The organism is Pedobacter sandarakinus, assembly GCF_026240095.1.
Lineage (GTDB): Bacteria > Bacteroidota > Bacteroidia > Sphingobacteriales > Sphingobacteriaceae > Pedobacter > Pedobacter sandarakinus.
On record NZ_JAPIVG010000001.1, the window covers coordinates 980,415 to 1,038,085 of the forward strand.

Genomic DNA, 57,671 nt, shown 5'->3' on the forward strand with positions numbered 1-57,671 from the left:
TCAGGCAAAAGCTGGTCTGAAGCGTTTAAGTAATTAGAAACGGTAGATGAAAGCATTAATATGCATACCGGCACCCACTGATGCAAAAACAGCTATATCGCCTGGTTTTACGCTATAACCATTTACTTGTTCTTTTAGTACAAGATCTAAAAGCGTGGGCACTGTAGCTACCGAACTATTGCCTAGCCAGGAAATCGTCATTGGTACCAGGTTTTCTGGCACGGTATCTTTGCCATAAAGTTTAAATAGGCGTTTCATAATTGCCGTATCCATTTTGCCATTGGCTTGGTGCACAAATACTATATTAATATCGGCTATGGTTAAGCCTGCCTTATCAATGGCCTTTTTAATCACCTGTGGAACCTGTACAACAGCAAATTCGTACAGCTTTCTTCCATTCATCTTCAGGTAAAAATTACCACTATCTTCTTCTGGATGAAAACCTTTGCCCATCACGAGTAAATTGCTATAATTTAAAGCATGGGTTTCTGTTTTATGGGCAAGAATACCCATTTTATTGTCTTCTTCCTTTCCTTCGAAAATAACAGCACCTGCACCATCAGAAAAAATCATGCTATCTCTATCATGCGGATCTACGATTCGGCTTAGGGTTTCTGCACCAATAACCAGTACACGCTTAGCATCGCCACTCTTAATAAAATAGTTAGCTTGTATAGCGCCCTGTACCCATCCAGGGCAACCAAAAATAATATCGTAAGCTACACAATCCGGGTTAGAGATACCCAAACGTTGTTTTACTTTGGCCGCAAGTGATGGTAGCACGTCTATCCTGTTACTGCCCAAAGGGATATCGCCAAAGTTGTGACAAAAAATAATATAATCTAAGGTTTCCTTGTCTATTCCGGCATCGGCAATTGCTTTTTCCGCAGCCGATGCTCCAATATGATGGCTTAACTGATCAGGACATGCATATCTGCGCTCCACAATTTCTGTTATCTCTGAGAACTTATGTATAATTTCCGAATTCTCTTTTTCCAGCTTTAAACCGTTCTCAAAAAAAGTAGAATTAAGAAATTCGTTCCCTGAAATGATATTTTCAGGAATGTAACTACCAGTACCGATAATCACTGTATTTAGAACTTTGCTCATAATTATAATACCACATACTAAATTGGTATGTAGTATAAAAATATAGTAAATTATTGAATTTAAAAATTATTTCAACAAAGGAGTGTTGGGTTTCGCATTTTTTACCAGCTAATTACCTGCACAAGTTGCAACAGTGGTATAGAGATTAATAAATGGTTAGCTGAAATCATCAATTAAAAACACAAATAACTCTTTGGGTCCATGTGCGCCTAAAACTAAAGTTTTTTCAATATCGGCCGTTCTGCTCGGACCCGTAATCGTACTAATCATCGATGGTATTTGGTTACCATATTTTCTCTTGAGCAGTTGAAAGCCATCTTTCAAATCCAGCACCAGCTGGCTCGTTTTGGCGATAACAATATGATGATGGGGGAAAATGCTTAACCTTCTGCCTGCCGCACCCTGGTTACTTACCATTACACTGCCATTTCTTGCAATAAGCGTTTCGCATAAGGTAATTCCCACCTCTGCCTGTTCAAAATCTTTATCTGTTTGGTAGAATGGAAATTCATATTTACTTAAAAATGCTTGAAGTTCGGGCTCCCAGCAATAAATTTTTCTCCATTTGAATCGATCTGCCAGCTGTAGCATGTTTTCAAAAAAATCTATGCCATCCTCACAAAAAATAAAATTACCGGAAACCGCAGTAAGTTGCTCTGCAAAAAGGATTTCAAGTTCTTCTGTATTTTCCTTATACAAAGGGCTTTCTTCTAAATTAGGATAAGGATTTTCACGCTTTTCTAAAAGCGCTTTTCTTATCTTTTTTAGCATCTGCTCTTTGGATGTTGTATTATCCTTCATTCTTTAAAAACAAACCATTTTAATTTTTAAACCTCCAATAAGGCATGCCCCAAACTGATTAATAACAGTATAAAACAGATGAAACCTTGAATTTCTTAGGTTCAAGGTTTCAAACTTATGGATAATTGTGCTTATATGCAATCTAAAGCATGTTGCATCTTATTCTTTATCTGAAGCGGGATTTATTCCACCAACCTCGTTGTTGATATCAGTATCACCCACGCCATCGTGTATCAATCCTTCTGCGGCAGGTGTTTGGTCGCCCGTTCCGTTAACAAACTCATCATAAGTTGTACGCGTATCGAAAGGTCTTTTTCCTAAAATTTCCTCTAAATCAGCCTGGAACAGAATTTCCTTTTCCAAAAGCTTCTGCGCCAATTTTTCAAGTCCTTCTTGCTTATCTAAAAGCAATTGTTTGGTTTTGATATAAACATCGCCAATCAATTTACGCACTTCAACATCAATTAATTCTGATGTTTTATCTGAGTAGGGTTTGTTAAAGTTATATTCATTTTGTGGATCATGGAAAGACACATTTCCAACGGCATCATTCATACCGTAAATGCTAACCATTGCATAAGAAAGCTTGGTAATGCGTTCCAAATCATTTTGTGCGCCTGTAGAAATTTTACCAAAAGTAATATCTTCCGCAACACGTCCACCCATCGTCATACACATACCGTCTATTAGCTGTTCGGTGGTATACAAAAACTGTTCTTTGGGTAAATATTGCGCATAACCTAAGGCAGCAACACCACGCGGAACAATAGATACTTTAACCAATGGATCGGCGTGTTCTAAAAACCAACCAGCGATGGCATGGCCAGCCTCATGGTAAGCTACTATGCGTTTCTCTTCTGGAGAAATAATTTTATTTTTCTTTTCTAGACCACCAATAACTCGGTCAATAGCATCCTGGAAATCCTGCATATCTACCTGTTCTTTGTTTCTACGAGCTGCGATTAGTGCTGCCTCATTACAAACATTGGCAATCTCTGCTCCTGCAAAACCCGGGGTTTGTGCCGATAATTTCTTGGCATCTACCTCTTCAGCGGTTTTAATTGGCTTCAAGTGTACATTAAAAATATGCTCACGTCCAACTAAATCGGGTTTATCAATCGAGATTTGTCTGTCAAAACGGCCAGGTCTCAACAATGCAGAATCCAATACATCCGGACGGTTGGTAGCGGCAAGAATGATAATTCCAGAATCTGTTCCAAAACCATCCATCTCTACCAACAGCTGGTTTAGTGTATTTTCACGTTCATCATTTCCGCCCATTACACTGTTTTTACCACGTGCACGACCGATTGCATCTACCTCATCAATAAAGATGATACATGGTGCTTTATCTTTTGCTTGTTTAAACAAATCCCTCACTCTAGATGCACCTACACCAACAAACATTTCCACGAAATCTGATCCAGATAAAGAGAAAAAGGGAACCTGAGCCTCACCGGCAACCGCCTTAGCGAGTAAAGTTTTACCGGTACCCGGAGAACCCACTAACAGCGCTCCTTTGGGAATTTTACCTCCCAGATTAGTATATTTTTTAGGGTTTTTCAGAAAATCTACAATCTCCATCACCTCTTGTTTGGCCTCTTCTAAACCAGCAACATCGTTAAAGGTTATGTTAACCTGACTCTCTTTATCAAATAGTGTAGCTTTAGATTTACCAATACTAAAAATCTGGCCACCACCACCTGCACCACCGCCCATCCGGCGCATCATAAAAATCCAAAATCCGATTAACAATAACAGGGGTAAGCCAATGTTAAGCAGCAAACCCAAAAACGGATTGCTCCTGCTTTCTTTATCGGCCAAAATTCTTGGTTGGTCTGCAGGAAGATTCTTTTGAGATTCTGCTAACTGCTTGTCCAACCCATCCATAGTACCTGCTGTGAAATAAACAGTTGGTCCAGTATTCACCGCAGAAAAAGAACTGTTACTTTTGTACTGTTTGTATTCCGGTTTATTCTTTAAAGCATCTGGCTTAATATAAACCTCTACTTTTACCAAATCCTCGGCTTTGTAAGCCACCAAACGTTCAACATCTCCGGTTAAAAGCATTTTGCTTTCAAATTCCGGGTAGGTTACTTTCTTCCCGCCATCACTCGTAAAAAAGACTTGTGCCGCGATTACGGCAAGAATGATAGCCGCATAAATCCAAAATACGTTAAATTTTGGTCCCTTTTGTGGCTTTTTTGGGATGTTAGGAATCCTTTTCCCAAGTTTCTTGTTGTCGTTTGTATTTTGATTATCGTTCATTTTTCTTTTTCAAAATGGTTCTAGAGGTTATGCGCTTTGGTAATTTGTACTCTCAGCATCGCCCCACAATTCTTCTATGCCATAAAAATGGCGTTTTTCAGTCTTAAAAATATGTACTACTACATCGAAGTAATCAAGAATAATCCAATCTGCAGATTCAAATCCTTCTTTGTGCCTTGGATCGGCTTGGGTTGCTTTGTATATTTCTTTTTCAACACTATCTGCTATCGCTTTAACTTGCGTGGCAGAGTTTGCGCTGGCAATAATAAAATAATCTGCTACTGAGGTATGTATATTTCTTAGATCTAACCGCACTATATCTTCTCCTTTTTTCTCTTGTATGCCGTGTACAGCCAACTCAGAAAGGTAAGTAGAAAGGGCTACTAATTTCTTTTTTACCATTAAAATGCTTTAATTTTGGAATCACAATATTATAAATTCAACACTTGCAAAATAACACTTTTTCGACACTATTTGTTGGTCAAAATTTTATCAAATTAAAAGAAGTCGATTCTACAAATAACTTTTTAAAAGATTTGTTGTCAAAATCCGAGCCATTAGCAGACGGGACTGTAATTATGGCAGACAATCAATTTGCAGGCAGAGGGCAACAAGCGCAGGTATGGTTAAGCGAGGCTGGCCAGAACATAAGCTTAAGTTTGTATTTAAACACATCATTCCTTCCGCTTAATAAGCAGTTTTACCTAAACATCGCAGTAAGTTTAGCGGTTGGAGAAGCTGTTTCAAGCTTTTTAACCACTAACATTAAGGTGAAATGGCCAAACGATATTTATTTTGGCAGCAAAAAACTTGGTGGAATTCTTATTGAAAATACACTAAAAGGCGCTCATTTAAAATCGTCTGTTATTGGCGTAGGTTTAAACATCAATCAACAACGATTTACAGACAATATAGCTGATAGGGCCATTTCTCTCTTTAATATTTTAGGGAAAGAAACGGATCTTATGCTTATTTCAAATCAGTTTCTCATCTTTATGGAGAAATATTACTTCATGCTGAAGGCAGGTGAATATCAACTTTTACAAAACAATTACTTAAAGCAACTTTACAATTTCGATATTTCAGCATCTTACTCTTTTAATGGAGGGGTTTTTGAAGGGGTTATCAAAGGGGTTACAGATACCGGACAGCTGATCTTGGAAACAAGCAATGAACTGAAATCTTTCAATTTTAAAGAGATAGAATTAATACACACAAAATAACATACAAATGAAAAAAATCACCTTAGTGCTATCACTGTTAGTAATTACTGTTGCTAGCGCGTTTGCACAAATTGAAAAGCCAGTAACCTGGTCTTACGCAGCAAAAAAAGTAAGTAAAACCGAAGCGATTTTATACCTGAAAGCTACGATAGATGATAGATGGCATATCTATTCGCAAAACATAAAAGATGGCGGGCCTGTAAAAACTACGTTTACCTTTTCACCATCTAAAGATTTCGCTTTAGTAGGAAAAACAACTGAACCGAAAGCCATCGTAAAATTTGAAGATACATTTAAGATGAATGTAAGTTTCTTCGAAAAATCGGTAATTTTTCAGCAGAAAATTAAGCTCAACAAAACGGCTACAGTCGCCAAGGGCAAAGTAGAATTCATGGTTTGCAACGATAGGCAATGTCTTCCTCCCGAAGAAATAGAATTTAGCATACCTGTTAAGTAATTGATCTTTAAATATTTAAAAACAGTCCTGAAATTCAGGACTGTTTCTTTTTAAAGTAAAATCTATGTTTTGGCGAATAGCTTTCTCTAGTCGTTTATAAAATTATTCTTAATTTCACGGCCACAATACACCCCACACAAATGAAAAAGGTTTTAATACTCTTATTAATGGCCACAATGTTCATCGCATTGCCTGCTATTAAAAGCTATGCTTTTGTAAAGCAAGATACCACAACCACAGCCCTTCCAGATGATATTGTGTTTACAGAAGTTGGTTCTGCTGCAGATAGCGCCGCCAATAGTGCTGTTAAAGATTCGTTAAAGACAGATACAACAGAAAAAATAGCCCCGGCCGTGCCGAAGCCTGCTGTGGCTCTCCCATCGCAAGGTCTACTTTCTATCTTTGGGGCAGGATTTATTGCCGGTCTTATTGCCTTTCTACTTCCCTGTATCTTCCCAATGGTGCCTTTAACAGTAAGTTATTTTACTAAACGTGCAGAAAGCAAAGGAAAAGGAATTCAAGGCGCCGTAATATATGGGGTTTCTATTATTGTGATCTATGTACTTTTAGGTCTTTTAATTACCGTTATTTTTGGCGCCAGTGCATTAAACGAATTGGCGACAGATGGTTTCTTCAACGTTTTTATCTTCCTTATTTTACTTGTATTTGGTATTTCATTTTTGGGTGCCTTCGAAATAACGCTGCCCAGCTCATTTGTAAATAAGATGGATTCCAAATCTGATGCAAAAGGCTTAACAGGAATTTTCTTCATGGCAGCAACTTTAGCTGTTGTTTCATTCTCTTGCACGGGGCCACTAATTGGTACTTTATTGGTTACCGTAGGGCAGAGCGGCGGCTTTCTGGCCCCAATAATGGGGATGTTTGGATTTTCATTGGCCTTAGCCCTCATATTTGTCGTGTTTGCTATTTTTCCGAGTTGGCTAACTGGCTTGCCGAAATCGGGGGGCTGGCTAAATGCAGTAAAAGTGGTGTTAGGCCTTATAGAAATCGCGCTTGCACTAAAGTTTTTATCAACTGCAGATTTAGCATATCACTGGGGCATATTAGATCGGGAGGTATTTATCTCTATTTGGATTGTAATCTCACTTATACTGGGTTTTTATATCATTGGCAAAATCAAATTCTCGCACGATAGCGATCTTCCATACGTATCTACACCACGTTTGTTCATCGCTGGAGCTGCTTTTACGTTCGCGTTTTATTTACTTCCCGGTTTATTTGGTGCGCCACTTAAAGCTGTAAGTGCGCTGGTTCCACCAATGGCTACGCAAGATTTTGTTTTAGGACAAGAAAACACATCAGCAGGAGCCAACAATACGCCAAACCATCCGAAAAGAAAATATTCAGAATTCTTACACATTCCGCACAACATAGATGGTTTTTTCGATTATCAGGAAGCCCTTGCTTATGCAAAAAGCGTGAAAAAGCCATTATTTCTTGATTTTACCGGCCATGGTTGTGTAAACTGCAGAGAGATGGAAGCGAGAGTTTGGTCAGATCCACGTGTGCTTAAAAAACTAAAAGAAGATTATATTGTGGTATCTTTATACACAGACGATAAAACTGCTTTACCCGAAACAGAACAATTTGAATCGAAAATTTTGGACACTAAAGTGAATACCGTCGGTAAAAAGTTTAAACATTTGCAAGCGGAAAGATTTAATACAATTTCGCAACCTTATTATGTACTTTTAGGCACCGACGAAAAAGAGTTGGTTACACCGCCTATTGGTGTAGAATTTAATATTGATACCTATTTGCAATACCTCGATAATGGATTATCGGCGTTTGCCAAGAAATAAACAAATGAATAAGATTAAGCATATTGGTGTTCTTACCTCCGGAGGCGATTCTCCGGGCATGAACGCTGCAATAAGGGCTGTAGTGAGAGCCTCAATTTACTACGATATTGAAGTTACCGGCTACATCCGAGGTTATGAAGGGTTAATTAATAATGATTTTATCCCTATGGATCGCAAATCTGTAGCAAACATTATCCAGCGTGGTGGTACAATTCTTAAAACCGCCCGTAGTGAAGCCTTTAGAACAGTTGAGGGTAGGAAAACGGCATATCAGAATTTAAAAGATAATAACATTGATGCCTTAGTGGTAATTGGTGGCGACGGAACCTTTACCGGCGCAAACATTTTCTCTAAAGAATTCGATTTCCCAATCATTGGGATGCCCGGAACCATCGACAATGATCTTGCTGGAACAGACTTTACAATTGGTTACGATTCTGCCATTAATACCGTAATAGACGCAGTAGACCGCATCCGCGATACGGCAGAATCTCACGATCGCTTGTTTATCGTTGAAGTAATGGGAAGAGACTCGGGTTTAATTGCGCTTAGAAGTGGTATTGGCGTTGGCGCAGAAGCCATCATGATTCCCGAAGCCAATATGAATGTCGATGATATCTTGCTTAAATTAGAACATAGCCGTAAAGACAAAGCTTCCAAAATCATTATTGTTGCAGAAGGCGATGAAACTGGTGGCGCATTTAAAGTGGGCGAAATTCTACAAGAAAGATACCCGCATTACGATACTAAAGTTTCCGTTCTGGGGCATATTCAGCGTGGTGGTAAGCCAACCTGTATGGATCGTGTTTTGGCAAGCAGACTAGGTGTAACCGCAGTAGAAGGCCTAATTAATGGAGAACGTAGCGTTATGGTGGGTCAGGTAAACAGAGAAATTATTTTCACCCCTTTTGAACATGCAATAAAGCATATCGATGCAGAAAAGGTAAGTTCCAAGTGGCTTAAACTCATTGATATTTTATCTTTCTAAACTAAAGAAACAAGAAAAGTCTTTCCCGCACCGGAAAGACTTTCTCATTTTTGCCTAGCTTTCGCAATAAGCAATATCTTAACCTTCTAAAATTACGGCGGTACCACTGGCACTTACCATAAGCATACTACCGCCACTACCCACTGTCTCATAATCCAAATCCACTCCAACCACCGCATTTGCTCCTAATGCCGCTGCATATTGTTGCATTTCATTAACCGCTGTATCTTTTCCTTCACGCAGCACACGCTCGTAAGAGCTAGATCTACCGCCAACAATATCTGTAATTCCGGCAAACAAATCTTTAAAAATGTTTGCGCCAATAATTGTTTCTCCAGTTACCAGGCCAATATATTTTACAATTTTTCTGCCCTCAACTGTAGGTGTAGTGGTTACTAACATAATATCAATTTTTTAATAATTAGAACCTAAGCTACATTAATTGTTACATTTTTTTTTAGAAAAAGTTGCTGTTGTATTTCATAGTAAAGCAAGCCCCGCTTTCCGTTTCAACCTTTTTGCGGACGTGGTAAGCAGTTGAAAAAGTTGTTCAACAAAAAGGGTTTACCCTGCAATCGGGTTTAAAACACCTAAGAAAACCCAACTATTTCCCTCCGGCTAGCAAGTGCTGCAAATTTTTTTTATGCAATTGGGTTTCAGTTTGCATCACTATAAAAACCTTACATTATGAAACCATCAAAAAAACTCTTTATTGGCTTGCTATTGTTCACGGCAATTGGCGTTAGCGCACAAATGCCTGTATTAGAAGTTGCGCATACTGGCAAACCAACAGAAAACCCTGTAAAGCTCGCCAAATTAGGGATAGATGTGCAAATTACCGGCAACATTGCAACTACGGTAATGACCATGATTTTCCATAACAGCAGTAGCCAGGTTTTGGAAGGAGAGCTCACTTTTCCAATGCCAGAGGGCGTAAGCATTAGTCGTTATGCATTAGACATAAACGGAAAAATGAGATCTGCAGTAGCTGTAGAAAAAGCAAAAGCCACCGAAGTTTTCGAACGTATAGAACGCCAACGCGTAGACCCTGGTTTGCTAGAAAAAGTAGCAGGCAATAACTTTAGAACCAGAATTTATCCGCTTCCTGCAAACGGAAACAGAACAATTATTGTAGGCTACGAAGAAGAACTTGCTTTAGATGAAACAGGCGCCCTGCAATACCACTTGCCCTTAAGCTATAACCAACCCATCGCCAATTTTTCACTTAAAACAACTGTTTTTGAAAGCATAACCAAACCCCAGTTTACAGAAACGCCCGATGGGAACTTCAACTTAAAAGGAACCGGAAACACTTATACCGGGCAAATCAACAAAACTAACTATCAACCTAAAAACGGCTTATCTATCAGTTTGCCGAAACAAAGCAATTTGCCAGAAGTGCAAATGCAGAAAGCATCTGAAGGCTATTATTTCCTTGTCAATGTATTCCCGAAAAAACAAAGTAGGGCAAAGCAATGGGGAAATCACCTGGGTTTAATTTGGGATACATCTTTAAGCGGTTCGCTACGTGATATTAAGAAAGACTTTGATCTTTTAGAGAAAATTATCTCAAAAAAGCAAAACCTCAGCATTACCTTGGGCTTGCTCAACAATAACTTTAAAAACGGTGGAACTTTTAATATTTCAAATGGCAACTGGGCAGAACTAAAACAACGTTTAGAAACCCTGGTTTTCGATGGTGGCACCAATTTTAGCGCCATCAGTTCCCGCAATTTCGGGGCAGACGAATACCTGATATTTAGCGATGGCCTTTCTACATTTGGCCAAAACACGGTAAATCTTAGCAAACCAATTCACTGCGTTAATAGCTCACAGAAGGCAGACTACAGTACATTGAAATTTATCAGCCAGAAGTCTGGAGGGCAATTTGTTAACCTCAATGCGCAAAGCCCAAGCCAAGCTTTTGCACAATTAAATCAAGAAAATCTACAGTTCTTGGGCATAAAAAACGATGCTGATATCCGCCAGGTTTATCCATCTATGCCAGTAAATGTCAATGGGCATTTATCTGTTGCTGGAATATTAAACGGGCTAAATACCGAGTTTGTACTACAGTTTGGGTATGGAAACAATGTGGTAGCCGAGCAAAAGGTACACCTGAACGGTACTGAGCATGCCCTCAGTAGTATTGATGTAAGCAGAATCTGGGCACAGAAAAAAATTAGTGAAATGGATATTCAATACGAAACCCATAAAGATGACATTGCCGTTTTAGGCAAGCAGTTTGGCATTGTTACGCGAAATACCAGTTTAATCGTGCTCGAGAATTTAAGTGATTACCTACGTTATGAAATTACCCCACCCGATGAATTGAAAAGGGAATACGAAGTGGCTTTGAAACAGCGCCGAAATGAAATTTTGGAACGGAAAACGGATTTAATGGCAGACGCGATAGCCATGACGAAAGGCTTAAAACAATGGTGGAATACCCGTTTCGAATATACAGAACCTGTAAAATCTAAAGAGAGCTATCCCGTACCAGATCCTGTTGCAAACCATACCGTACTCGAGATGGCGATTCCTAGATCTGCTACAAGCCGCAGAGAGACTGAGGCACCACCACGAGTTGCGAGCGCAAAGTTGCCCGCTCCAGTAGTGAAACGAGATGAATTAACAAACAGCAATAATGCGCTTGCAGATGTGGTAGTGGTAGGTTACGCTACACAGCGCAAAACCGCGATGACGGGAGCGTCTACTACAATTGCAAACGAGGCATTGCAGGGGAGGGCTGCTGGCGTAAGCATTACACAAAACCACATACGCGGTGTAAGCAACGCGAGCACAAAAAAGGTTGTTATAAACCAACCCGTTATTATTGTGCCCGATTTCAAAAGCGACAAAGATTATATGAAATACATATTGGGCACGCCAGACAGCGCCTATCAGGCCTATTTAAAACAAAGGCCCAACTACCAATCTACACCTATGTTTTACTTTGATGTTGCCAATTGGTTTTACCAGCAAAAGGATAGCGTAAGGGCGCTTACCATTTTAAGCAGCATTGCCGATTTAGATTTAGAGAATGCAGACCTTTATAAAACGCTTGCGTATAAATTGAAACAAACCGGTAACTATCTGGAAGAAGTTTACATTACACAGCAGGTTCTAAAATGGAGGCCTATGGATGCACAAAGCTATCGCGATTACGCATTAGCCTTGGCTGATGCGGGAAAACATCAACTAGCGCTTGATTATTTATATAAGGTTTTAACCTTGGGTTACAATGCCCAAATTGCCAACCGAGATGATGGTATTGAAGAAATTGTAGTGGCAGAAATAAACAACCTCATTACTACACAAGGCAAAAAACTAAATACAAAGGCTATTGATAAACAATTGATCACTCCTTTGCCGGTTGATATTCGGGTAGTGTTAAATTGGAATAAAAACGATACGGATATCGATTTATGGCTAACAGATCCTACCGGAGAGAAAAGTTATTATGGGAATAATAAAACGAAAATTGGTGGCAGAATGAGTAACGATTTTACAGATGGCTACGGACCAGAGCAGTTTATGCTGAAAAGTGCTATTAAAGGGAAATATAAAATTGAAGCAAACTATTATGGCGACAGGCAAATTACCATTAGTGGGCCTACCACCGTTACTGCGGAAATTTATACCCGCTATGCAACCGGGCAGGAGCAACGTAAAATAATTGTACTACCCATGGAGGGAGGGAATAGCGGTGCCAGGTTTGTAGGAGAGTTTAAGTTTTAGCGCTTTGCAGGAGCGAACTAAACCCAAGCATTACTAAGCCAAGTAAGTTAAACCCGATAGCAACAAAAAGCCCGCCCAAATTTTAATTTTGTGGCGGGCTTGTAGTGGATAGCGGGGCGAATGTTTAAAAAATGCTTTTGCCTTTGCTTTCCAAATATTTAAAAAATTATGCCGATTGAAAGCCACCACCCATCCTAATCATCTGCAAGCTTTCGAAAACCATTTTCTGGTTATATTCAAAAGCCAGGCTTTTGTGGTTAATAACATCTACGATGGTACCAATCATACACAATCCGCCGGTGAAGAAATATAAAATTCCCATACCAATCTGGCCAATTACAAAGCGGTGGATGCCGGCAAAACCTAAAAATCCAATTAAAGCAAGCAACAAGATTTCTGATGGTTGTTTTCTACGGCTACCGTAAATCATTAAAAAATTACGCAACTGCTGCTCGTTTAAACCTGTTGTAGCTTGTTGTAAGTAAGCATATTCTTCTGGCGTTATACCTGGTAACGACATTAAAGGTGATTGAAAGATATCCATGATTTTATGTGTTTGTGGTTAATTTTTTAAACTTATTTTGATCTATTGTTAAATTGTAAATTCTATATACTATAATTAAAAGCGCCGGAAAACCAAACCAATGTGCGGCAAAACTTTCTGCAAATTCGCCATGAAAAATATGACTTATTGCTCTTCCTAAACCGCAGCCAGGGCACCATTGCTCGAAACCTAAATTAGCAAGCGGACAAATGGTAAAATGGTGCTCGTGCCCATTTGCCGTTGCCAGCAACACTAAAGCCAATACCCAGAATATGAGTTCTAAAGGAATCTGTTTTAAGTGTTTCAATGCTTTCAATTTATATTTTAGAGGTTTCGAGAGGGGGTTTGTTACAGGTATTTTGCTTTATTCGACAAACGGCAAATATAACCCGACGAATGAACTTTAAAAATAGAACAACCACACACAAACTTAAAAAACCTTTAATAAAAATGAGGGTTTAATATTAAAAGATTAGCTTATTTTTGTGCCTTGAACATTCGCGATTTAATAAATAGATATAAAACCGACGATAGGGTAACTGAATTTACCAAAGCGTTGAACGCCGGCAAAAACCCGAAGATACAATTGAAAGGTTTAGTGGGTTCTGCTGATGCTATTGTAGCACTATCATCGTACTTTCTACTGCATAAACCCATGCTGTTTATTCTTCCCGATCGGGAAGAAGCGGCATATTTCCAGTCTGACCTGGAAAGTGTGTTAGATAAGCAGGTGTTGTTGTTTCCATCATCGTACCGCAAATCTTTCGATTTTACACAGGTAGATACTGCCAACGTACTGGCCAGGGCCGAGGTTTTAAATGAGTTGAACCACGATTCGGAATATGGTAAAATTGTAGTGTCTTACCCTGAGGCCATTGCGGAAAAGGTGATTGACCGTTCGGCTTTGGAAAAAAACACCCTGGAAATTAGCCTGGGCGCAAAACTTGGGATCGATTTTATTAATGAGTTTTTGATTGATTACGACTTCGACAGGCGTGATTTTGTGTACGAACCAGGACAGTTCTCTATTCGTGGGGGGATAGTAGATATTTTTTCTTTCTCGGCAGAATTGCCATATCGTATCGAGTTTTTTGGCGATGAGGTAGAAAGCATTAGAAGTTTTGAAATTGAAAGTCAACTTTCGGTGGCTGATGTAAAATCGCTAACCATTGTACCTAACGTGCAGGCCAAGTTTTTAACCGAGAGCAATATTAGCATTTTAGATTACATCGATGCCGATACACAACTCTGGTTTAAAGATGTTGAGTTTACTTTAGATATTGTAAAAGCTGGTTACAAAAAAGCTATAGAATTGTGGAAGGCGTTGCCTTTGGCAGACAAAAATCAAAATCCAGAATGGATTGACCCTAAGTTTGCCTTTAGCGATGAAAAACTATTGGGCGATCATTTACACGATTTTCCTTTAGTAGAATTTGGCAAGCAGTTTTTTTATAAAACAGATAACCGTTTCGAATTTGAAACTAAACCGCAGCCTTCCTTTAACAAGGATTTTAACCTGCTTATTCATAACCTTAAAGAGAACGAAAAAGAGGGCATTGTGAATTTCATCTTTACAGATTCGCCCAAACAAATTGAAAGGTTATACGCCATTTTGGAAGATATTGATAAAACGGCAAAATTTACGCCAATCAACAGCATGTTGCGTGAGGGTTTTGTAGATCCACAAATCCAAACGGCGTTCTATACCGACCATCAGATTTTTGATCGTTACTATAAATACAAGCTAAAAAAGGGTTATCAAAAGAGCCAGGCCATTACGCTTAAAGATTTGAGGGAGCTCAAATCTGGCGATTATGTTACCCATATCGATCATGGTATCGGGAAATACGCTGGCTTGGAAAAGGTTGAGGTCAATGGCAAAACACAGGAAATGATTCGGTTAATTTATGCCGATAACGACCTGCTTTATGTGAATATCAACTCCCTAAACCGGATTGCCAAATACAGTGGCAAGGAAAGCGGTGTACCCAAAATGAATAAATTGGGTACCGATGCCTGGGACAAGCTGAAGAAAACAACAAAAAAAAAAGTTAAAGACATCGCCCGCGATTTGATTAAGCTTTATGCTTTACGCAAAACGCAAGCTGGTACCGCATTTTCTCCCGATGGATATCTTCAGGCAGAATTGGAGGCATCTTTTATTTATGAGGACACCCCCGATCAGTTAAAAGCTACCCAAGATGTAAAAAAAGATATGGAATCGCCACACCCAATGGATCGTTTGGTTTGCGGCGATGTGGGTTTTGGCAAAACCGAAATTGCCGTTCGGGCAGCTTTTAAAGCTGTTGCCGAAGGCAAACAGGCTGCCATTTTGGTACCTACCACTATTTTAGCCTTGCAGCATTTCAAAACATTTTCGTCGCGTTTGAAAGATTTTCCGGTTACGGTAGATTACATCAATCGTTTTAAAACCAGCAAGCAGATTAAAGATACGTTAGCTGAAGCTGCGGCGGGAAAAGTTGATGTTTTAATTGGTACACATCGCTTACTTAGCAAAGACGTAAAATTTAAAGATTTAGGCATCATGATTATTGATGAGGAACAGAAATTTGGAGTTACGGCTAAAGAACGGTTGAAAGCGGTGCGTGTAAATGTAGATACGCTGACGCTTACTGCAACACCAATACCCAGAACATTGCATTTTTCTTTAATGGGTGCGAGGGATTTATCGATTATAAGTACACCACCACCAAACCGCCAGCCGGTAAGTACCGAATTGCATGTTTTTAATGATAAGCTGATCCAAGAAGCAGTACAGTTTGAGCTTGACCGCGGAGGGCAGGTTTTCTTTATCCACAACCGCGTAAACGACTTGATGCAATTGGGTGGGATGATCCAGAAATTAGTGCCAAAAGCACGAATTGGTATTGCGCATGGTCAATTAGATGGCGATGCCCTTGAAGATGTAATGCTCGATTTTATTAATGGCGAGAAGGATGTATTGGTAGCCACAACCATTATTGAGGCCGGGTTGGATATTCCAAATGCCAACACCATTATTATTAACCATGCCCATATGTTTGGGCTTAGCGATCTTCACCAGATGCGTGGTCGGGTAGGCCGTAGCAACAAAAAAGCTTTCTGTTACCTATTGTCTCCGCCGCTTTCTACTTTAACTTCTGAGGCAAGGAAACGGCTAAGCGCAATTGAAGAGTTTTCTGATCTGGGAAGTGGCTTTAATGTGGCCATGCGAGATTTAGATATCAGAGGGAGCGGAAATTTACTGGGCGCAGAACAAAGTGGTTTCATTGCCGAAATTGGCTTCGAAATGTATCATAAGATCCTCGATGAAGCCATTCAAGAACTTAAAGAAGCTGAATTTAAAGGGCTGTTCGAGAATGAACCTCCCCGCCCTTTTGTTGGCTTTACACAGGTAGATACCGATTTGGAACTGTACATTCCAGATGCTTATATCACGAACATTACAGAGCGGTATAACCTGTATACCGAGCTTTCTAAGCTTGATAATGAAACTGAATTGGCAACTTTCGAGAAACATTTGTCCGATAGATTTGGGCCAGTTCCGCCACAGGTAAAAACCATGTTAAGCGTTGTGCGGTTGCAGTGGCTGGGGAAGAAACTAGGTTTCGAGAAAATTAGTTTCAAGAAAAATAGCCTTCGCGGTTATTTCCTGAGTGATAAGCAATCGCCATATTTTGACTCGGAAACGTTCACAAAAATTTTAAGTTTTGCCCAAAATCATCCACGGATGTGTAACTTAAAAGAGGTAAAAAACACCTTGCGCATTGCTTTTGATCATATTAATAATGTAGAAGAGGCCATACAAACCCTTGAGCTAATCAATTAAGTAATTTACGCCTCTAGCAACACATCATTCATTATCATTGGGGTAGGCAAACCCAAAAACCATAAATACGCAAAGCAATTGACCGTAACATCAATGGACCCAACCTTATTACTCGATTTAGTGAAGATGCAAATGCCATATGGAAAGTATAAGGGCTACCTAATATGCAATATTCCAGAAAGTTATCTATTGTGGTATAAAGATAAGGGCTTCCCAAAAGGGAAACTTGGCGATTTGATGGCTACCATGTTCGAAATTCGAATGAATGGACTAGAGTACTTGTTGACACCGCTGAAAAACCAACAGCGCTATTAAGCAAGGGATATTGATTTTTGGCTTTTTAATTGACACAGAAAGATGCAGAAATCTGCTACAAACGGTAAGAGATTTCTGCACATATATAGTTAAGGGGATTTAAACTTCGCAACCATCATCGTTGCAACTGGCGTCGTTACTTTTACTTAGCGAGGTTAGTACGGTTTTGGGCTGGGTACTTTTCCACTCGTTGAAACTTTGGGTAAGCGCATCAATAAAGGCCTGTACAGGCTGAGCGCCAGAGACCGCATATTTCCTGTCCATTACAAAGTACGGAACGCCGCGAATACCCAGATTCTGACTCTCGTAGATATCATACCTAACGGCTTCTGCAAATTCATCACCTTCTAAAACACTGTTAACTTCTTCAGCTTCCAGGCCAACAGCTAAAGCAACTTCTTGCAAAACCTCTCGTTTACTAATGTCTTCCCCTTTAAGGAAATGAGCTTCTAGAAGTTTTTCCTTTGCTAAATCCTGACAATGATGCTTGCCTGCCAGATGGATGACCCGATGGGCATCGAAAGTATTGGCTGGAATATTCCGATCGAAGTTAAGTATTAACCCGGCACTCGCGGCCATATCTTCAACCTGCCCGGTCATTTGCTTTGCTTGTTCGATAGGCATGCCCTTGCTTCGAGATAGGTAATCATAAACCGTTTCATTGGCAGTGTTATGGTAGTCTGGGTTAAGCTGAAAACTTTTCCAATTGACAACAATTTCATCTTTAAACGGTAGTTGTGCCAGTGCTTGTTCGAAATGCCGCTTACCGATATAGCAAAACGGGCACATTACGTCTGACCAAATTTCTACTTTCATGATGCAAAAGTATGGCGATTGCATTAGTATCTGGTAACAAGAAAGTAAAATCAGGTGCCGCTGTTATTTCATAATTTTTTTTATGTTTGCGCCTTAAAAATCAAATAAAAAAATGAAAAAAACTATTTTAATGCTCTTAGTAGTTTGCGCTGGTTTTGGTGCAAAAGCACAGTTAGAAGGCTCGAAACAAATTTTCGAAAGTCCGAAACTTAGAAGTGAAAAAGGAAACCATAAGCTGGTAGCCATATTGCCGTTCAACACGAAAATTTCTTACAGAAAACAACCAAAGAATTTCAATGCTGATGCAAACAGAGATCAGGAGATAAAAATGGCGAAGTCTATCCAATCGAGCATGTATACTTTTTTATTAAGAAAAGCTGCCGATTACACCGTAGAATTTCAAGATCCTGATAAAACGAATATCTTATTGAAAAAAGCTGGTGTTCTAGATAAACTAGATGAGACCACTAAAGATGAATTGGCAAAAATTCTTGGCGTAGATGCCGTTTTAGGTGGCAATTTTGAAACGGAACAAACTAAGAGTGAGGCGGGCGCCATTGCATCGGCTGTACTGTTTGGTGGTTTAGGCGGCAAGACGGGTACAGGGTCGTTAACTTTAACCTTAAACAGCGGTACCTCTGGCGACTTACTGTGGAGATTCTTTAAAACGATGAATGATAGCATCACTTCGTCAACAGATGATTTGATTGAACATATGATGAGGAAAGTATCAAGAAATTTCCCATACAGCAAGTAGTAAACAGATAAGCATAAAAGTGAAGCCACCCGCTTTGGGGTGGCTTTTTTGTTATTTGTATAGCTGGTTAAACAGCAACTTAAAAGTGCCATGGGTTTGGGCTCTAAATGCAATTTCTGGTCCGAAAGCTAGCAATTTACCTTTACCTACATTCGCTTCGAAAGCAGTAATTCCATCTTGCAGGTAAGCCTGCCCCCAAGCCCAGCCGCTCTTTAAAGGCGTGGCACTATTAAACCACATTAGAGGCTTTATGGCGCCAGATGAGACAGCGTTTCCGGTAAGCTTGAAAACTGGACTATTATCAAAATAAACATCAGCTGTTTTATCCATTCCCCAAGTGGCAGGCAAGTTGTTATCTACATTTACGGTCAATACACTTCCCGGTACGTAATATTTTTCGGCGGGAAGCCTTTTTTCTTCGGCGTTAACCAGCTCGACCATGGCATTCCGAACAGGGAGTTTTAGGTGGTAAGCCAAATTAGTACTACTGCCTATTGCCAACACTTTCCCGCCTGCTTCTAAGAATTTCTTTAATTGAGGGATTGATTTTTCAGCAGTTATTCTACCCAAACGATTCCGATATGCTTCTGGAACATCTTCCGCTTTCGGTGATGAAAACCTGCCGCCAAAATCGGCATTGGTTACCGCGGGAATAGCGCCACCAACTAAAATAATAACGTCGAATTTGGTATTCAAATTCCCATTATCGATATCCTGGGGATAAATTACGGTGGCATTGAAGTGGTATTGCTCCATCATCCATCTTACCCAACCTGAAGCCATTGATCCGCCATAGTTATCCCATAGGGCAATCCTTCCGCCAACAACTTTGGTTTTTTCTTTTGGTACATTTGCCGAGGTGACTTTAACATTCGCCGCCGTAAGAATACTTTTACCAGCTGCTGGCACATAAAAATCTCCGCTATCACCGCTACGATAGACATCAATTTTATTCTTTAACAAATCATTTACCGCGGTATAAGAATCATTCTGTGTGGCACTTAAACGATATGCCGATCCGGCAGGAACCTTGTTTATGGGTTGCAGCAGTTGCCCATATGGATTTTTCTCAAATGGACCATTGAAATCGTCTAGAAGTCGGTCGAACTTTACATCCATAAGGTAGGCAAGGGTCCAACCTGCTGCATCGTAAGGTGGAATTGGTGCACCACCATCATATTTGAAATCATTCGGGTGATCTTGAGGCTCAAACATATCCAGCACATGTGGCCGAAAAGCCTGATCGGTTTTAACCACGTAGCTTCCTGCAGGATATTGTTTGCCGGCTACCGAAAAGGGGGCTGTTGCTTTATGGACAACGATGCCTGTTCTGATTAACGCATTTAGAAATTTTATTGCTGAATTGAAATCGGGTTGATCTGCCGATAAGATGTAGCCTCGAGCATCTCTATTCAGTGGTGCTGTCATCACCGTATCAAACGCCTTCGTTCCGGTATTGCGTCTAGCACTAAACTCCACATCGCCTGCCATGCTGGTAGTTTTTAATGCGGCATTTATCGCGGTTATTTTCTTTGGCGAAAAAGACCAGGTATCTTTTTTCCCTTTTTCTATCGAGTTTCTTCCCATTTGATAGATGTTAAACAGCAATTCATCGCGATAGCGTTGGGCATAGTTTAACACCGCATAGTTTAGGGAAACCGAATAATCAATAGAATTTTTAAAATACCATTTGCGTGGTGTTACCGGATTGGGCGAATCGCTGTTGGGCAATAACCGTGCAGGAACAAGTGGAATTTCTGATGGCGTAGGACTTCCAACAATTTCAGTTAGCAAACCAATCATATTATGAAAGTATGTAGTTGTTCTAAGGCCTCCATTGTACCAGGTAGAGAAAACTGATCCTCCACGTTGGGTATATCCAGGCTTATTCTCTACATTCATTCTATTGTGCATAGCGGCACCAACCGCATCCAAACTGGTTAATAGTGTGGGTTCGAAAACATAATTGAAAGGATCGCGGTAGGGCGGCCCTGCAACAACTGTACCGGCAGGACCAGTTTGGTGGTGGTTGTACATGATTTGTGGCAACCATTCTACAAAAAGCTGTCGCCCTATGTTCTGCGTTTCTTTCAGGTTTAACATGAAAAAATCGCGGTTATTATCATGCCCTGCATATTTCTCATACAACACCGGCAGGCCAGATGTTGTCCTTTTCTTTTCATCCTTATCTCTCATGTACCAATTGCTTACCAACTCTTGGCCGTCGGGATTGGCGTGCGTGAAAAGGATAATGACATTGTCTAAAATTTTTAAGGTTTCCGGGTCTGTCTTCGAAGCAAAATTGTACGCGGTTTGAATCAACTGGTGGATGCCTACTACTTCTGTGGCATGCAAACCCCCATCTATCCAAACAATAGCTTTGCCTTCCTGGGCAAGTATTTTGGCTTGTTCTGGCGTAACTTCAGCATGTGCCAGTTCCTGAGAGATTTGCTTATATCGATCTAACTTTTGCAAATTCTCTGGCGAGGATATCACCATCATATACTGCGTGCGTCCTTCTTCGGTCTTGCCAATATCCACAAGTTTAACCCTTTTAGAACTTTCTGCGAGTTTTTTGAAATAAGCCTCTGTTTGCGTGTAATTGGCTAGCTGGTAATTATCGCCAATATCAAAGCCAAAATGCGATTTTGGAGAGGGAATGTCTTGCGCAAAACTGGTATAGCCAGACATTATTAAGAGCACAAGGCAAGCCTTTTTCAGGTAGTTTTTAATCATAATCAGTTTAGGTTGGATACTCAAATATAACTGAGAAATGCAATCAAAACTACGCGGATGTAAATTTGTTACAGGAACAGGTGAAGGCAGATTTAATACAAGATTAGGTAGAGGTAAGCATAAACCACAGGTGCAGCAAGCAAAAGCCCATCAAACCGGTCTAGCAAACCACCATGGCCGGGCAACAAACCGCCGCTATCTTTGGTATCCAGGCTGCGTTTCAACATTGATTCTACCAGATCGCCTAGGGTGCCAAAGTTTGCAATGAGAATGGCCATACCTGCCCATACCCACATTGGGTTTTCAGTAAATACAAAAGATAAACCAACCGCAACCAGTACACTTGTAAACATACCGCCCAAAAAACCTTCCCAACTTTTTTTAGGAGAATGCCGTTCGAACAATTTTCTCTTACCATACCTCACTCCAAAAAGATATGCACCTGTATCATTCGCCCACAACATCAACATAAAAGCCAAAGGGAAATGAAAATTGTAGGTATTCCAGTTTTCTAAAAAACCCAAGGCATGAAAAAAGCAAAAAGGAATAGTTACGTACACAAAACCTACGAAGGTGTACGAAATATTGGCGAATGGAATTTTATTCTTTTTGTAAAGCTCGGTGATGAATACTGAAAAGATAAGCGGAATGCAAAGAAGCAGGTACTTTACATCGTATTTGAGGTAATGGAGCCCAGCGGCCATTAGAAAGAGCAGAATTCCCGCAGCTAAACCGATATTGCGGTGCGGCCTGATTCCGGAATTTTTAATAAGTTTATAAAATTCCAAAAGTGATAAAATGCTTAATACCAAGTAAAATACAGTAAACGTATAGCTTCCTAATAGGATGGAGCCCAACATCACAATGGTAAAAAAGAAAGCGGTTATGGCTCTAGTTTTCATTAAATAGTTGAAAAGAATTTTTATTTAAACTGGGTGCAGAAAGCATATTATTCAATTTCATTTTCAACAATATATTCGATGGCTTTATCAAAGTCGGATTTGTTTACCAAAACCACAATTTCGCCCAAGTGATAGGCAGAAAATTGTTTATTCATGGTAACAGCCGGGATGCCGACCTCTGTTAGGCCTTGTTTCAAAATCTCTGCTGCAAATGCATCGCTTGTGGTATATACTTTAATCCAGTTTTCGTTCACGTAACGCGGTATCTTTAAAAAATTTAAACAAAGCTATGGTTAATATTGCACTTATTAAATATCCATACCATGGAAATCCGATAGGGTCATCTGCTTTATCGAGTGGCAAATTGTGTTTCTGCATATAAAACGCTAAGCAAACTGCATAAGCGTTATTGATAAAATGAGCAGCAATGGCATACCATAAACTTCCGCTGTAAAAATATAAATAACCAAACCCGGCACCCAGGAGCATTCTTGGTATAAAACCATAGAATTGTACATGTATAGCACTGAAAATAATTGCCGTTAACCAGATTGCTGCATGAGGATGTTTAAAGATTCGATTGATACAACGTTGCACGCCCCCCCTAAACATTAATTCCTCTCCAACGGCAGGCAAAACAGCAATCATTACCAAATTAACTATAAAATCGATATTGTTGCGCACCGTGAGTAAATTAATGGTGGCTTCCATAGCGGCATCTTCCTTTTCTTTCATCCAACGTTCTATGCCTTTCAAAAAGTCCGGCAAAATCATTTTCTGATTTAAAACGGCTACATACTCCATTACAGGCATACTGGCGATCATGATTAAAAGTGCTATCGCGAGAAGCAGGAAAGTAGGTTTTTTAAATCCATAAAATGTGGCAAGTTTTTGGCGTTCGGTAAGTGCTAAGGCAATAGCAGGTAAAATAAAAGCACCAATAGAGGTAAAGATCTGCATCGCTTTTAGACCGCTCAGATATTGTGGCGCCCCAGATAATAGCAAGTTGAATTGTCCAATTAAACTGGTTCCATACATAGCAAAGGCTAATAACAGCCCTATCAAACCAAAAACCATAGCGCCTACAACTCCGTAAAATAAAAGTAAAAGTAATTGCAGGAAAGGGCTCAATTCTTCCTTTTTGGGTGTTACAAAATTCATTATTTGTACCTTTGTATGTTTTATTAATCGTTGAAGATAGAAAATGTCTGTAAAGATAGGAAATATAGATTTAGGTGAGTTCCCATTATTGCTTGCGCCGATGGAGGATGTTAGCGATCCACCGTTTCGGTATGTGTGTAAACAAAATGGTGCGGATTTAATGTATACCGAATTTATTTCGTCTGAAGGATTGATTCGAGATGCGGCAAAGAGCTTGCAGAAGCTGGATATTTTCGAATATGAAAGACCAATAGGCATCCAGATTTTTGGTGGCGATATCGAGCACATGAGAGAGGCTTCGGCCATAGCATCTGCCGCAGGCCCAGATTTAGTAGACATTAATTACGGTTGCCCGGTAAAAAACGTAGTTTGTAAGGGTGCTGGTTCTAGTTTGCTGCAAGACATTGATAAAATGGTTAAAATGACTGATGCAGTGGTGAAAGCATCGCATTTACCCGTTACCGTAAAAACGCGTTTGGGTTGGGATGATAACACAAAGAATGTTTACGAAGTTGCGGAGCGGCTGCAAGATGTGGGCATACAGGCGCTTACCATACACGGACGAACAAGGGCACAGTTGTACAAAGGCGAAGCCGACTGGGCATTGATACGGGAAATTAAGCGCAACCCCAGAATTAAAATCCCGATTTTTGGAAATGGTGATGTAGATAGCCCTGAAAAGGCCGCTGCATGGCGCATGGAATATGAGGTAGATGGCATTATGATTGGCCGAGCTGCTATTGGTTACCCCTGGATTTTTAGAGAAGTAAAACATTTTTTCGCAACTGGAAAGCACTTGCCGGGGCCAACTATCGAAGAAAGGATAAATGTGTGCAGAACTCATCTGGAGAAATCTCTGGCGTGGAAAGGACCTAAAACAGGTATTTTTGAAATGCGCAGGCATTATGCAAATTACTTCAAAGGTTTACCCGATTTTAAACCTTATCGAATGAAGCTTGTGGCAGAGCCAGATGTAAACAACATTTACAGCATTTTAGAAGAGGTGGCATACAAGTTTGCCAATTACGATGCTTCTAAAGTACTGGCCTGATTTTTGAAAAGAATTTTATACATTGTAGATTATCATGGTTACAGCAATTACAGACGGCGTAAAAGTATCGGTCGAGACCGTATACCAACCGGAATATTCAAATCCTATTAATGAGCATTTTATGTTCGCCTATAGAATAGAAATCGCAAATCTTTCTGATTACTCCGTTCAACTGTTGCGCCGTCAATGGCATATATTCGATTCAAACAGTAGCAGAAGAGAAGTCGAGGGCGAAGGTGTAGTTGGCATTCAACCTATCATCGAGCCAGGTCAAACTCATGTTTATGTTTCCGGATGTAACTTAAAAACAGATATGGGCAGTATGAGAGGTACTTACCTAATGAAAAAATTGGTAGACGCTTCCGAATTCGATGTTGACATTCCAAAATTTCAGCTTGTTGCGCCCTATAAACTAAACTAAAATTCTCTACTTTTCCCACCTACTTGTTTAAGCCTATTGACATTGTATTTCCCTAACAAATATAGATGTGGGTTTCAAATATATATCGCCCTGAGCAAAAAAAAAGCGACTCAATTTCTTTAGGCCGCCTTTCATTTTTCATAGGTTAGTAAATCTTAATCTCTACTTCGTCCAAAAAGCATCGATGCGTAGTAAAGTAAATTAGCTAAAGCACCTATAGCTGCTACAACGTAAGTCATTGCTGCCCACCATAAAGCATCTTTAGCTTGCGCATTTTCTTCCTGGGTTTGCATCACCCCCTGGTTATGTTTTAACCAAGCAAGCGCCCTGTTGCTCGCATCGAATTCTACCGGAAGGGTAACAATACTAAAAATAGTTACCAAGGCTAAACCTACTACGCCAATGGCGAGCACGATAGGATTTCCGGTAAAACCAATTAACAACACACCAATCAACAGCACCCATTGCAGCAAGTTCGACGAAATACTTACTACCGGAACCATGCTGCTTCGCAGTTGCAACCAATTATAAGATTTTGCCTGCTGTAAGGCGTGACCACACTCATGTGCGGCAACAGCGGCTGCAGCTACACTTCTGCTATAGTACACGTCTGTACTTAAATTAACGGTTCTATCTTTTGGATTGTAATGATCTGTGAGTTGCCCTTCGGTACTCATTACCTTTACATCGTATATGCCATTATCATGTAGCATTCTTTCTGCTACCTCCTTCCCCGATAAACCAGAGCTTATTTGCATTTCGGCATACTTAGAAAATTTGTTTCTGAAACGCCACTGCACAAACATGCTCAACAATAATACCGGGACGATTAATATTAAATAAACTCCCATTTCCTTATGTATGTTTTTCGTTTATCAACATATCAAAAAGCGTTCCCATATTCATTTAGAGATTAGATGTACTATATTTATACCATGCAAAAAGAGTTGTCATATTGGGAAAAAGAATCTTTTTTTCGATACGATGTGATCGTTATTGGAAGTGGAATTGTTGGTTTAACGGCTGCAATAGCCCTTAAACAATCAGCCCCGAATTTAAGCATTGCTATTTTAGAAAGGGGATTCCTCCCAACAGGTGCCAGCACAAAAAATGCGGGATTCGCCTGTTTTGGAAGCATTTCTGAACTCATTGAACAAGAAAAGTTAGGATTAGACGAACTACTTGCTACGGTAGAAAAAAGATGGAAAGGTCTATTAAAACTACGGGCTATTTTAGGTGATGAACGATTAGACTATCAACGCCTTGGTGGTTTTGAACTATTTAAAAAAGAAGATAAAATCCACGCTGCTGAATGTGTATCGAAAATTGAACATTTTAACCAGTTGTTGAAAAGTGTTGTTGGTGAGAGCGCTTATGCGCTCAATAATGAAACCATATCCAGTTTCGGCTTCGATAAAGTGACGTCTCTTATCGAGAACCGCTATGAAGCGCAAATTGATTCGGGAAAGATGATGCTAAGTTTATTGCAATATGCACAACAGCTTGGTGTTTTAATCTTCAATGGATGCGAAGTAAATCAGATTGATGATTCGACCAAGCAACTGGTTACCGCAAACGGTATCTTTAAATTTAACCGCTTAATTGTTGCAACTAATGCATTTATTGATTCCCTGATTAAAGGTTTGCCTATAAACCCGGGAAGAGGCCAGGTGCTAATCACCAAACCAATTAAAAATCTAAAGGTTGCAGGAACTTTCCATTATAACAGAGGTTTCTATTATTTCAGGAATATAAACGGTAGAATTTTACTTGGTGGGGGTAGAAATCTCGATTTTAGTTCTGAAGAAACTACAACGTTTGGCCAAACGCCAACGGTACAAAACGCACTGGAAACGCTTTTGAAGGAAGTAATTATTCCAAAAACCTCTTATGAAATTGACTACCGCTGGAGTGGCATTATGGCATTTGGAAATGAGCTACCTCCATTGGTTAAAGCTATTCATCCAGATATATTCTGCGCTACCCGTTGCAATGGGATGGGGGTTGCTATTGGTGCCGAAACCGGAACAGATATAGCAAATCTCGTTTTGCAATCGCTTTAATTAAGAATGTTCGTTATCCTACTTAAACACAATTGTTTTATTCCCACTTACAAATACGCGATCTTCGAAAATTAATTCTAATGCTTCTAATAATACCTTTTTCTCAATCTCTTTTCCCGCTCTCACCATTTCCTTTACCCCGAAGTTATGATCGACATGGTTGGTATGTTGCGTAATGATTGGTCCTTCATCCAGGTTGTCGGTTACGAAGTGAGCTGTTGCACCAATAATTTTTACACCACGTTCAAATGCTTGCTTGTATGGATTGGCACCAATAAACGCAGGTAGAAAAGAGTGGTGGATATTAATTATTTTTCCTGGGTAAGCACTAACAAAATCGGCCGATAGAATGCGCATGAATTTCGCCAATACAATATAATCAATTTGATAACGATTAATAATCGCCTTTATCTCATCCTCAAATGCTTGCTTGTTTTTGTCGTTGTGGTCGACATAAAAATATGGGATGCCTAATTTTTCTGTAAAATCTCTAAGTGATTCATAATTGCCGATAACGCAGCACACATTTGCCCCAAGGGTTTTGAAATGGTCTTTTATCAAAATTTCCGATAAACAATGGTACTCCCTGGTAACCAAAACTGCTATTTGCTTTTTCTGTTCGCTAATAAGGGTTACCTCTGCTGCATTTGGTAAATTTTCCAAAAGTTGGTTGCGAAGATAATTGTTATCCGATAAATTGCCTGTGCAAGCAATACGAGCAAAGAAGGCGCAATTATCTTCATCAACAAATTCACGCATGGCTACAATGTTGAGTTGCTGAGCAGCTAAAACACGTGTAATATCCGTTACCAGCCCAACTTGATCAATACATGAAATTAAAATGGTTAACTGTTCCATGGTTCCAATTAAAACTCAATAATAAACAATTTGCAGGTACATTGTAAAGTTTAAGTTTGCTAATTTTTATTGTATTACATCCTGCTTTAATTCAAAAAGGATTGTTTTGTAGTATTTATTTAGAACCAAGCTTGTTTGATCTTGGTAAATGGCTTTTAAATATCGATTTTTACTAAAATTTTTATCATTATGGAAATTGCGATTGCCGCATTGCTTACTGTCATTTTAGTTGTACTCATTTTCCTATTCTTCAAAAAGCCAGAGATTCCAATAGGTATTATTTCTGTGGATGATTTTGAAAAACTTAAAGCTGAAAACGACTCGTTAAAAATTTCATTCGCGAAAGCTGAAGAAAAAATATTAAACGTTAATGCAGAAAAGGAACACATTACCCTTTTACTTAAACAAGAGCAACAACGCCTGATAGAAGAATTGCAAACCGAAAGAGATCGTTTATCAGATGCCAACCGGGAGTTGGAAAGCACCAAATCATTTTTCCAAGCTGAAAAAGAAAAGTTGGCTGCTCAGAAGTTGAGTTACGAACAATCTCAAGAGAAATTAAATAAAGATTTTGAACTCATTGCTAATAAAATTCTGGAAGAGAAATCAACTCGTTTTGTAGAGCAGAATAGAACCAATCTGGATTTGATATTAAATCCATTAAAAGAAAATATTAAAGCTTTTGAAGAGAAAGTTGAAAAGGTTTATAAAGCAGAATCTGATGAGCGCAATATTTTAAAAGGTGTGATTTCAGAATTGCAAATTCAAAGCAAACTTATTCAGGAAGACGCTAATAACCTCACCAAGGCATTAAAGGGTGATAATAAAAAACAGGGAAACTGGGGTGAAGTGATTTTGGAGAAGGTTTTAGAGAGATCTGGCTTGGTACGGGATCAGGAATATCGCATTCAAGCCTCGCTAATATCCGCCGAAGGCGGTCGCTACCAGCCAGATGTAGTAATCGATTTGCCAGACGATAAACATCTAGTTGTTGATGCTAAAGTTAGTTTGGTAGCATACGAACGTTATGTATCAGCAGAAATGGAAGACGAACGTGAGGGTTATGTAAAGCAGCATTTGGCGTCTATAAAGCAACACATTCAAGAATTATCATCTAAGAATTATCAGGAGTTATATAAAATTAATTCCCCGGATTTTGTTTTGCTGTTCGTTCCAATTGAATCATCTTTCAGTATCGCCGTGCAGAAGGATGCAGAACTATTCAACTTCGCATGGGATAGACGTGTGGTTATTGTTAGCCCATCTACGCTGCTTGCTACTTTACGTACCATTGCCAGTATTTGGAAACAAGAAAGACAGAATAGAAATGTTATGGAAATTGCCCGTTTAAGCGGTGCGATGTACGATAAATTCGTTGGTTTTGTAGCTGATATGGAAAGTATTGGCAAACATATTAAAAATGGACAGGAAGCCTACGATAAGGCATTAAATAAACTATCTATAGGCTCAGGTAATTTAACCAATACTACTGAGAAAATTAAAAAGCTCGGTGCAAAAGCTACTAAACAGATTGATATTAAATATTTAGATGGTGAATAGTTGTTTTGGTTGATGAACTCGAATAATAGGTGAATTCATCAACCAAATATTTGTATTATTTATTAAAAGCATTCCAACCTTGGGCTTTTAATTCATGTACATTATTAGATTTAGAAACCATTTTACAGCCAGAATTTTTATCCGTTACATGTCCGATCACGGTTATATCTACATCGTGTTTAAGTTTTTTGTAATCATCCTGACTAATCGTGAACAGTAATTCATAATCCTCACCACCACTTAAAGCGCAAACTGTAGGGTCGATACCAAGTTCCCTGGCGGTTTCATAGGTCATAGGGTCTAAAGGAATCTTCTCTTCGTATATGGTAACGCCTTTATCAGACTGCTCTGCTAAATGCAAAATCTCAGAAGCCAGACCATCAGAAACATCAATCATCGAAGTAGGTTTAATATCCATCTCTTCTAAAAGTGCCACAATATCCATCCTGGCCTCAGGTTTCAGCTGTCTTTCAATAATGTAATCTTTACCTTCTAAATCTGGTTGAATTTGAGGATTTTCTAAGTAGATTAACTTCTCTCGCTCGAGAATTTGCAGACCTACATAAGCACCACCCAAATCTCCTGAAACGCATAGCAAATCGTGTTCCTGTGCACCATTTCTATAGGTAACTTTATCAGCATCGGCATAGCCAATACTGGTAATGCTGATTACCAAACCTTGCTTACTTGCTGAGGTATCACCACCAACTAAATCGATGTTGAATTTATTACAAGCCAATTCTATGCCTTTATAAATTTCTTCTACAGCCTCTAATGGAAATTTACTCGAAAGACCTAAAGAAACAGTAATTTGGCTTGCCTTGCCATTCATCGCATAAATATCACTCAAATTAACCTGAACGGCTTTATAACCTAAATGCATCAATGGTACATAGGCTAAATCGAAGTGGATTCCTTCTAGTAACAAGTCTGTAGAAACCAATGTCTGTTTACCTTTGGCATCCAAGACAGCGGCATCATCGCCTACGCCTTTTACCGAATAATCGTTTCTAATTTTGAAGTTATTCGTGAGGTGTTTGATCAAGCCAAATTCACCTAACTCATTTATATCTGTACGTTCTTTATTTTCAAACATATGCTTAAGAGGGGCGAAGCCCCGATTTTTAAAATTTACACTCCAGAAACTGTAGAATTAAAGGGTATCTCTGTATCGATATTCTTCTTAACGCTTCTAAACTCCATCCAATTTTTCCCTTCAGTAAACCGTGCTATCAACATGGCAGCAACGTTATCGCCAGTTGCATTTAACAATGTGGCCATTGGGTCTACCAGGGTACCAATAATCATGGCTGGTGGCAGTGCTTCCGGTGGTAACTGGTAGGCTGAGATCATTAATAATTCTCCTATATATCCCCCGTTTGGTATGCCACCCTCAACAATACTCACCAATATAGTAATGCCTAAAGCCAAAATTATGGTATCTACATGAACCAGATCTTTGCCAAAAATAGCAAAAACAACTGCTATCTTAATAATAGAACTAATGCTCGAACCATCTTTATGTAAAGTTGAACCTAGTGGAATGGTGACATTGGCAATATAGCTTGGAACACCCATCTTAGTAGCACCCTCTAAATTGGCAGGGATAGTGGCAATACTACTACAGGTACCTATAGATGTTAAAGAAGGAACAATATTATTTTTCCAAAAGATTTTTATCGCTTTAAAACCGCCGGCAATAAAAGCATATAGGGTAAAGAAAATAATGAAATAAAATGCACCAACACCATAATATAAACCCAATGCTTTGGCATAAGTACCAAAAAGTTGCGGTCCGAAAACGCCAACCTGATAAGCAAAATAAGCGCCCAAACCAATTGGACCTAACTTCATGATCAAGATAATCAGTCTCTTCATCACCTCGTTGCCCGACACCAGGAAATTTTTAAAGCCATCGCCTTCTTTACCTGAGTAAAGGGTAGAAAAACCAACCAGTACCGAGAAGATAATTAAAGCCAGCATGTTCTTTCTACTGCCAATTTCAAAGAACTCGCCGACGGTTAATAACTGGGTAATTTGCTCGCCAAACGATTGCATTTTTCCATGATCTGTAGGTATAGGACTGTTGGCAAGTGACTGGTGAATAGGAAAAACCCAGGTAGCTGCTAAAGTTAACAATGCAGAGATTAACACAGTAGATAGAAAAACAAGTACCATTACCGTAAGCAATTTACCTAGTTTCTTCGTCCTATCTATATTTGCTATTGCAGATGAAACGGCAAAAAATACCAAAGGAATTACAGCTGTAAATAGCAAATTCAAAAATATATCCCCTAACGGTTTTATACTTTCAACTTGCTTTCCAAAAATTAAGCCTACAATGCTGCCAACAGTTATACCTGCAAGTAGCCACAACAAGCCAGCATAATTCTTAAGAATATTAATTGCTTTCATTTTTTTGTTTTACCATATTGTAAAATATTTTGGCAACTAGGCTTACTATGCTTTGGTCTATAATCCTAATTCTGCAGAAATATCAAGCATGCGCTGAATTGGTTTACGTGCTTGTTCGATAATATGTTCAGGTACAGTAACTTCGGGCATGCCATTTTTAATACATAGATACAATTTTTCTAAAGTATTTCTTTTCATGTAAGGGCAATCGTTACAAGCACAACTGTTATTTGGCGGCGCTGGTATAAAAGTTTTCGTCGGATTGGCTTTTTCCATCTGATGAATAATTCCACTTTCTGTAGCAACAATAAATTCTGTCGCCGGATTAGAAATGGTATACTTCAACAGTCCTGTAGTAGATCCAATATAATCCGCCATCTTCAAAACGACTTCTTCACATTCCGGATGCGCTATAAATTTAGCATTTGGATGGCGTTCTTTCAGTTTCGTAATTTTCTCTTGCGAAAAAATCTCATGTACCATACAAGCACCGTTCCAAAGCACTAAATCTCTACCTGTTTTCTTCGCAACATAAGCACCTAAATTCCTATCCGGCCCGAAAATTATTTTTTGATCTTTAGGTAAACTTTCTACAATTTGAACCGCATTGGTAGACGTACAAACAATATCACTTAAAGCTTTTAATTCAGCCGTACAGTTCACGTAAGTAATTACCAAATGATCTGGATATTTTTCTTTAAACTTTCTGAATAGATGTGGTGGACAACTATCTGCTAAAGAACAACCCGCCTTCACATCTGGCAACAATACTTTTTTAGAAGGGGAGAGGATTTTCGCTGTTTCTGCCATGAAGTGAACACCAGCAAAAACAATTACATCAGCATCTGTTTTAGCGGCTTCTTGCGATAAACCTAAACTATCACCAATATAATCTGCAATATCTTGTATATCAGGTTCTTGGTAGTAATGCGCCAGGATGATTGCATTCTTTTCCTTTTTCAATTTTTCGATTTCAACAAACAGATCGAGTGTCGGATCGATTTCTTCATCTACAAAACCTTTTTTATTGATTTCTTCTAAGACATCTATGTTCATTTGCTTATTTTACTTTTTTCATTTTGACGTTGTTCAAAGATAAGGCTTTCCACGTCTCAATAATTAATAAGTTATTTTAAATAAATAAATCTTGTTTGTTTATTAGTGTGTTAGTATTGTTGGCAAGTTTCATAAAAAAATTCTTTTAAATGAGTTGTTAATCGTTTACTAACATTAAGATTACATTTTTTAAATATGATAAGATTGATTTTCAGCACTATCTAGAAATGAGTTAAATTTTATCAATATTGGAATGTTAATTGTTTACAACTGTATAAAAAGTTAATTACCTCAATAAAACTGCTTAAAAATTGGGTAAAAGATTGTGGCAAATTCCGTTTTTAGAGTAGCTTTAAACATTCAAATTTTTTTGTTAGTCTTATTTATACATTAAGCTAACAGTTGTTCTATAGTTATCAACAGGGTTGATAAAGTAAAGGTTTTTTAGATGAGAAAAGTAGATTTTCTGGTAATTGGTTCAGGGATAGCAGGTTTAAGTTTTGCACTTAAAGCAGCCAAGTTTGGTAAGGTTTTAATTGTTACAAAATCAAACGAGGATGAATCTAACACTAAATATGCGCAAGGTGGGGTAGCGGTAGTGGTAGATAAAGATGATTCTTTTGAAAAACACATCCAAGATACCTTGATTGCCGGAGATGGTTTGTGTGATAGAAGTATTGTTGAAATCGTTGTAAAAGAGGGTCCTCAGCGTATTCAGGAGATTATAGACTATGGCATTAACTTCGATAAAGACAATGCTGGATTTTATGATTTAGCTAAAGAAGGTGGCCACTCTGAACACCGGGTTTTGCACTATAAAGACATTACTGGGTACGAGATTGAAAGGGTATTATTAAAGGAAATTCACGAGAACCCCAACATAGAGATATTAACACACTACTTTGCACTCGAGTTAATTACCCAACATCACCTTGGTGCCTTTGTGGATAAACGTACTGAAGATATTAACTGTTATGGTATATATGCCTTTAACACAGAGCTTAACGATGTTGAAAAGATTGTGGCAAACATAACGGTAATGGCATCTGGCGGCGCCGGTCATGTCTATTCTGCTACAACCAACCCAGTAATTGCTACCGGCGATGGCATGGCGATGGTTTATCGGGCCAAGGGAAAAGTTAGAAATATGGAATTCATACAGTTTCATCCAACAGCATTGTATCACCCTGGTGAGTATCCATCATTCCTGATTAGTGAGGCTGTTAGGGGTTTTGGAGGTGTGCTTCGTCGTAAAAACGGCGAAGAATTTATGCATGAGTATGATGATAGAAGGTCTTTAGCACCAAGGGATATTGTTGCAAGAGCTGTAGATGCAGAGATGAAAAAGTCTGGTGACGACTTTGTTTACCTCGACATTACGATGCGTACGAAAGCAGATATTTTGAAACATTTTCCTAATATCTACGCCAAGTGCCTATCTATCGGTATAGATATGACTAAAGATTATATTCCGGTTACCCCTGCATCACATTATATGTGTGGGGGGATTTTAGTAGATGAATATGGAAGATCGTCAATCAAGAACCTTTATGCTTGCGGAGAGTGCAGCTCTACAGGCTTGCATGGTGCAAATCGTTTAGCTTCTAATTCGCTTTTAGAAGCCACAGTATTTGCTCACCGTATTTATCAGGATGCCATCGAAAACTTCAAACAAAATGTTATTCCTGAAGCCATTCCGGAGTGGGACTCTAAAGGGGTAACGCAGACGAATGAAGATATTTTAGTTACGCATAACCTGAGGGAGTTACAAAAAATAATGGGTGATTACGTAGGTATAGTTCGCTCAGATTTTAGACTAGACAGGGCGCTGCGGAGATTGTTTTTAATTTATCAGGAAACTGAAGAATTTTATAAAATGAATAAGGTTTCTGTAAAGTTGTGCGAATTAAGAAATGTTATTCAAACGGCTTACCTGGTGATCAAATCGGCGATGCAGCGCAAGGAAAGTAGAGGGTTACATTTCACCACAGATTATCCTAAACACGCAAACTCACTCATTGATACTGTATTGTAATATCAGTTATAAACCCATAGTTTTAATCATTTATATACCTCAATACCATTCCTTATGCCACTCATTCTTCCTGTGAAAGGTAAATATCCAGTAATCGGAAAAGATAATTTTATAGCGGATAATGCCACCATCGTTGGCGATGTTGTTATCGGTGAGAATTGTTCGGTTTGGTTTAATGCTGTTATCAGGGGTGATGTTAATAGCATTACAATCGGAAATGAGTCTAACATTCAAGATGGGGCCGTTATTCACGCCACATACTTAAAGGCAGCTACCCAGATCGGTAACAGGGTATCGGTTGGGCATAACGCTATTGTCCATGGTTGCACGGTGCATGATCATGTATTGATCGGTATGGGTGCCATCATAATGGATCATGTTAGTATAGAACCATATTGCATTATCGCTGCCGGATCAGTGGTTCTGGAGAATACCGTCTGCGAGACCGGGTTTCTTTATGCAGGCACACCTGCTAAAAAAATTAAGCCCATTACCGAGGAGCAAAAAGCATTGTTAGATAAACTACCCGATAATTATGTGATGTATGCAGGTTGGTTTACTCATCCTTTGGAGGAGGAGGAATAGTTAAGTTATCTACCCTTTCCCAATTTGCCCTAAGTGATTTTTCCTCCGGAGAATACCAGATTTTTTCAGGTTGTTTGCCGGTTGCCACGTTTCCAGTATCCCAAATGCCATTTCTGTTTTCATCATAAATCACCCTCACAAAATATTTTCCTGCCGGATAATTTGCAAAATTCAGCGCACCATTTTTAGTTATTGTGTAGCTTTTAATGGTATTTTTCTTTTCATCGATGAATTCAACCAGGTAACTTTTTGTTGTATCTGGGAGTGTTACGTTAAGCGCTAGTGTGCCATAACTATCTGTAGTTTCCAACGTGAAGCTTTTATTGATTTCCTTGTTTTTAACATTGAAAATACCAGTAAATGCTCCGGGACTAAATTTTATATCGTAAGTACGCTTATTCTTCCAGGTATATTTCAGATAGTATTTTAGAAAATCTACACTGTCTTTTATCAATTCAAAATTTGTGCGTTTTACAGAATCTTCTAATAAGGTAATTTTTGACGCATCTGCCATAGTTATAGGGAAGTTTAAAAGCAATGTGTATCGCTGATAAGGATTAAGCTTCCCGCCAGCGGTATTATCCGTAATGGTTAAATCTCTACTATACGTATCTTTTTTACCTCTGCTAAAATTTACAGTCTGTATTACCTTACCCTGTTCTTGCAGTGCCACCTTAACCGAATCAAATGACAAATTATTCAGCCAAACTTTAGCAGTATCGTTGGTTTTGTTGAAGTAAACAAACTTTCCTACATCTGCCGCTGGCGGATCCATCACAGTGATTTTGGGTTGCTTAAGCCTTTGATTGAACATGAGCGATATGCTACCATCATTATTAAGTTTCCTATCTAATACCCTAAACTCTGGAGCAAGCTCTTTAAAAACCTGTAGGTTAATATTTTCTATATTTTTATCGATAACCACGGGTTCGTTAAGGAATCCAACTTCATCTGATAATTGCTGGTAAATCTTATCTCCACCTCCCTGGGCTTCTTTAAGCGCATATACTTTATAGGTACCTTTACGCAGATTATTGATCTTGTAAAGGCCTGAGCTATCAGTGAGTGTATAAATAGATGGTCTTCTTTTCCCAAATAATGTATCCCTTTCAATCGGTAGGATAAATACTGAAGCTTCCTTTTCTGTTTCGCCCGAAAGCGCACTGGTAACTTTACCACTGATAGACAACGAATCGATTTCATCACCAGTGGAAAACACGTAAGACAAATTCTTTAAAATATTATTCTCATTAATGTCTGCTATCGCTTTCCCAAAATTCAGGGTATAAGTTGTATTTTTCTCTAGTGAGTCCTGGAAAGCAATTTCGAGTGTTTTTTTCCTTGTCGTAAGAATAGGAGGCTGTTCTTGGTCTGGCGAAATTGAAAATTCTTTAAACTCGTCATTCAATTTAAAATATTCATCAAATTCAATTATAATTTTCTTAGCACTAAAATTTCTGGTCAAATTCTTTGGTGTCATATTTAACACCTTAGGTGGTTTGGTATCTCTTGGTCCTCCTTGTGGAGTTTGCATGCTTGCACAACCAGCAATGAGCACTAACATCAATGAAATGATGAAAATTTTGGTATTAAAATAATGGCTCCCTAAAATTGACATGTTTTAAGCGTTTAAATCGATTTTAAGTGAATTATGAATGATATCATTAAATTATATTTTTAATGCTTTATAACGAATATAATAGATCTTTATTTTTAATATTATAAATACCTGATTATCAACTATTTATTAATAAAAACCATCAATACTGATATATCTGAGGGCGAAACACCCGAAATTCGTGACGCCTGCCCTAAAGTTCTTGGCTTTATCTTGAATAATTTTTCTCTAGCTTCTTTGGATATAGATACTACTTTGTTATAATCGAAATTTGGTTGAATTTCCCTATCTTCCATCTTAAGCATTTTAGCTACAATTTCGTTTTCCTTTTCGAAATAACTTTCGTACTTGATTTTTATTTCTGCCTGTTCGATTGTTTCGTTATCAAGTTGATCAGTAACATTTGCCAAATGAGTGCTCACTTTTATAATGTCTTGTAAGCCAACATGTGGTCTCCCAACAAGGCTATGTATTTTTACGTTTTGATTTAATGTACTTGATCCAAGGCTTTCTAGCATTGGATTAGCATCGGCCATTTCAATACCTTGTTGTTTTGTGAATTTTACCAAAGCATCTGCAGCAGTAACTTTTCGATTAACTTTTTCCAATCGTTCATCAGAAACCAAACCTAATGCATGACCAATAGGGGTAAGGCGAATGTCTGCATTATCCTGACGCAACAGTAAACGGTGCTCAGCTCTTGAGGTAAACATGCGATAAGGTTCCTCCGTACCTTTTGTAACCAAATCATCAATAAGGACACCGATATAGCTCTCTGATCTTTTCATAATTAGTTCATGTTGATCAGTAATTTTTTGGTGTGCATTAATACCCGCCATAAAACCCTGACAGGCCGCCTCTTCATATCCCGTTGTACCATTAATTTGGCCAGCTAAGAAAAGGTTGGAAATTTGCTTTGTCTCTAATGTTAATGACAATTGGGTTGGCGGAAAGAAGTCATACTCGATAGCATACCCTGGCCTAAACATTTTTGCATTTTCAAAACCGGGTATCAGTCGTAGCGCTTTAAACTGAACGTCTTCAGGTAAAGATGTCGAAAATCCATTCACATAAATTTCACAAGTATCCCATCCTTCTGGCTCTACAAAGATTTGATGACGATCTCGTTCCGCAAATCGATTAATCTTGTCTTCTATAGAGGGACAATACCGTGGACCAAGACCTTTGATACGACCCGTAAACATCGGCGACTTTTCGAAACCCTCTTTCAAGGTTTCATGAACCTCTTCATTGGTGTAAGTAATCCAGCAGCACCGTTGGTCTTTTGACACTTTAGTATCGGTGAAAGAAAACTTTCCTGGATTTTCATCTCCCCATTGTTCTTCCATTTTACTATAATCCAAACTCCTTCCATCAACACGTGGAGGCGTTCCGGTTTTCATTCTTCCAGCTTCCATTCCTAATTCTACTAATTGCTCAGTAATTCCAGTGGAAGCCCGCTCAGCAGTTCTGCCACCGCCAAATTTCTTCTCGCCAATATGCATTACCCCGTTAAGGAACGTGCCATTGGTTAGTACTACCGCAGAACTTTCAATTTCTATCCCAAGTGAAGTCTTAACACCATACACTGTATTGTCTTTCACCAATAGTCCTACAACATTATCTTGCCAGATATCTAGATTGTTTGTTAGCTCTAATGCCAGTCTCCATTCTTCTGCAAATCTCATCCGATCGATTTGAGCTCTAGGGCTCCACATTGCTGGTCCCTTAGACTTATTTAACATGCGGAATTGAATGGTCGATTTATCTGATATGACACCTGAATAGCCACCCATCGAGTCAACTTCTCGAACAATTTGCCCTTTTGCTATACCACCCATTGCAGGGTTACAACTCATCTGTGCAATCGTGCCCATATTCATAGTAATCAATAATACCGATGAGCCTAAATTAGCTGCCGCTGCCGCTGCTTCACAGCCAGCATGGCCAGCGCCTACTACTATTAAATCGTATTTTGCAAACATGTCTTTTTATTAGTTTGTTTCACGTGGAACATCAATTTTATATAGTTTTTGTTTCACGTGGAACATCATTTTTTATTCTGAAAGTGCTAGCCATCTCATCGTGAGATCGTCAAGAGTTGCTTTCAAGGTATCAATCTCTTCTGAAACATCCTGAATCTTCTTGTAATCAGAAGCGTCAATATTCAGGAGATTTTCATTAAGTAATGCGATCTTGTTTTCAATTTCTGCCATTGCTAGTTCCGTATCACCAAGTTCTTTTTGCTCTTTAAAACTCAGCTTCTTTACGGTTGTGTTTGATATAGGTTGAGTTTTTGCAGTTTCTCTTTTGGGTTCTACCTTCACTTTCGGTTGATCTAAACTTAAACGATATTCCGAATAATTGCCATTATAAATTCGTACCACTCCTTCGCCTTCCATTATAAATAATTGATCACTCATCTTATCTAATAAATATCGATCATGGGAAACCAACATCAAAATTCCAGGGAAATTTTCTAAAAATTCTTCCAATACATTTAAGGTGTCAATGTCCAAATCGTTTGTTGGCTCATCAAGAATCAAGAAGTTTGGGTTTTGCATCAGGACTTTCATCAAGTTCAGACGTTTTTTTTCTCCACCGCTTAATTTTTCAACCATGCCATGTTGCTTCTTTGGCGGGAAGAGAAATAGTGTCAATAGGGCAGACGCGGTAATTACTGAACCGTCTGCCATTTTAATATATTCAGCATCCGATTTCACAATATCAATTACACGTTCCTTAGGATCAAAACTTAATCCGCCTTGTTTGTAATATCCGAATACGGTTGTTTCTCCTGTATCTACCGTGCCATTGTCTGGCGCTAGTTGACTTGTAATAATATTTAGCAATGTAGATTTCCCTGTTCCATTCTTACCCGCTAATCCAATTCGATCTCCCTTTTTGAATGTATAGCTGAAATCATTAATAATAGGCCGTCCATCAAAAGACTTGGCTATATGTTCTACCTCAATGATTTTTCCGCCTTGTCGAGACATCTTCATTTGCAGGTTAATCGTTTGATTATCAGACTTTTTCTTGGTTTTTTCCTCTAAATCGTAAAATGCATTGATTCTTGCATTAGATTTTGTTCCTCTGGCCTGGGGCATGCGTCTCATCCACTCTAATTCTTTTTTAAGTAGCTGTTGGTTCTTGTGTAGAACTGTGGCATCCAAAGCCTCCCTTTCAGATTTTTTCTCAAGATAGTATGCATAATTTCCATTATAGTTGAAAATCTTACCCCTATCTAATTCAATAATCGTATTACATACATTATCTAAAAAGTATCGATCGTGTGTTACCAATAATATCGTTTTTTGGCCAGTAGTTAAGAGCTTCTCTAACCACTCAATAGTATCTATGTCCAGGTGATTGGTAGGCTCATCTAGCACAAATATTTCAGGATCTTCAATCAATAATTTAGCTAGCGCTAAACGCTTTTTTTGTCCACCCGAAAGTGTCGAAATTTTTTGTTGCAAATGAGTAATTCCCATTCTATTCAAAATGGTCTTTATCTCATGCTCGTATTCCCATGCGTTGTGCTCACTTAGCTCCTCGTATAAACGATTCAGCGCTTTTTCATCCGGATTTGGGTTTTCAATCAGCTCTTCATATTCCTTTATTAACTGTTGCTGCTTATTATCTAAAGAGAAAATATGGTCACTGATTGAATAGCCTTCAGTAAATTGCGGCTCCTGATCTAAGAAACCAATTTTAACGGCTTTGTTTTTCACTATTTTACCTTCTAACGGCGGAAATCTTTCTGCTAATAATTTTAAAAGGGTACTCTTTCCTGCACCATTAATACCAACCAACGCTACTCGTTGGCCAGAGTTAATACCTAAGGTTAAATTTTTAAATAGCCATTCATCATGATAACCATGACCTAAGCCTTCTGCCGCAATTAGTGTGCTCAAATCTGTTGTATTTCGGATTTATAAAGGAAAATTAGTGCAAAGGTAAGTATAAAAACTTTGGCTTCAGTATAAACTTATTTGTACTCATTATGCATCAGTTAAAAATGGCATGATACTGATTATAAGCTTAAGTAGGGAAGGAGTCTGGAACATTACAAACGAAGACAGCGGCTGGACTCGCTCCGCCGCTGCTTCAATCATTAACTAAACTAAAATCTATCATATCGATCGAGAAACTCAATCGGAAATTTCTATCTATAAGACCGATGTGAACATAAATTGTTGCAGGATGAATCCGTGTTTTATACAACTTTGCGCATATAATCGACCAACAGGTATAACTACTAGACGAAATAATAAAAATTCTCGAATTGGGTCTTAAATTGACTCGCCGGATGAGTCAAAGAATTGAAACAGGACAATGCACACTATTTTAGAAACCTAGGAAGTATAACCACAACACAAATGTTAGAGGTATAAGAAAAAACTGTTAAGCAGAACGAATGTTTTTAATGAGGGCAATCAAATTATTTCCTACACGAGATCGAAATTACTTTTATAGGACAGATGTTCATCTTCTTTTTGTGTCATTAACGTCTTAGCTGTTTTGCCCTTGTCTTTATAGCCTAGTAAATGTAAAGTTCCGTGCATCATTATCCTACAAACTTCGTCGAAGTCGCTCGTTTTATAAGTCTTTGCATTCTCTATTACTCGCTCAATACTGATAAAGATATCACCCATAATCTGTTTCTCGATTTCAGAATTATCGAATGTGATGATATCTGTGTAAGTATCGTGGTTGAGGTATTTTTGGTTGATGCCGAGCAAATATTCATCGCTGCAGAAAATAAAGTTAAGCTCTTCCAACTCAAACCCTTCTTTTTTCACACTAGCACTAATCCACTTTTTAACCTTTAGTTTCTGGGGAAGACTGTATTTTATCGATTCGGAAAAAAATGAAATTTTAGGCATAAGTAAGCAATTGGGGACCAAATTTAATAAATTTTATTGAGGTACTAGGTTGGCTAACGACCCATTCTAGTGCGGCTTAGTTGGGCGAATTCAAAGATTTCGAGTATTCTGCGATCTTATTTTTATAATAGTAATTTAAGCTGGGAGGTAGTTTTTGAAGCATGTCATTTCCATTCTGCAATTGTTTTTGATATTGTTCTAACATCTTTTTATAGGAAGGTGGAAAATCTTTTGCTGCCTTGCTCTCTCTTTTAGATTCTTCATCTTGCTCTCTTTCTGCTTTTTCTGCTTCGAGTAGTTTGGTCAAGAGCTCTTTCTGCCGATTAAGGGTTTCCTGTTGCAATCGTTTATTTACAAGGTCGCTTTCGGTTTGCTTCATTTCCTGTATAGCCTCATTCAAGTTGCCCATTTTGCCTCTTCCATCTTTATTTTCTTCTCGATTTATTTTTTCCAAGGCCTGGCGAATCATTTGCTGCTGCTGCGCCATTTTACCAAATTCCTGGCTCATTTGCCCTTTGCCTACTGTGCCTTGGTTGCCCCCGCTTTTCTGCATTTGCTCTCGAGCCTTTTGCATGCCTTTATTTAATTGCTCCTGCATTTGCGAGAGTTGCTTCATTCCTTGTTTGGATTTTTTGCCACTGCCAGACTTTGCATTCTTTTGCATGTTCTGCAGTTGACTTAGCGCTTCACTCAACATCAAACTTAGATTGTTGATAGAGGTCATGGTAAATTGCTGATAGCGGTTGGCTTCCGCTGTTCTTCTATCTCCTAAATTTTCTAAACTTTTATCAAGATTAAAATTGATCTTATTTACCTCCTGATTGACTGTGGATTCTATCTGAGGAACTCTTTTACTTAACGAATACAAGCTATCGGCAATGGTTTTAAGGTTATCTTTGATTCCACGTTGTTTCTGCACATTTGTTATGTAAGATGGATCTGTAGCGGTAATTCGCTTGAGTGAAAGCATCACTTTCTCTTGTTCGAAAGAGGTATTGAGCAGATTTTCCAATAATTTTCTGAGCTCTCTGGCGTTTAGGTTATTTTCCATTTCCTCTCCCTGCTGCTGCATATCGCTCATTTTCTTAGAAAGTTTTTGCATTTGCTCACCTGCTTGCCCCTGTTTCTGGCTAGCACCTTTACTATCCTTTCTATCTAGTGCATCCTTGCTCTCATCCTGCTGTTTTTGAATATCCTGTAAGTCTTTTTCTGGATTTTCAAAAGGATTTGGACGTTCTAAGGCTTGATTCTTTTCTTGTAACTTATTAATGTCCTCCTTTAAATCTTGCATGTCTTTATTCAGCGCCTGCTGTTTTTCTTTCAGCGATTCATTTGATAAGTTTTTTTCAGCTGTTTGTTTTGCTAATTCTTTCTGTGCCTTCGCCAATTCATCTAATCGGTCAATGTCATTTTGTAGGTTCTGTTCGAATTCTAGCTGCTTATAAAGTTCCAAAATTCGATCAAGTTCATTTTTAAGTGTTTTATTATCCAATTGCATTTTAGACAACTCATCTTTTGCCTGATCTTTATTATTTTGATTAATTAGATTCTGCAATTTTTCTAATAACGCTTTTGTCTTTTCATCCAGAACGTTATCAAATAACTCTTTTATCTGCTTCTGCTTTTCTAAAAGCGCTTCGTTCTCGTCTTGATTCTGTTGTTGATCGAGGTTTTTGTTATTCTGCTCCTGAATTTCTTTTACGACTTTATCTAGCTGCTTTTGCTTATCAAGCAAAGCCTCAATTTCTTTTTTATCTTCAAAAGATATTTGTTTCTTATCAATCAACCGCTCTGCTACTTTCTTACTTTCTTTTTCTACAGTATTTGCCAATCTAATGGCCGACTGAACCTTTTGTTTTAAAGCCTGGCTATTGGCGCTAATTTGCTCGGCAGATTCTTTTTTAGTTAGTTTTTTAAACGTTTTTACATCCGATCGGCTAGTCTTCGCACCGTTAACGCCATCGTTATCAGCTACCTCGAAGAAATATTCAATTTCATCCCCTGGCTTTGCAGCAACCGATCTGGTATCCCAATAGTAAAAAAAAGTATTTTCGGTCGCGTTTGCCTTAATAGGAATATTTTTGGTTACGGTGCTAATGATTCTATTGTTAGATTTAATTTGATATTTGAAACTTAAACGAGTAAAACCATAATCATCACTGGCTTGACCAGTAAAATAATAAAGGTTGCTATTGGTAGAATCTGGTTTTTCCTGAATTTGAATTGCTGGCGCTTGATCCTTTATCACATTTATCTGATGCGAAAGAGAATCGGGGATAGTTACAAAATCGTTTTTTGGAGTGATGCTATACCTTGAGTTATTTTTGATGACTGCATTGAATGATGATTGATTGTTATCTACTTTTAAAGCATGATGTTGCCCGTTCAAATTAAATAGCAGCATATTGCTTTGATTAGTCTTAAAATCCCACTCTACTCGAGTTCCCTCTGGCAGGAGCAGATCTCCGGAATTCTCAGTCGTTTCTGGCTTTTTCCCTAAATAAGCGGGATAGTTTAGCTTAACACTGCTGCTTATTAATGCAGGGCGTGGCTTTACAATAACAGTATAAGCTTGAGAACTAAACCCCCCACCTTTGAAAACTAATTTTTTATCGTACTGGATATTTTTGATGTAATAATGAAACTTCGTGATGGTTTCTTTTTCCAGTTTATACGTGTTTTTACCGTCTGCTACGTAAACTTCGGCAGGTATCTCGTCGCCGTTAAGCTTTAAATCAATAGTCACATCATCACCCTGTGTAACTATTAAATTTTTATTTAAAACTTTAAATTCGAAAGGTGCACTAGGGGCGATATATTCGTCGTATTTAAAAAAGCTATTTGTTCCTTCACGTAAGATGGTGGGTGCAATTAGTCCAATCAGTAGAATAATGGACAGGGGAATAAATAAAAACTTTAAATATTTCCGGTTATCATTAATGCGAACGGCGGTATAGAAGGGAACAGGTTCAAGTGCAATAATTTTTTGATCGATACTGGCTAGAATTAAAGCATTATTATCTGAAGATTCCTGAGCAAGCTGGTGGAGTTGAAGGGTGTTAAGTAGTTTATCCTTGATGTCTGTAAAATGGTCACCTATAATCACTGATGCTTCATCTAACGATAAATGCTTGCCTAGTTTCAGCATCGAAAGTAATGGTTTTGCAATTAGGAAAACGATCAGGAAGAAACCAATTAAAAGATAGGCGAAGAAAATGGCCGTTTTGTATTCTGCTTCAGGGTTAAAATAATAGAGACTTAAAAATACCAGCAAATAAAGCGCAAGTAGTATGGCAGCAACATAAATACTCCCGCGTAAAATCTTGTTCAGATAGAACTTGCGGATAAATTCATCGATCTTCCTTAGTAAATCATTGTAATTATTACTTACCATATCACTGTAAATGTAAAAATAATTCCAGTCAAACAAATGATAAACAAGAAGGTAAACCCTTTGTCACAACTTGTTTATTAAAAACGCTTCTATTAAAAAATCTATACTTTCAATTTATGTTAATTTTAAAATCTCTACCTTGTTATAGTTAATACAAAGGTTACACAAAGTTTAAGTGTTTTTTTAAGCAAAAAAGTACTTTTGACATCTGTAATCACAATCACCGATATGAAAAAAGTCCTTATTAGCGCCGTTATGGTACTTATTTTTACCGCATCATTCGCCCAAAAATTTACCTGGAATAAGACCCAGGTGATTGCACATCGTGGCGCATGGAAGAAGAATAAATTTCCGGAAAACTCTATTGCATCCTTGAATGAAGCTGTTCGACTGGGTTGCTATGGATCTGAATTTGATGTTTGGATGACTGCAGATAACATGTTAGTGGTTAACCACGACCCGGAATTTCAGGGTTTAATCATCGAAAAAGTAACCTATAAGGCATTGTTAACCAAGTCTTTAAGTAATGGAGAGAAAATCCCTACATTGGAGCAATACCTTCTAGCAGGAAAAAAACAGAGATCTACCAAACTCATACTAGAAATTAAACCATCTTTGATAAGTAAGGAACGTGGATTAGCACTTACAGATGCAGCAATCGGCATGGTAAAAAAACTTGGTATGACCAATTGGATGGAATACATTAGTTTTGATTACGACTATTGCAAACGCGTATTAACCCTTCTTCCAAAAGCAAAAGTTGCATACTTAAAAGGCGATATAACCGCAGAGCAAGTAAAAGCAGATAAATTAACAGGAGTGGATTATCACTTCAGTGTTTATCAAAAAGATGGATGGATAGAAAATGCACATCGCCTGGGTTTAACGGTTAATGCCTGGACTGTTAACGCTGCCCCGGAAATGCAATGGCTTTTGGCACACGGCGTAGAATATATTACCACTAACGAACCAGAATTACTTTTTGAACAAATAAAAAAAGCGCCGGTAGCTATTGGTTGGAAACTGAAGTGGAACGATGAATTTAATGATGCGGGCCTGGCCTTATCAAAAAACTGGTCTTATGATGTTGGAGGAAAGGGATGGGGAAACAATGAGTTGCAATATTACACCGATGCCGATAGCGCCAATGCTGTGGTAAAAAAGGGAAATTTAAACATTACGGTTGCAAAACAAGCAAAAGAAAGCAATGCCTACACCTCAGCCAGATTAGTAACCAAAAATAAGTTCGATTTCAAGTATGGCAGAATAGAAGTTAGGGCGTTGTTACCTAAAGGACGTGGATTGTGGCCTGCAATTTGGGCGCTTCCAACAGAATGGAAGTACGGAGGCTGGCCAAAAAGTGGTGAAATTGACATTATGGAACATGTGGGTTATGAGCCTGATAGCGTATATGGAACCGTGCATACCGAAAAGTTTAACCACGTTATTCATACCCAGGTTGGTAAGGCCGTAAAGATAAATCCTTATGATGCCTACCATGTTTATGCGGTAGAGTGGTTCGAGGATCGGATGGATTTTTTTGTTGATGACCAAAAGTACCTATCATTTAAAAACACAGGCAAAGGACCGGCCGACTGGCCTTTTGATCAACAGTTTCATATCATTTTAAACGTAGCCGTTGGAGGCGGTTGGGGCGGTAAGAAAGGAGTAGATGATGCTATTTTTCCGGCTACGATGAAGGTAGATTATGTAAGGGTTTATCAAAAATAGAAAGCCATTCGAGAAAGGAATATGGACTCTCGTAGAGATTTTTTAAAGAAAGCAACGCTTCTTGCTGGTTCGGCGGGTGTTGGAGTTGTTTTCCCAAATGCTGTACTCAAGGCAATGGCCATCAATCCTGAAATAGGAAGCACCTACCAGGATGCCGAACATATCGTATTCCTAATGCAAGAAAACCGATCCTTCGACCATATGTTTGGGAAGATGAGTGGTGTTAGAGGTTTTAATGATCCACATCCACATATTCAGCCAGATGGAAATAAAGTTTGGCTACAAAAAGATGGGCAAGGCTATACGTATGCGCCTTTTCATGTAGATATCAATAAAACAAAAATTACTTGGCAAGGAGGGCTACCACATTCATGGAATGATCAGCTCGCGGCCAGAAATGGCGGAAATTATGATAAATGGGTTCCGGTGAAAACACCTATGTCTTTAGCTTACTATGATAGGCATGACATACCTTTCTATTATGCCATGGGCGATGCATTTACCATTTGCGATCAGCATTTTTGCTCATCATTAACGGGCACCACGCCAAACAGGCTATTTTTCTTTACAGGAACCGTTAGAGGCGAAAAAAGCGCTAATAAAGAAGCAGTAGTTAATAACGAGCAAGCGGAGTCGCAAAATAACGTTTTTGTAGATTGGCCCACCTTCCAGGAAACCCTGGAAGATAACGGAATCGATTGGAAAATTTATCAAAATGAACTGTGGACCGCCAAACTTCCGGAAGGAGAAGTGGATGATTGGTTGGGAAATTATGGCGATAATCCGATAGAATATATCAAAAGACATCAGGTTAAACTTTCATCTTATTTTCGAAAAAATGGCGATAATACTGTTACACCGCCATTATCGCCGCAAGAAGTGCAGGCCAAATATGATCAGCTATCTCAACGAGACAAGAATTTGATTGATAAGGCTTTTACTACCAACATCAGCGAAGAAGATTATCTTGATTTATCTCCATTTACATTTACCAACGATCAGGGGAAAGAAGAAACCATAAATATACCCAAGGGCGATATTTTTCATCAATTTAGGAAGGATGTTGACAGTGGTAAATTACCTACAGTATCTTGGTTGGTGGCGCCACAACGTTTTTCAGATCATACGAGTTCGCCACTTTATGGTACCTGGTATGTAAGCGAAGCATTAGATATTTTAACCAAAAATCCAGCAATTTGGAAGAAAACGATTTTCATTTTAACATACGATGAAAATGATGGATATTTCGATCATCAACCGCCCTATGTAGTACCCAACCCTGCAGATCCATTAGCCGGGAAAGTATCTGACGGAATAAATTACGCTACTGATTTCGAAAATAAAAAAGCAAGCCCTATTGGGTTAGGTTACCGTGTTCCCTTTATTGTCGCTTCTCCATGGAGTAAAGGTGGCTTTGTAAATTCGCAGGTCTTTGATCACACCTCTTCCATTATGTTTATGGAAAAATGGCTATCGAAAAAGACAGGAAAACAAATTAGGAGTAATAATATCAGCGATTGGCGAAGAAGTATTTGTGGAGATTTAACTTCAGTTTTTAGGCCATATCTAGGCGATCAAATTGTCGTTCCAGATCCATTAAAAAGAGATGCTGTGGTTACAAATATTTCCAACGCAAAGAACAAACCGCCACAAATCGGACCTACAGCCTTGAACAAACTGGAAATTGCAAAAATTAACAGTAACGAAGCTTTTTCTGAACACACATCTAAACATTTGCCAAAGCAGGAAAAAGGAACCAGGCCTGCCTGTGCTCTGCCTTATCATTTAAATGTTGATGGCAACGTTATAGGGAATGAATTTGTAATACGCTTCGAATCTGTTAAGGCGTTATTTGGCGCCAAGACTGAGAATGTTGGTGCTCCCTTTAATATGAATACGGCTACTCATTTTAAAGGTGTGGCAGGTAAGGTTTGGGCTTATGCTGTAAAATCTGGCGATATCTTAACAGATCGCATTGATATTGAAGATTTCGATAGCCAGGTTTATGATTTAGCCATCAATGGCCCGAATGGCTTCTACAGGCATTTTATTGGCAACAAAAGAAATTCGGAAATAAACATCAGTGCCAAAGCAGAAGAAGGTGGAATAGCGAATAAAAAGTGTTCTGGAAATTTGATTTTTTCAATGGAAAATAAATCTCAAAAGGCAATCACCATTCAAATTGTAGATAACAAGTACAAGTCACCCCAGCGGAATTTGATTTTAAAACCAAAGGCAAGCACCACTTTGGTGCTGAATCTATCGAAAAATGCTAACTGGTACGACTTTACGATCCAGCTCCCAGGATCTGCCTTAAAACACCGTTATGCTGGAAAAATTGAAACAGGGGAGATCACCAAAACTGATCCTTACATGGGGAATGTGCTATAAATGTAGAACCCAACCTTCTAAAAGCAGCAGCCAACGGCGGTTGGTTAGTTAAAAAAAAAGCCTTAGAAAATTCTTCCGAAGGCCTTGATGTGAAAATAATTTATTTAAATCCTAAAAAACTATAGGCAATTCAACCTGTGTTTTGTCCCAGCCGGCTACTAGATTTGCTCCATTACTAGCTGGGGTGAATGTTAACGAGAAATATTCGATTGGTTTTGCTAAGGTTTTTACCGGCACTTCCACCCTTACAACATCTTTAGATTGATCGTAAGTAAAAGCACCCCACTTATCAATTTGTTGGTTGATGATAAGGGTCCACTTATCTTTATTGGGAATGGCAAAAATGCTATATGTTCCGGCTTTGATTTTTTTACCGCCAATGCTTACTTTCTGAAAAAAACGAATTTCCGTATTTTCATTAGCGCCAAAACGCCAAACATTGCCGTACTGCTCAAGCACACCAAAAATTTCCCTACCTTTTTTCTGTGGCCGAGAGTATACTACTTTAATAACCGGTTTAATTACTTCGCCAGCTTTGGCTTTTGGTACATTTATCGGATAATAAAGAATATCTGCCGGACTAAAATCGGCCGCAGGGAACTTAAGATCCGCTTTGGCGGGTTCCTGCGCTTTTGCCCCAAAGCAAAAGAGAGCGAAAACAAGGATGAAAATTTTTCTCATTTGCCTTTGTTTTATTTACCCACGTGGGTAGTTATATGATGATAATCGACGCTTAATATTTTCTGCCCTTAACAAGCGCATTTAAAAATAAGCCCGCTGTTAACAAACCTAAAACACCACCTAATAAAGCAAAAATATAATTTTGAGTAATTACTGCTCCGGTTAAAATACCGAAGAATAATCCTAATGCATAGTATAACCAGTTGAAATTATTGTTGCTATTCTGTTGTACGCTCATGTTTTCAAATATTTGGATGCAAAGTTAATATTTATTTTAAATTATAATTTGTCATATCTGCGCAATTCGAGAATAAATTAGAAAAATAACCATTTATCAAACTAATGTAAAAGATAGTAAATAGCATTTGGAAGTTAATCAATCGTTTGATTAATTTTGCATCATCAAAGAAGACATGAAGACAGATAAAGTAGATAAAAGACAATCCATTTTAGATGCAGCGGAAAAGCTGTTTTGTGAAACGGGCTACGAAGGAACCTCTACACGTCAGATTGCTAAAGAATCTGGTGCGAACATGGCGATGATCAATTATTATTTTGGTTCGAAAGAAGGGGTTTTTATTGAGATTATGAATAACCGTATTGCGGGTTTTTCTTCGCAGCTTAAAATTATCAATGAGGATAAAATCTCCTCCTTAGAAAAACTACACAAGGTAATTGAAGGGTATGCCAATAGAATTTTTACCAACATATCTTTCCATAAAATGATGCATAGGGAACTATCACTAACTCAACGGCCGGAAATGTACGATAAGATCAGGGAGGCCATGAGTAGGAATATGCTTTTGCTCGATCGCATTATGATGAATGGTATTGAAGATGGCAGTTTTAACCAGGTAGATGTTCGGATGGTAATCTCGACCATAATGGGTACGCTAACAAATGTTGTATTGGCGCCCCATAAGGTATCACATGATCGGGTATATGACCTAAACAATCCCGAAGACAATAAAATTATTAGAGAGCGGGCAGTTGCTCACTTGCAAGATCTTGTAACTATATATTTAACAACTAAAAAATGATCCCCAAATCGATGAGATTAATGCTTGTGGCATCATTAGTACCGGCCGCTTTATTTGCACAGAGCGTAAAGGAACTAAATATTAACCAGGCAATAGAACTTGGCATTGCCAATAGTAAAAATCTAAAACTCGCACAAAACAAAATAGACCAGGCAGCGGCGCAGTTAGACATTGTGAAAGATAATGTGCTGCCATCTGCAAACGCCAGTTTTATGTATAACCACGCAGAAATCCCCACCAGTACCTTTACTTTGCCCGGTGGTGGTTCATCGCTTCAATTGCCTAAAAGAGCAGATGCTTTTGTAGGAACAGCGGCAATTCAGGAGCTGGTATATGGCGGTGGCAAACTCAAGTATGCTAAAGAATCAACAAAACTGCTTGCTGATGTTGCACGTTTAGATGCCGATAAAAATAAGGAGGAAATTACCTATGCAGTAATAAATACCTATTACTCACTTTATAAAGTAGCCCAAAGCGAAAAGGTTGTAGATCAAAACTTAGAATCGATAGCTGCACAAATTAAGCAGGCTCAGCGCTTTTTTGAGCAGGGTATTGTTACGAAGAACGATGTGCTACGGTTCCAACTGCAACAGGCGAATGTTTCCATTACAAAAATGGATATAGAAAGCAATCGCAAAGTACTTAATTATAACCTGGATATATTATTGGGATTACCCGAAGATACTGAGGTGAAAATAACCGATCCGGGAGTAGGACAAAAACCAGCAAGTGCGTTAAACGAATATTTAGCAACTGCAATGGTTAACCGCCAGGAATTGAAACAGCTTGATGTACAAAATAAAGTCGCCGATTATAATATCAAATCGATCAGGGCTAATACATTACCCACTGTCGGCGTAGGCGCAAACTTATACTATATCAATCCGAGTGGTAGTTTTATCCCGCAGGTTAACCAATACCTGATGCCTGTTACTTTAGGTGCGACTATTTCATGGAATATTGGTAGCCTTTGGAACAATAAAAATAAAGTAAGTGAGGCAAAAATTCAGCAGCAAGCCATTACAGTTCAAAAAGATATTTTAACCGACCAGGTAAAGACAGATATCAATAAAAACTTCCAGAATTACCAGTTGGCAGTTAATAAGATCCAAGTGCTGGAAACATCAATAACACAAGCCACAGAAAACGATCGCTTACTGGCTTCGAAATACAAAAACAACGTTGCCTCGGTTACAGACAGAATTGATGCTGAAACGCTACTTTATCAGGCAAAAATCAATTTAGAAATAGCTAAAGCTGATGCAGGTTTGGCTTACTATACATTACTAAAATCAACAGGAAAAATAACGCAATAAATAAAGCAATGACAACCGAGAAGAAAAAGAAGAATCTAGTAGTACCCATCATCTTAGGCGTTTTACTAGTAATAGGGATCATTTTTGGAATTAAAGAATGGAATTATTACAGCAAGCACGTAGATACCGATGATGCGCAGATTGATGGCGACATTAGCCCTGTAGTAGCCCGTGTTGGTGGATATGTGAAAGAGATTAATTTTGAAGAAAATACCAGGGTTACCGAAGGCCAGGTTCTGGTTAAGCTAGATGATGCCGACTATAAAGTTAAATTAGAGCAAGCACAAGCTGGCCAAAAGGGTGCAAGTGCGGGCGTAGGTGTAGCGCAATCGCAAATTCTGGCTACCCAGGCGAATACCAGCACTGCAAAGGCAAACGTAGCATCAGCCCGTGTGAAACTAAACTTAGCTAATAAGGATTATGCCCGTTACGCCAATCTAATAAAAGATGGCTCCATCACGCAACAAGCCTTCGACCAGGCTAAAGCGTCAAAAGAGTCAGCAGAAGCAGCCTTTGAAGCAGCATCAGATCAGTATAATGCTGCAGTAAAACAGGTAGGAACCACGCAATCACAGTTAGCGGTTAGTAGTAATGTGATTAACCAACGCCAGAGCGATATTGATTTTGCGAAGCTTCAACTGTCTTATACCGATATCATAGCGCCAGCAACTGGTATTGTTTCTAAAAAGAACATACAAAAAGGGCAGCTGGTACAAGCTGGGCAGTCGTTGTTTGCCGTTGTAAATGACGGTAGCATCTATGTAACGGCAAACTTTAAAGAGACACAGCTGGAGAAGATTAAACCAGGATCGAAGGTTGAAATTGAGGTAGATGCCTATCCGGAAGAGAAAATACAAGGCGAAGTTTATAATTTTTCGCCAATAACGGGTGCAAAAGGATCGTTATTGCCTCCAGATAACGCAACAGGTAATTTTGTTAAAGTTGTACAACGTGTGCCTGTAAAAATTAAAATCCATCCATCAAAAGAACTGTTAGCGAAATTACGCCCGGGAATGAGCGTTAAAGCTTCGGTTTCTACAAACTAATTTATAATGGCCGAAGTAGGTTTAAAAAAATGGATCATCACGTTTACGGTAATCACTGCTTCACTGCTGGAGTTGATTGATACCACAATTGTAAACGTGGCGATTCCTCAAATACAAGGTAACCTTGGCGCAACTCTTGAGGATATTGCTTGGTTATCTACAGGTTATGCCGTAGCTAACGTTATTGTTTTGCCTATGTCTGGGTGGCTAGGAAGCCGTTTTGGACGTAAAAACTATTTCCTCACCTCGATTATCGTATTTACACTCGTATCATTTTTATGTGGTAACGCCACTTCATTGAATGAGTTAATCCTTTTTAGGATACTACAAGGTGTTGCTGGCGGTGGTTTAATTTCAACAGCGCAAGCCATATTAATAGAAACCTGGCCGCGTGAAGATGTAGGTATCGCAACAGCATTATTTGGGCTGGGTGCTGTGGTAGGGCCAACAGTAGGGCCAACCATTGGTGGTTACATTCTGGAGATAGCTGATTGGCCCTGGATTTTTTACGTGAATATTCCCGTCGGAATTTTGGCGGCCTATTGTACCATTACCTTTATTCGAGAAACCCCCAAGGATGGAAAAGGGAAACCAGTTGATTGGTGGGGCATTGGATTGTTAGCCGTAGCCGTAGGTAGCTTACAAACCGTTTTAGAAAAAGGAGAAAGCGAAGATTGGTTTTCTACCCCTTACATTACCGCCCTTGCTGTACTTTCTGTATTTGGTTTATTGCTATTTATATGGCGAGAAACCAGTACCGATCATCCTATTGTGAATCTAAAAATCATGAAGAAAAGAAGCTTCTCTATCGGGATGTTCACTTCCTTCATCTTAGGCTTTGGTTTATATGGCTCGGTATTCGTGTTTCCGGTGTTTGCACAAAACCTGTTGGGCTTTACACCATTACAAACGGGTAAACTGTTTATAGCAGGAGGGGTTTGTACTATCGCCATGATGCCCTTTATAGGTATTATGCTAAAAAAAGGTGTTCCGGCGCAGTTTATGGCTACCGGAGGGATGCTTTTGTTCTTTGTTTTCTGTTGGATGTTGAGTAAATCGACACTCGCATCTGGCACAGGCGATTTCTTCTGGCCTTTGGTAATAAGAGGCTTTGGTATGGCTTTCTTGTTTGTACCACTTACCACATTGGCCATGCAAGATTTAACTGGGCCAGAAATTGGTCAGGGATCTGGCTTAAACAACATGAGCAGGCAGTTGGGGGGTTCTTTTGGTATTGCCGCCCTTACAACCTTAATCCATGTTAGGCAGGGCTTCCACAGAAGTAACCTACTTACGAATATAAACGAGTACAACCCTGCTTTTTTACAAAAGCTTAACGCCTTAACAAGTAATTTTATGGCGAAAGGGGCATCATTTATAGATGCAAAGTTGATGGCTATGAAAGCCATCGAGGGCTCCGTAATTAAGCAAACGCTCTTGCTTACGTATAACGATGCTTACTGGGTAGCGGGATTAATTATGCTATTCTCAATACCACTATTGTATCTGCAGAAATTTAAGAAAAATACAAATATTCCTACCGATGTGCATTAAACTTTGCAACAAATAGGCAGAATAAATGTCAATAAATAAAAACAGCCGTTGTATTTTATTACATCGGCTGTTTTAACCCAAAAAATTAACAATCAATGCAATGCCCTTAAACATTGCAAATGTTCTTACTTAGCTACATAGCAGCCAAATAAGATTTTAAAATTAAAATTTATTCTACAATTTTCCAAATTGTAGGTGTTTGATTTTTATACCTTATGCATTTTTTGTAGTATTACCGTATACAAAACTATTGCTTAAGCTATGCCTAAACTACGTTTAACTACACAGCGTGAATCCATTTTTAACAACGAGGTAATCTCGAAGTTCGAACTTTTTAACAGCCTGTTTTTAACACTTCCTTTTTATAAAATTAAAGATACTGGAACATTGTTGCCATTGTTTTTTAAAAGTTGCGAAGAAGGAATTGCCGGCGGACAGAAACCTGCTCAAATTATAGAGGAATTTTTTGCAAAGTATACCAGCTATACAGAACAGAAAGATGTAATAGATTTACTTTTTAGATTTATCCAATATATAGAGCGACAAGTGGTATTGTTTGATGCCGTAGAAGATGCTTCCTTTACAAAACTGAATACAACAGAGGAGCAAAGTACGCTGGCATTTATCTTACAAAAGAATGCCGACAATAAACCCATGCTGGCTAAAGTAGAGAAGTTGATAGATGAATTATCACTGAGGTTAGTGTTAACGGCACACCCCACGCAGTTTTATCCGGGCAGCGTATTGGCAATTATAACAGATTTAACCAAAGCCATTCGCGATAACGATATTACCGCAATGAATTCTTTGTTGCAGCAATTAGGTAAAACGCCATTCTTCAATAAAAAATCGCCTACACCCGTAGATGAAGCATTGAATTTAGCCTGGTTTTTAGAAAATACGTTTTATTTCGCTGCAGCTAATATCCAGGAGGAAATAGATCAGAAATTAGACGAATATAACCTGGAAACGAAAAAGATTCTGGAGTTGGGCTTTTGGCCAGGTGGCGATAGAGATGGAAACCCAAACATCCACTCAGATACCACGCTGGAAGTTTCCAAAATGTTGCGCCAGATTCTGTTTAGATGCTATTACAGAGACTTCAGGGTTATTAAACGCCGGATTACATTTAGGGGAGTTGAAGCGAACATCGCTACACTTCATGATGTATTATACAAAAATGCTTTTGATCAAACCTGTGAGGACGAGGATATTTCTAATGCATTAAAGGAAAACCTGAACCAGATCAAAGACACCTTGCTGCGGGAGCACGATGGATTGTTTGTGGATTTGGTTAACGATTTAATCCGCAAAATAGATCTTTATGGAAACTATTTTGCCTCTTTGGATATTCGTCAGGATAGTCGCGTGCTGAGAAATGTACACGCCTATTGCCGCCAGAATAAGCCCATTTCATCGCTGTATCCGGCAAACTATGATACCCTTTCCGAGCAGGAGAAACTAAACTTAATTTCTTTCAAAGAGGCTTCGGTTGTATATGCCACCGAGCCAGATGCGTTAACCAAAGATACCATCGAAACAATTAAAGAAATTAAAGGGATCCAAAAGCGTAATGGCGAAAAAGCCTGCCATCGCTTTATTATCAGTAACTGTCAACAGGCTAGCGATATTCTTCAGCTCATCGAACTTTTCCTATGGAATGGATGGAGTAAAGATAACCTAACAATTGATTTTGTTCCACTTTTTGAAACGGTAAACGACTTAAAAGGTGCGGCAGAGATTATGGATAAATTGTATAGCAACCCATTTTATAAGGCGCACTTGGCTAGTCGCGGCAATAAGCAAGATATTATGCTGGGCTATTCTGATAGTACAAAAGATGGAGGGTATTTAATGGCCAACTGGTCTATCTTTAAGGGCAAAACATCGTTAACGGCGATGGCAAAAAAACATAACATTCAGCTCGCATTTTTTGATGGTCGGGGCGGGCCACCTGCACGTGGTGGAGGTAAAACTCACCGTTTCTACGCCTCAATGGGCAAGGAAATTGCAAATAAAAATATGCAGCTAACTGTTCAGGGTCAAACCATCAGCTCGCAATACGGATCTATTGAAAGCGCTGAGTTTAATATCGAACAGCTGATTAATGCAGGTTTAACTTCCGGATTAAAAGAAAAACACAATGTTCTGCTCGATCCTGAAAATGATTCCCTACTTGATGAAATGGCCGAAGATGGATATAAAGCATTTGTTGATTTAAGAGAACATCCGCTATTTGTGAGTTATTTAGAGAAACTCTCGCCACTGAAATTGCTTTCTCAAGCCAATATTAGCAGTAGGCCGGTTAAGCGTAACGGTGGGGGTGAAATGAAATTAGAAGATCTAAGGGCCATTAGTTTTGTTACGGCCTGGAGCATGCTTAAACAAAATGTTCCTGGTTTTTACGGTATGGGTGCTGCCATGAAAAATCAGGAAGATGCTGGTAACTGGGATAAAGTGGTAAAGGTGTACCAAGATTCGGATTACCTTAAAACC

46 protein-coding genes (2 of these 46 cut by a window edge) are annotated in these 57,671 nt (G+C 38.8%); 22 read left to right on the top strand and 24 right to left on the bottom strand.

The window, feature by feature from the left end:
* Positions 1 to 37, top strand: partial view of a tetratricopeptide repeat protein gene (locus OQ268_RS04165; RefSeq protein ID WP_265854837.1) — the end only. Its footprint begins 1,451 nt before the window's first position; only the last 37 of its 1,488 coding nucleotides appear in the window; its start codon lies beyond the left edge, outside the window; it ends in the stop codon at positions 35 to 37.
* On the opposite strand, the gene OQ268_RS04170 is transcribed toward OQ268_RS04165, so the two are convergent.
* The 4 genes from OQ268_RS04170 to rsfS all read right to left on the bottom strand — a co-directional run bounded on the left by OQ268_RS04170 (position 34) and on the right by rsfS (position 4,581).
* The gene (locus OQ268_RS04170; protein ID WP_265854838.1) at positions 34 to 1,110 is read right to left on the bottom strand and encodes a 3-oxoacyl-ACP synthase III family protein; all 1,077 of its coding nucleotides are present in this window, start codon (positions 1,108 to 1,110) and stop codon (positions 34 to 36) included. The two genes, OQ268_RS04165 and OQ268_RS04170, sit on opposite strands and share 4 nt — an antisense overlap.
* A 156-nt stretch (positions 1,111 to 1,266) precedes the next feature.
* Positions 1,267 to 1,911 (bottom strand): LutC/YkgG family protein, encoded by a 645-nt coding sequence (locus tag OQ268_RS04175; RefSeq protein ID WP_265854839.1) that lies wholly within the window; start codon positions 1,909 to 1,911, stop codon positions 1,267 to 1,269.
* A gap of 159 nt (positions 1,912 to 2,070) precedes the next feature.
* Positions 2,071 to 4,179 (bottom strand): ATP-dependent zinc metalloprotease FtsH, encoded by a 2,109-nt coding sequence (ftsH, locus tag OQ268_RS04180; RefSeq protein ID WP_265854840.1) that lies wholly within the window; start codon positions 4,177 to 4,179, stop codon positions 2,071 to 2,073.
* A gap of 27 nt (positions 4,180 to 4,206) precedes the next feature.
* Positions 4,207 to 4,581, bottom strand: a complete 375-nt coding sequence (rsfS, locus tag OQ268_RS04185; protein ID WP_265854841.1) for a ribosome silencing factor — start codon at positions 4,579 to 4,581, stop codon at positions 4,207 to 4,209.
* A 44-nt stretch (positions 4,582 to 4,625) separates the two neighbouring features.
* Here rsfS and OQ268_RS04190 point away from each other — a divergent pair, with 44 nt between their 5' ends.
* The 4 genes from OQ268_RS04190 (at position 4,626) to pfkA (ending at position 8,670) form a co-directional block, all read left to right on the top strand.
* Entirely contained in the window at positions 4,626 to 5,402 is a 777-nt protein-coding gene (locus tag OQ268_RS04190; RefSeq protein ID WP_265854842.1) for a biotin--[acetyl-CoA-carboxylase] ligase, read from the top strand.
* Between the two features lie 7 nt (positions 5,403 to 5,409).
* The gene (locus OQ268_RS04195) at positions 5,410 to 5,859 is read left to right on the top strand and encodes a protein-disulfide reductase DsbD domain-containing protein (protein WP_265854843.1); all 450 of its coding nucleotides are present in this window, start codon (positions 5,410 to 5,412) and stop codon (positions 5,857 to 5,859) included.
* A 140-nt stretch (positions 5,860 to 5,999) separates the two neighbouring features.
* On the top strand, positions 6,000 to 7,682 hold the full coding sequence (locus tag OQ268_RS04200; RefSeq protein ID WP_265854844.1) for a protein-disulfide reductase DsbD family protein: 1,683 nt from the start codon (positions 6,000 to 6,002) through the stop codon (positions 7,680 to 7,682).
* 4 nt (positions 7,683 to 7,686) lie between these two features.
* Positions 7,687 to 8,670: a 6-phosphofructokinase gene (gene pfkA, locus OQ268_RS04205; RefSeq protein ID WP_265854845.1), complete on the top strand. Its 984-nt coding sequence runs from the start codon at positions 7,687 to 7,689 to the stop codon at positions 8,668 to 8,670.
* 78 nt (positions 8,671 to 8,748) lie between these two features.
* Here the strand turns inward: pfkA and OQ268_RS04210 are convergent, their stop codons facing one another.
* On the bottom strand, positions 8,749 to 9,072 hold the full coding sequence (locus OQ268_RS04210) for a heavy metal-binding domain-containing protein (RefSeq protein WP_265854846.1): 324 nt from the start codon (positions 9,070 to 9,072) through the stop codon (positions 8,749 to 8,751).
* Positions 9,073 to 9,357: 285 nt separating this feature from the next.
* Here OQ268_RS04210 and OQ268_RS04215 point away from each other — a divergent pair, with 285 nt between their 5' ends.
* Positions 9,358 to 12,411 (top strand): VIT domain-containing protein, encoded by a 3,054-nt coding sequence (locus OQ268_RS04215; RefSeq protein WP_265854847.1) that lies wholly within the window; start codon positions 9,358 to 9,360, stop codon positions 12,409 to 12,411.
* 166 nt (positions 12,412 to 12,577) lie between these two features.
* On the opposite strand, the gene OQ268_RS04220 is transcribed toward OQ268_RS04215, so the two are convergent.
* Positions 12,578 to 12,955 carry a TM2 domain-containing protein gene (locus OQ268_RS04220; protein WP_265854848.1) on the bottom strand — a complete coding sequence of 126 codons (378 nt, stop codon included), beginning with the start codon at positions 12,953 to 12,955 and terminating at the stop codon, positions 12,578 to 12,580.
* 4 nt (positions 12,956 to 12,959) lie between these two features.
* On the bottom strand, positions 12,960 to 13,262 hold the full coding sequence (locus OQ268_RS04225; protein WP_265854849.1) for a DUF2752 domain-containing protein: 303 nt from the start codon (positions 13,260 to 13,262) through the stop codon (positions 12,960 to 12,962).
* Positions 13,263 to 13,445: 183 nt separating this feature from the next.
* On the opposite strand from OQ268_RS04225, the gene mfd reads away from it, so the two are divergent.
* Positions 13,446 to 16,784: a transcription-repair coupling factor gene (gene mfd / locus OQ268_RS04230; RefSeq protein ID WP_265854850.1), complete on the top strand. Its 3,339-nt coding sequence runs from the start codon at positions 13,446 to 13,448 to the stop codon at positions 16,782 to 16,784.
* Between the two features lie 93 nt (positions 16,785 to 16,877).
* Positions 16,878 to 17,099, top strand: coding sequence for a DUF3820 family protein (locus OQ268_RS04235; RefSeq protein WP_265854852.1), 222 nt, complete (start codon positions 16,878 to 16,880; stop codon positions 17,097 to 17,099).
* 99 nt (positions 17,100 to 17,198) lie between these two features.
* Here OQ268_RS04235 and OQ268_RS04240 read toward each other — a convergent pair whose 3' ends face one another.
* On the bottom strand, positions 17,199 to 17,915 hold the full coding sequence (locus OQ268_RS04240) for a DsbA family oxidoreductase (protein ID WP_265854853.1): 717 nt from the start codon (positions 17,913 to 17,915) through the stop codon (positions 17,199 to 17,201).
* A 112-nt stretch (positions 17,916 to 18,027) separates the two neighbouring features.
* Here OQ268_RS04240 and OQ268_RS04245 point away from each other — a divergent pair, with 112 nt between their 5' ends.
* Positions 18,028 to 18,672, top strand: coding sequence for a hypothetical protein (locus OQ268_RS04245; protein WP_265854854.1), 645 nt, complete (start codon positions 18,028 to 18,030; stop codon positions 18,670 to 18,672).
* A gap of 51 nt (positions 18,673 to 18,723) precedes the next feature.
* Here the strand turns inward: OQ268_RS04245 and OQ268_RS04250 are convergent, their stop codons facing one another.
* The 4 genes from OQ268_RS04250 to OQ268_RS04265 form a co-directional block, all read right to left on the bottom strand.
* A complete protein-coding gene (locus OQ268_RS04250) occupies positions 18,724 to 21,408 on the bottom strand; it encodes a M14 family metallopeptidase (protein ID WP_265854855.1) in 2,685 nt (894 codons plus the stop codon).
* Positions 21,409 to 21,500: 92 nt separating this feature from the next.
* Positions 21,501 to 22,310 carry a phosphatidate cytidylyltransferase gene (locus OQ268_RS04255; protein WP_265854856.1) on the bottom strand — a complete coding sequence of 270 codons (810 nt, stop codon included), beginning with the start codon at positions 22,308 to 22,310 and terminating at the stop codon, positions 21,501 to 21,503.
* 47 nt (positions 22,311 to 22,357) lie between these two features.
* Positions 22,358 to 22,564 (bottom strand): putative signal transducing protein, encoded by a 207-nt coding sequence (locus OQ268_RS04260; RefSeq protein WP_265854857.1) that lies wholly within the window; start codon positions 22,562 to 22,564, stop codon positions 22,358 to 22,360.
* Positions 22,545 to 23,471 carry a CPBP family intramembrane glutamic endopeptidase gene (locus tag OQ268_RS04265; protein ID WP_265854858.1) on the bottom strand — a complete coding sequence of 309 codons (927 nt, stop codon included), beginning with the start codon at positions 23,469 to 23,471 and terminating at the stop codon, positions 22,545 to 22,547. Before OQ268_RS04265 ends, OQ268_RS04260 begins: the two co-directional genes overlap by 20 nt.
* A gap of 43 nt (positions 23,472 to 23,514) precedes the next feature.
* Between OQ268_RS04265 and dusB the strand changes: the two genes are divergently transcribed.
* Both dusB and apaG read left to right on the top strand, forming a co-directional pair.
* Entirely contained in the window at positions 23,515 to 24,522 is a 1,008-nt protein-coding gene (dusB, locus tag OQ268_RS04270) for a tRNA dihydrouridine synthase DusB (RefSeq protein ID WP_265854859.1), read from the top strand.
* Between the two features lie 34 nt (positions 24,523 to 24,556).
* On the top strand, positions 24,557 to 24,943 hold the full coding sequence (apaG, locus tag OQ268_RS04275; RefSeq protein WP_265854860.1) for a Co2+/Mg2+ efflux protein ApaG: 387 nt from the start codon (positions 24,557 to 24,559) through the stop codon (positions 24,941 to 24,943).
* 155 nt (positions 24,944 to 25,098) lie between these two features.
* On the opposite strand, the gene OQ268_RS04280 is transcribed toward apaG, so the two are convergent.
* The gene (locus OQ268_RS04280; protein ID WP_265854861.1) at positions 25,099 to 25,794 is read right to left on the bottom strand and encodes a zinc metallopeptidase; all 696 of its coding nucleotides are present in this window, start codon (positions 25,792 to 25,794) and stop codon (positions 25,099 to 25,101) included.
* An 84-nt stretch (positions 25,795 to 25,878) separates the two neighbouring features.
* Between OQ268_RS04280 and OQ268_RS04285 the strand changes: the two genes are divergently transcribed.
* Positions 25,879 to 27,006, top strand: a complete 1,128-nt coding sequence (locus OQ268_RS04285) for an NAD(P)/FAD-dependent oxidoreductase (protein ID WP_265854862.1) — start codon at positions 25,879 to 25,881, stop codon at positions 27,004 to 27,006.
* A gap of 18 nt (positions 27,007 to 27,024) precedes the next feature.
* Here OQ268_RS04285 and purU read toward each other — a convergent pair whose 3' ends face one another.
* Positions 27,025 to 27,864 carry a formyltetrahydrofolate deformylase gene (purU, locus tag OQ268_RS04290; protein WP_265854863.1) on the bottom strand — a complete coding sequence of 280 codons (840 nt, stop codon included), beginning with the start codon at positions 27,862 to 27,864 and terminating at the stop codon, positions 27,025 to 27,027.
* 189 nt (positions 27,865 to 28,053) lie between these two features.
* Between purU and rmuC the strand changes: the two genes are divergently transcribed.
* Positions 28,054 to 29,424 (top strand): DNA recombination protein RmuC, encoded by a 1,371-nt coding sequence (gene rmuC / locus OQ268_RS04295; protein ID WP_265854864.1) that lies wholly within the window; start codon positions 28,054 to 28,056, stop codon positions 29,422 to 29,424.
* 55 nt (positions 29,425 to 29,479) lie between these two features.
* Here the strand turns inward: rmuC and thiL are convergent, their stop codons facing one another.
* The 3 genes from thiL to nadA are packed head-to-tail and all read right to left on the bottom strand — an operon-like array spanning position 29,480 to position 32,895.
* A complete protein-coding gene (thiL, locus tag OQ268_RS04300; protein ID WP_265854865.1) occupies positions 29,480 to 30,520 on the bottom strand; it encodes a thiamine-phosphate kinase in 1,041 nt (346 codons plus the stop codon).
* A 35-nt stretch (positions 30,521 to 30,555) separates the two neighbouring features.
* Positions 30,556 to 31,839: a dicarboxylate/amino acid:cation symporter gene (locus tag OQ268_RS04305; protein WP_265854866.1), complete on the bottom strand. Its 1,284-nt coding sequence runs from the start codon at positions 31,837 to 31,839 to the stop codon at positions 30,556 to 30,558.
* Positions 31,840 to 31,896: 57 nt separating this feature from the next.
* A complete protein-coding gene (nadA, locus tag OQ268_RS04310) occupies positions 31,897 to 32,895 on the bottom strand; it encodes a quinolinate synthase NadA (protein ID WP_265854867.1) in 999 nt (332 codons plus the stop codon).
* Positions 32,896 to 33,343: 448 nt separating this feature from the next.
* Between nadA and nadB the strand changes: the two genes are divergently transcribed.
* Complete coding sequence (gene nadB / locus OQ268_RS04315; protein ID WP_265854868.1) at positions 33,344 to 34,930, top strand: L-aspartate oxidase; 1,587 nt, start codon at positions 33,344 to 33,346, stop codon at positions 34,928 to 34,930.
* Positions 34,931 to 34,984: 54 nt separating this feature from the next.
* Positions 34,985 to 35,515: a gamma carbonic anhydrase family protein gene (locus OQ268_RS04320; protein ID WP_265854869.1), complete on the top strand. Its 531-nt coding sequence runs from the start codon at positions 34,985 to 34,987 to the stop codon at positions 35,513 to 35,515.
* On the opposite strand, the gene OQ268_RS04325 is transcribed toward OQ268_RS04320, so the two are convergent.
* The 5 genes from OQ268_RS04325 to OQ268_RS04345 all read right to left on the bottom strand — a co-directional run bounded on the left by OQ268_RS04325 (position 35,487) and on the right by OQ268_RS04345 (position 45,416).
* Entirely contained in the window at positions 35,487 to 37,133 is a 1,647-nt protein-coding gene (locus OQ268_RS04325) for an Ig-like domain-containing protein (RefSeq protein WP_265854870.1), read from the bottom strand. The genes OQ268_RS04320 and OQ268_RS04325 overlap by 29 nt on opposite strands.
* Before the next feature lie 122 nt (positions 37,134 to 37,255).
* Positions 37,256 to 39,118: a tRNA uridine-5-carboxymethylaminomethyl(34) synthesis enzyme MnmG gene (gene mnmG / locus OQ268_RS04330; RefSeq protein WP_265854871.1), complete on the bottom strand. Its 1,863-nt coding sequence runs from the start codon at positions 39,116 to 39,118 to the stop codon at positions 37,256 to 37,258.
* A 72-nt stretch (positions 39,119 to 39,190) separates the two neighbouring features.
* On the bottom strand, positions 39,191 to 41,050 hold the full coding sequence (locus OQ268_RS04335) for an ABC-F family ATP-binding cassette domain-containing protein (RefSeq protein WP_265854872.1): 1,860 nt from the start codon (positions 41,048 to 41,050) through the stop codon (positions 39,191 to 39,193).
* A gap of 534 nt (positions 41,051 to 41,584) precedes the next feature.
* Positions 41,585 to 42,022, bottom strand: coding sequence for an rRNA maturation RNase YbeY (gene ybeY / locus OQ268_RS04340; RefSeq protein WP_265854873.1), 438 nt, complete (start codon positions 42,020 to 42,022; stop codon positions 41,585 to 41,587).
* A gap of 76 nt (positions 42,023 to 42,098) precedes the next feature.
* Complete coding sequence (locus tag OQ268_RS04345; RefSeq protein ID WP_265854874.1) at positions 42,099 to 45,416, bottom strand: DUF4175 family protein; 3,318 nt, start codon at positions 45,414 to 45,416, stop codon at positions 42,099 to 42,101.
* Between the two features lie 228 nt (positions 45,417 to 45,644).
* Here OQ268_RS04345 and OQ268_RS04350 point away from each other — a divergent pair, with 228 nt between their 5' ends.
* Positions 45,645 to 47,147 (top strand): glycerophosphodiester phosphodiesterase family protein, encoded by a 1,503-nt coding sequence (locus OQ268_RS04350; RefSeq protein WP_265854875.1) that lies wholly within the window; start codon positions 45,645 to 45,647, stop codon positions 47,145 to 47,147.
* Positions 47,148 to 47,168: 21 nt separating this feature from the next.
* On the top strand, positions 47,169 to 49,538 hold the full coding sequence (locus OQ268_RS04355; RefSeq protein ID WP_265854876.1) for a phosphocholine-specific phospholipase C: 2,370 nt from the start codon (positions 47,169 to 47,171) through the stop codon (positions 49,536 to 49,538).
* A gap of 111 nt (positions 49,539 to 49,649) precedes the next feature.
* On the opposite strand, the gene OQ268_RS04360 is transcribed toward OQ268_RS04355, so the two are convergent.
* A complete protein-coding gene (locus tag OQ268_RS04360) occupies positions 49,650 to 50,219 on the bottom strand; it encodes a DUF2911 domain-containing protein (RefSeq protein ID WP_265854877.1) in 570 nt (189 codons plus the stop codon).
* Positions 50,220 to 50,271: 52 nt separating this feature from the next.
* Positions 50,272 to 50,457 carry a hypothetical protein gene (locus OQ268_RS04365; RefSeq protein WP_265854878.1) on the bottom strand — a complete coding sequence of 62 codons (186 nt, stop codon included), beginning with the start codon at positions 50,455 to 50,457 and terminating at the stop codon, positions 50,272 to 50,274.
* 175 nt (positions 50,458 to 50,632) lie between these two features.
* On the opposite strand from OQ268_RS04365, the gene OQ268_RS04370 reads away from it, so the two are divergent.
* From OQ268_RS04370 to OQ268_RS04390, 5 genes are all read left to right on the top strand, one after another.
* Positions 50,633 to 51,259 (top strand): TetR/AcrR family transcriptional regulator, encoded by a 627-nt coding sequence (locus OQ268_RS04370; RefSeq protein WP_265854879.1) that lies wholly within the window; start codon positions 50,633 to 50,635, stop codon positions 51,257 to 51,259.
* Complete coding sequence (locus tag OQ268_RS04375; RefSeq protein ID WP_265854880.1) at positions 51,256 to 52,575, top strand: TolC family protein; 1,320 nt, start codon at positions 51,256 to 51,258, stop codon at positions 52,573 to 52,575. The genes OQ268_RS04370 and OQ268_RS04375 overlap by 4 nt, the downstream gene beginning before the upstream one ends.
* 8 nt (positions 52,576 to 52,583) lie before the next feature.
* Positions 52,584 to 53,621 (top strand): HlyD family secretion protein, encoded by a 1,038-nt coding sequence (locus OQ268_RS04380; protein WP_265854881.1) that lies wholly within the window; start codon positions 52,584 to 52,586, stop codon positions 53,619 to 53,621.
* A 6-nt stretch (positions 53,622 to 53,627) separates the two neighbouring features.
* On the top strand, positions 53,628 to 55,175 hold the full coding sequence (locus tag OQ268_RS04385; protein WP_265854883.1) for a DHA2 family efflux MFS transporter permease subunit: 1,548 nt from the start codon (positions 53,628 to 53,630) through the stop codon (positions 55,173 to 55,175).
* Between the two features lie 261 nt (positions 55,176 to 55,436).
* Positions 55,437 to 57,671, top strand: the 5' portion of a protein-coding gene (locus OQ268_RS04390) for a phosphoenolpyruvate carboxylase (protein WP_265854884.1). 351 nt of this gene lie beyond the right edge of the window; only the first 2,235 of its 2,586 coding nucleotides appear in the window; it begins with the start codon at positions 55,437 to 55,439; the stop codon falls past the right edge of the window.

Bases quoted from the DNA above. Each gene is read 5' to 3' on its own strand.
- OQ268_RS04380 (WP_265854881.1), top strand. From the start codon at position 52,584: ATGACAACCGAGAAGAAAAAGAAGAATCTAGTAGTACCCATCATCTTA.
- nadA (WP_265854867.1), bottom strand. From the start codon at position 32,895: ATGAACATAGATGTCTTAGAAGAAATCAATAAAAAAGGTTTTGTAGAT.
- OQ268_RS04360 (WP_265854877.1), bottom strand. From the start codon at position 50,219: ATGAGAAAAATTTTCATCCTTGTTTTCGCTCTCTTTTGCTTTGGGGCA.
- purU (WP_265854863.1), bottom strand. From the start codon at position 27,864: ATGGAACAGTTAACCATTTTAATTTCATGTATTGATCAAGTTGGGCTG.
- rsfS (WP_265854841.1), bottom strand. From the start codon at position 4,581: ATGGTAAAAAAGAAATTAGTAGCCCTTTCTACTTACCTTTCTGAGTTG.
- OQ268_RS04195 (WP_265854843.1), top strand. From the start codon at position 5,410: ATGAAAAAAATCACCTTAGTGCTATCACTGTTAGTAATTACTGTTGCT.
- OQ268_RS04255 (WP_265854856.1), bottom strand. From the start codon at position 22,310: ATGAAAACTAGAGCCATAACCGCTTTCTTTTTTACCATTGTGATGTTG.
- OQ268_RS04285 (WP_265854862.1), top strand. From the start codon at position 25,879: ATGCAAAAAGAGTTGTCATATTGGGAAAAAGAATCTTTTTTTCGATAC.
- OQ268_RS04325 (WP_265854870.1), bottom strand. From the start codon at position 37,133: ATGTCAATTTTAGGGAGCCATTATTTTAATACCAAAATTTTCATCATT.
- OQ268_RS04170 (WP_265854838.1), bottom strand. From the start codon at position 1,110: ATGAGCAAAGTTCTAAATACAGTGATTATCGGTACTGGTAGTTACATT.
- mnmG (WP_265854871.1), bottom strand. From the start codon at position 39,118: ATGTTTGCAAAATACGATTTAATAGTAGTAGGCGCTGGCCATGCTGGC.
- OQ268_RS04220 (WP_265854848.1), bottom strand. From the start codon at position 12,955: ATGGATATCTTTCAATCACCTTTAATGTCGTTACCAGGTATAACGCCA.
- nadB (WP_265854868.1), top strand. From the start codon at position 33,344: ATGAGAAAAGTAGATTTTCTGGTAATTGGTTCAGGGATAGCAGGTTTA.
- OQ268_RS04200 (WP_265854844.1), top strand. From the start codon at position 6,000: ATGAAAAAGGTTTTAATACTCTTATTAATGGCCACAATGTTCATCGCA.
- OQ268_RS04265 (WP_265854858.1), bottom strand. From the start codon at position 23,471: ATGAATTTTGTAACACCCAAAAAGGAAGAATTGAGCCCTTTCCTGCAA.
- thiL (WP_265854865.1), bottom strand. From the start codon at position 30,520: ATGTTTGAAAATAAAGAACGTACAGATATAAATGAGTTAGGTGAATTT.
- OQ268_RS04240 (WP_265854853.1), bottom strand. From the start codon at position 17,915: ATGAAAGTAGAAATTTGGTCAGACGTAATGTGCCCGTTTTGCTATATC.
- OQ268_RS04350 (WP_265854875.1), top strand. From the start codon at position 45,645: ATGAAAAAAGTCCTTATTAGCGCCGTTATGGTACTTATTTTTACCGCA.
- pfkA (WP_265854845.1), top strand. From the start codon at position 7,687: ATGAATAAGATTAAGCATATTGGTGTTCTTACCTCCGGAGGCGATTCT.
- apaG (WP_265854860.1), top strand. From the start codon at position 24,557: ATGGTTACAGCAATTACAGACGGCGTAAAAGTATCGGTCGAGACCGTA.
- dusB (WP_265854859.1), top strand. From the start codon at position 23,515: ATGTCTGTAAAGATAGGAAATATAGATTTAGGTGAGTTCCCATTATTG.
- OQ268_RS04250 (WP_265854855.1), bottom strand. From the start codon at position 21,408: ATGATTAAAAACTACCTGAAAAAGGCTTGCCTTGTGCTCTTAATAATG.
- OQ268_RS04245 (WP_265854854.1), top strand. From the start codon at position 18,028: ATGAAAAAAACTATTTTAATGCTCTTAGTAGTTTGCGCTGGTTTTGGT.
- OQ268_RS04215 (WP_265854847.1), top strand. From the start codon at position 9,358: ATGAAACCATCAAAAAAACTCTTTATTGGCTTGCTATTGTTCACGGCA.
- OQ268_RS04385 (WP_265854883.1), top strand. From the start codon at position 53,628: ATGGCCGAAGTAGGTTTAAAAAAATGGATCATCACGTTTACGGTAATC.
- OQ268_RS04305 (WP_265854866.1), bottom strand. From the start codon at position 31,839: ATGAAAGCAATTAATATTCTTAAGAATTATGCTGGCTTGTTGTGGCTA.
- ybeY (WP_265854873.1), bottom strand. From the start codon at position 42,022: ATGCCTAAAATTTCATTTTTTTCCGAATCGATAAAATACAGTCTTCCC.
- OQ268_RS04280 (WP_265854861.1), bottom strand. From the start codon at position 25,794: ATGGGAGTTTATTTAATATTAATCGTCCCGGTATTATTGTTGAGCATG.
- OQ268_RS04210 (WP_265854846.1), bottom strand. From the start codon at position 9,072: ATGTTAGTAACCACTACACCTACAGTTGAGGGCAGAAAAATTGTAAAA.
- OQ268_RS04370 (WP_265854879.1), top strand. From the start codon at position 50,633: ATGAAGACAGATAAAGTAGATAAAAGACAATCCATTTTAGATGCAGCG.
- OQ268_RS04235 (WP_265854852.1), top strand. From the start codon at position 16,878: ATGGACCCAACCTTATTACTCGATTTAGTGAAGATGCAAATGCCATAT.
- ftsH (WP_265854840.1), bottom strand. From the start codon at position 4,179: ATGAACGATAATCAAAATACAAACGACAACAAGAAACTTGGGAAAAGG.
- OQ268_RS04320 (WP_265854869.1), top strand. From the start codon at position 34,985: ATGCCACTCATTCTTCCTGTGAAAGGTAAATATCCAGTAATCGGAAAA.
- OQ268_RS04345 (WP_265854874.1), bottom strand. From the start codon at position 45,416: ATGGTAAGTAATAATTACAATGATTTACTAAGGAAGATCGATGAATTT.
- OQ268_RS04375 (WP_265854880.1), top strand. From the start codon at position 51,256: ATGATCCCCAAATCGATGAGATTAATGCTTGTGGCATCATTAGTACCG.
- OQ268_RS04365 (WP_265854878.1), bottom strand. From the start codon at position 50,457: ATGAGCGTACAACAGAATAGCAACAATAATTTCAACTGGTTATACTAT.
- rmuC (WP_265854864.1), top strand. From the start codon at position 28,054: ATGGAAATTGCGATTGCCGCATTGCTTACTGTCATTTTAGTTGTACTC.
- OQ268_RS04175 (WP_265854839.1), bottom strand. From the start codon at position 1,911: ATGAAGGATAATACAACATCCAAAGAGCAGATGCTAAAAAAGATAAGA.
- OQ268_RS04355 (WP_265854876.1), top strand. From the start codon at position 47,169: ATGGACTCTCGTAGAGATTTTTTAAAGAAAGCAACGCTTCTTGCTGGT.